Source organism: Sorangium sp. So ce124, from assembly GCF_051525235.1.
GTDB classification, from domain to species: domain Bacteria; phylum Myxococcota_A; class Polyangia; order Polyangiales; family Polyangiaceae; genus Sorangium; species Sorangium atrum.
The window spans coordinates 13,601,272-13,658,942 of the sequence record NZ_CP150312.1 but is presented as its reverse complement, the minus strand read 5'-3'; the positions used below and the strand labels follow the sequence as shown (position 1 = coordinate 13,658,942).

General features: G+C 71.7%; 45 protein-coding genes and 1 pseudogene (2 of these 46 only partly in view). 24 read left to right on the top strand and 22 right to left on the bottom strand.

Annotated elements, in window-relative coordinates:
- Positions 1-322: the 5' portion of an oxidoreductase gene (locus WMF19_RS51260; protein ID WP_437897032.1), read on the bottom strand. Its footprint begins 719 nt before the window's first position; 322 of the gene's 1,041 nt are visible here — the first part of the coding sequence; its start codon is at positions 320-322; the stop codon falls past the left edge of the window.
- On the opposite strand from WMF19_RS51260, the gene WMF19_RS51255 reads away from it, so the two are divergent.
- The 4 genes from WMF19_RS51255 to WMF19_RS51240 all read left to right on the top strand — a co-directional run bounded on the left by WMF19_RS51255 (position 263) and on the right by WMF19_RS51240 (position 8,457).
- Positions 263-778: a hypothetical protein gene (locus tag WMF19_RS51255; protein ID WP_437897031.1), complete on the top strand. Its 516-nt coding sequence runs from the start codon at positions 263-265 to the stop codon at positions 776-778. The genes WMF19_RS51260 and WMF19_RS51255 overlap by 60 nt on opposite strands.
- On the top strand, positions 778-1,791 hold the full coding sequence (locus WMF19_RS51250) for a hypothetical protein (protein WP_437897030.1): 1,014 nt from the start codon (positions 778-780) through the stop codon (positions 1,789-1,791). Before WMF19_RS51255 ends, WMF19_RS51250 begins: the two co-directional genes overlap by 1 nt.
- Positions 1,688-3,133 (top strand): HTTM domain-containing protein, encoded by a 1,446-nt coding sequence (locus WMF19_RS51245; RefSeq protein WP_437897029.1) that lies wholly within the window; start codon positions 1,688-1,690, stop codon positions 3,131-3,133. The genes WMF19_RS51250 and WMF19_RS51245 overlap by 104 nt, the downstream gene beginning before the upstream one ends.
- 206 nt (positions 3,134-3,339) lie before the next feature.
- Positions 3,340-8,457 carry an AAA family ATPase gene (locus WMF19_RS51240; protein WP_437897028.1) on the top strand — a complete coding sequence of 1,706 codons (5,118 nt, stop codon included), beginning with the start codon at positions 3,340-3,342 and terminating at the stop codon, positions 8,455-8,457.
- Positions 8,458-8,534: 77 nt separating this feature from the next.
- Here the strand turns inward: WMF19_RS51240 and WMF19_RS51235 are convergent, their stop codons facing one another.
- Together WMF19_RS51235 and WMF19_RS51230 are read right to left on the bottom strand one after the other, a co-directional pair.
- Complete coding sequence (locus tag WMF19_RS51235) at positions 8,535-12,074, bottom strand: PHP domain-containing protein (protein WP_437897027.1); 3,540 nt, start codon at positions 12,072-12,074, stop codon at positions 8,535-8,537.
- Between the two features lie 157 nt (positions 12,075-12,231).
- Positions 12,232-13,248 (bottom strand): porin, encoded by a 1,017-nt coding sequence (locus tag WMF19_RS51230; protein ID WP_437897026.1) that lies wholly within the window; start codon positions 13,246-13,248, stop codon positions 12,232-12,234.
- 13 nt (positions 13,249-13,261) lie between these two features.
- Between WMF19_RS51230 and WMF19_RS51225 the strand changes: the two genes are divergently transcribed.
- Both WMF19_RS51225 and WMF19_RS51220 read left to right on the top strand, forming a co-directional pair.
- The gene (locus WMF19_RS51225; protein WP_437897025.1) at positions 13,262-13,729 is read left to right on the top strand and encodes a hypothetical protein; all 468 of its coding nucleotides are present in this window, start codon (positions 13,262-13,264) and stop codon (positions 13,727-13,729) included.
- Between the two features lie 498 nt (positions 13,730-14,227).
- Positions 14,228-14,683: a hypothetical protein gene (locus tag WMF19_RS51220; RefSeq protein ID WP_437326694.1), complete on the top strand. Its 456-nt coding sequence runs from the start codon at positions 14,228-14,230 to the stop codon at positions 14,681-14,683.
- Positions 14,684-14,739: 56 nt separating this feature from the next.
- Here the strand turns inward: WMF19_RS51220 and WMF19_RS51215 are convergent, their stop codons facing one another.
- Entirely contained in the window at positions 14,740-14,907 is a 168-nt protein-coding gene (locus WMF19_RS51215) for a hypothetical protein (RefSeq protein WP_437897024.1), read from the bottom strand.
- A 144-nt stretch (positions 14,908-15,051) separates the two neighbouring features.
- Positions 15,052-16,449 (bottom strand): class II fumarate hydratase, encoded by a 1,398-nt coding sequence (gene fumC, locus WMF19_RS51210; protein ID WP_437897023.1) that lies wholly within the window; start codon positions 16,447-16,449, stop codon positions 15,052-15,054.
- Between the two features lie 189 nt (positions 16,450-16,638).
- Between fumC and WMF19_RS51205 the strand changes: the two genes are divergently transcribed.
- Complete coding sequence (locus tag WMF19_RS51205; protein ID WP_437897022.1) at positions 16,639-17,631, top strand: fatty acid desaturase family protein; 993 nt, start codon at positions 16,639-16,641, stop codon at positions 17,629-17,631.
- Positions 17,632-17,744: 113 nt separating this feature from the next.
- Here WMF19_RS51205 and WMF19_RS51200 read toward each other — a convergent pair whose 3' ends face one another.
- Positions 17,745-18,599: a hypothetical protein gene (locus WMF19_RS51200; RefSeq protein ID WP_437897021.1), complete on the bottom strand. Its 855-nt coding sequence runs from the start codon at positions 18,597-18,599 to the stop codon at positions 17,745-17,747.
- A 14-nt stretch (positions 18,600-18,613) separates the two neighbouring features.
- Between WMF19_RS51200 and WMF19_RS51195 the strand changes: the two are divergent.
- From WMF19_RS51195 to WMF19_RS51185, 3 genes and pseudogenes are all read left to right on the top strand, one after another.
- Positions 18,614-19,216 (top strand): annotated as a pseudogene (locus tag WMF19_RS51195) (DUF6531 domain-containing protein); the annotation flags it as partial.
- Between the two features lie 20 nt (positions 19,217-19,236).
- Positions 19,237-20,361 (top strand): RHS repeat-associated core domain-containing protein, encoded by a 1,125-nt coding sequence (locus tag WMF19_RS51190; RefSeq protein ID WP_437897020.1) that lies wholly within the window; start codon positions 19,237-19,239, stop codon positions 20,359-20,361.
- Positions 20,362-20,369: 8 nt separating this feature from the next.
- Complete coding sequence (locus WMF19_RS51185) at positions 20,370-22,805, top strand: hypothetical protein (RefSeq protein WP_437897019.1); 2,436 nt, start codon at positions 20,370-20,372, stop codon at positions 22,803-22,805.
- Positions 22,806-22,917: 112 nt separating this feature from the next.
- Here the strand turns inward: WMF19_RS51185 and WMF19_RS51180 are convergent, their stop codons facing one another.
- Positions 22,918-23,493 carry a TetR/AcrR family transcriptional regulator gene (locus WMF19_RS51180; RefSeq protein WP_437897018.1) on the bottom strand — a complete coding sequence of 192 codons (576 nt, stop codon included), beginning with the start codon at positions 23,491-23,493 and terminating at the stop codon, positions 22,918-22,920.
- A gap of 331 nt (positions 23,494-23,824) precedes the next feature.
- Here WMF19_RS51180 and WMF19_RS51175 point away from each other — a divergent pair, with 331 nt between their 5' ends.
- The 5 genes from WMF19_RS51175 (at position 23,825) to WMF19_RS51155 (ending at position 29,765) form a co-directional block, all read left to right on the top strand.
- Positions 23,825-24,922, top strand: coding sequence for an NADH:flavin oxidoreductase (locus tag WMF19_RS51175; RefSeq protein ID WP_437897017.1), 1,098 nt, complete (start codon positions 23,825-23,827; stop codon positions 24,920-24,922).
- A gap of 49 nt (positions 24,923-24,971) precedes the next feature.
- Positions 24,972-25,823: a ketopantoate reductase family protein gene (locus WMF19_RS51170; RefSeq protein ID WP_437897016.1), complete on the top strand. Its 852-nt coding sequence runs from the start codon at positions 24,972-24,974 to the stop codon at positions 25,821-25,823.
- Positions 25,824-27,521: 1,698 nt separating this feature from the next.
- Positions 27,522-28,223 (top strand): CARDB domain-containing protein, encoded by a 702-nt coding sequence (locus WMF19_RS51165; protein WP_437897015.1) that lies wholly within the window; start codon positions 27,522-27,524, stop codon positions 28,221-28,223.
- 173 nt (positions 28,224-28,396) lie between these two features.
- On the top strand, positions 28,397-28,669 hold the full coding sequence (locus WMF19_RS51160) for a hypothetical protein (protein ID WP_437897014.1): 273 nt from the start codon (positions 28,397-28,399) through the stop codon (positions 28,667-28,669).
- A 265-nt stretch (positions 28,670-28,934) separates the two neighbouring features.
- Positions 28,935-29,765: a mobilization protein gene (locus WMF19_RS51155; protein ID WP_437897013.1), complete on the top strand. Its 831-nt coding sequence runs from the start codon at positions 28,935-28,937 to the stop codon at positions 29,763-29,765.
- Between the two features lie 140 nt (positions 29,766-29,905).
- Here WMF19_RS51155 and WMF19_RS51150 read toward each other — a convergent pair whose 3' ends face one another.
- The 5 genes from WMF19_RS51150 to WMF19_RS51130 all read right to left on the bottom strand — a co-directional run bounded on the left by WMF19_RS51150 (position 29,906) and on the right by WMF19_RS51130 (position 37,328).
- Positions 29,906-30,388, bottom strand: a complete 483-nt coding sequence (locus WMF19_RS51150) for a hypothetical protein (RefSeq protein ID WP_272096835.1) — start codon at positions 30,386-30,388, stop codon at positions 29,906-29,908.
- A 200-nt stretch (positions 30,389-30,588) separates the two neighbouring features.
- Positions 30,589-31,833, bottom strand: a complete 1,245-nt coding sequence (locus WMF19_RS51145; RefSeq protein WP_437897012.1) for a formylglycine-generating enzyme family protein — start codon at positions 31,831-31,833, stop codon at positions 30,589-30,591.
- Positions 31,830-33,965 (bottom strand): M20/M25/M40 family metallo-hydrolase, encoded by a 2,136-nt coding sequence (locus tag WMF19_RS51140; RefSeq protein WP_437897011.1) that lies wholly within the window; start codon positions 33,963-33,965, stop codon positions 31,830-31,832. Before WMF19_RS51140 ends, WMF19_RS51145 begins: the two co-directional genes overlap by 4 nt.
- Positions 33,962-34,342: a hypothetical protein gene (locus WMF19_RS51135; RefSeq protein WP_272096831.1), complete on the bottom strand. Its 381-nt coding sequence runs from the start codon at positions 34,340-34,342 to the stop codon at positions 33,962-33,964. The genes WMF19_RS51140 and WMF19_RS51135 overlap by 4 nt, the downstream gene beginning before the upstream one ends.
- 295 nt (positions 34,343-34,637) lie before the next feature.
- Positions 34,638-37,328 (bottom strand): HEAT repeat domain-containing protein, encoded by a 2,691-nt coding sequence (locus WMF19_RS51130; protein ID WP_437897010.1) that lies wholly within the window; start codon positions 37,326-37,328, stop codon positions 34,638-34,640.
- A 228-nt stretch (positions 37,329-37,556) separates the two neighbouring features.
- Here WMF19_RS51130 and WMF19_RS51125 point away from each other — a divergent pair, with 228 nt between their 5' ends.
- From WMF19_RS51125 to WMF19_RS51115, 3 genes are all read left to right on the top strand, one after another.
- The gene (locus tag WMF19_RS51125; protein ID WP_437326675.1) at positions 37,557-38,102 is read left to right on the top strand and encodes a TlpA family protein disulfide reductase; all 546 of its coding nucleotides are present in this window, start codon (positions 37,557-37,559) and stop codon (positions 38,100-38,102) included.
- Positions 38,103-38,149: 47 nt separating this feature from the next.
- Entirely contained in the window at positions 38,150-39,313 is a 1,164-nt protein-coding gene (locus tag WMF19_RS51120) for an SUMF1/EgtB/PvdO family nonheme iron enzyme (RefSeq protein WP_437897009.1), read from the top strand.
- 62 nt (positions 39,314-39,375) lie between these two features.
- Positions 39,376-40,242, top strand: coding sequence for a helix-turn-helix domain-containing protein (locus WMF19_RS51115; RefSeq protein ID WP_437897008.1), 867 nt, complete (start codon positions 39,376-39,378; stop codon positions 40,240-40,242).
- A gap of 123 nt (positions 40,243-40,365) precedes the next feature.
- On the opposite strand, the gene WMF19_RS51110 is transcribed toward WMF19_RS51115, so the two are convergent.
- Positions 40,366-40,593 (bottom strand): hypothetical protein, encoded by a 228-nt coding sequence (locus WMF19_RS51110; protein WP_437897007.1) that lies wholly within the window; start codon positions 40,591-40,593, stop codon positions 40,366-40,368.
- Positions 40,594-40,899: 306 nt separating this feature from the next.
- On the opposite strand from WMF19_RS51110, the gene WMF19_RS51105 reads away from it, so the two are divergent.
- From WMF19_RS51105 to WMF19_RS51080, 6 genes are all read left to right on the top strand, one after another.
- The gene (locus WMF19_RS51105; protein ID WP_437897006.1) at positions 40,900-41,424 is read left to right on the top strand and encodes a hypothetical protein; all 525 of its coding nucleotides are present in this window, start codon (positions 40,900-40,902) and stop codon (positions 41,422-41,424) included.
- Positions 41,425-41,544: 120 nt separating this feature from the next.
- Positions 41,545-42,003, top strand: coding sequence for an MmcQ/YjbR family DNA-binding protein (locus WMF19_RS51100; protein ID WP_437897005.1), 459 nt, complete (start codon positions 41,545-41,547; stop codon positions 42,001-42,003).
- 230 nt (positions 42,004-42,233) lie between these two features.
- Positions 42,234-42,752 (top strand): hypothetical protein, encoded by a 519-nt coding sequence (locus WMF19_RS51095; protein WP_437897004.1) that lies wholly within the window; start codon positions 42,234-42,236, stop codon positions 42,750-42,752.
- A gap of 418 nt (positions 42,753-43,170) precedes the next feature.
- Positions 43,171-43,647: a hypothetical protein gene (locus tag WMF19_RS51090; protein WP_437897003.1), complete on the top strand. Its 477-nt coding sequence runs from the start codon at positions 43,171-43,173 to the stop codon at positions 43,645-43,647.
- 211 nt (positions 43,648-43,858) lie between these two features.
- Positions 43,859-44,191, top strand: coding sequence for an ArsR/SmtB family transcription factor (locus WMF19_RS51085; RefSeq protein ID WP_437897002.1), 333 nt, complete (start codon positions 43,859-43,861; stop codon positions 44,189-44,191).
- Positions 44,175-44,669: an SRPBCC family protein gene (locus WMF19_RS51080; protein ID WP_272096820.1), complete on the top strand. Its 495-nt coding sequence runs from the start codon at positions 44,175-44,177 to the stop codon at positions 44,667-44,669. The genes WMF19_RS51085 and WMF19_RS51080 overlap by 17 nt, the downstream gene beginning before the upstream one ends.
- 48 nt (positions 44,670-44,717) lie before the next feature.
- On the opposite strand, the gene WMF19_RS51075 is transcribed toward WMF19_RS51080, so the two are convergent.
- The 9 genes in view from WMF19_RS51075 to WMF19_RS51035 are tightly spaced (at most 49 nt apart) and all read right to left on the bottom strand, a layout consistent with a single transcriptional unit that may run on beyond the window.
- Complete coding sequence (locus tag WMF19_RS51075; protein WP_437897001.1) at positions 44,718-46,067, bottom strand: ABC transporter permease; 1,350 nt, start codon at positions 46,065-46,067, stop codon at positions 44,718-44,720.
- Positions 46,064-47,026, bottom strand: a complete 963-nt coding sequence (locus tag WMF19_RS51070; protein WP_437897000.1) for an ABC transporter ATP-binding protein — start codon at positions 47,024-47,026, stop codon at positions 46,064-46,066. Before WMF19_RS51070 ends, WMF19_RS51075 begins: the two co-directional genes overlap by 4 nt.
- Positions 47,023-48,429 (bottom strand): TfuA-like protein, encoded by a 1,407-nt coding sequence (locus tag WMF19_RS51065; RefSeq protein ID WP_437896999.1) that lies wholly within the window; start codon positions 48,427-48,429, stop codon positions 47,023-47,025. The genes WMF19_RS51070 and WMF19_RS51065 overlap by 4 nt, the downstream gene beginning before the upstream one ends.
- Positions 48,426-49,715, bottom strand: a complete 1,290-nt coding sequence (locus tag WMF19_RS51060; protein WP_437896998.1) for a YcaO-like family protein — start codon at positions 49,713-49,715, stop codon at positions 48,426-48,428. The genes WMF19_RS51065 and WMF19_RS51060 overlap by 4 nt, the downstream gene beginning before the upstream one ends.
- Before the next feature lie 49 nt (positions 49,716-49,764).
- On the bottom strand, positions 49,765-52,392 hold the full coding sequence (locus tag WMF19_RS51055) for a thiopeptide-type bacteriocin biosynthesis protein (protein ID WP_437896997.1): 2,628 nt from the start codon (positions 52,390-52,392) through the stop codon (positions 49,765-49,767).
- Positions 52,389-54,965 (bottom strand): lantibiotic dehydratase, encoded by a 2,577-nt coding sequence (locus WMF19_RS51050; RefSeq protein WP_437896996.1) that lies wholly within the window; start codon positions 54,963-54,965, stop codon positions 52,389-52,391. Before WMF19_RS51050 ends, WMF19_RS51055 begins: the two co-directional genes overlap by 4 nt.
- Entirely contained in the window at positions 54,962-55,741 is a 780-nt protein-coding gene (locus WMF19_RS51045; protein WP_437896995.1) for a nitroreductase family protein, read from the bottom strand. Before WMF19_RS51045 ends, WMF19_RS51050 begins: the two co-directional genes overlap by 4 nt.
- Positions 55,728-57,533: a SagB family peptide dehydrogenase gene (locus tag WMF19_RS51040; RefSeq protein ID WP_437896994.1), complete on the bottom strand. Its 1,806-nt coding sequence runs from the start codon at positions 57,531-57,533 to the stop codon at positions 55,728-55,730. Before WMF19_RS51040 ends, WMF19_RS51045 begins: the two co-directional genes overlap by 14 nt.
- Positions 57,530-57,671 carry the end of a hypothetical protein gene (locus WMF19_RS51035; RefSeq protein ID WP_437896993.1) on the bottom strand. Its footprint extends 599 nt past the window's final position, so 142 of the gene's 741 nt are visible here — the last part of the coding sequence; its start codon lies off the right edge, out of view; it ends in the stop codon at positions 57,530-57,532. Before WMF19_RS51035 ends, WMF19_RS51040 begins: the two co-directional genes overlap by 4 nt.

Below are 57,671 nucleotides of genomic sequence, written 5' to 3'. Positions count from 1 at the left end.
TGAGATCGCCCGCCTCGGCGCTCGTGATCGTGAACGGCTTGTCGACGACCACGTGCTTGCCCGCCTCGAGCGCGGCGCGCGCGAGCGGGAAGTGGGTCTCGTTGGGCGAAGCGATGACCACGAGGTCGATCCCCGGCTCGGCGATCAACACCTCGGGCGTCGGATGCACGGCGACGCCCGAGTGGTCGGCCATGACCTGGCCCTCCCGGCGGGTCGCGATGGCGGCGAGGCGCAGCCGAGGGATGGACCGTATCAGCGGGGCGTGAAAAACGGCGCCAGCAAGACCATAGCCGACGAGGCCGACAAAGATGCGTTGGGACATGGCAGGACGGGCTCGTCCGGGACGCTAGCCCGAAGAAGCGCTGGAGGGAAGCCCGGCCGCGAAAACGCCGAGGAGCCTCCAGAGGCGCGTGACGGCGGCTGGCGAGCCACCACAGGCATCCGCAACGCCACGATCGCGCCTGGCGGGCCGCCACAGGCATCCGGCACGTTCGCTATCGCGCTCGGCACGTTCGCTGTCGCGCTCGGCACGTTCGCTGTCGCGCTCGGTGATATGCCCAGAGCATCCACATCGCTCGTCATCCCACGAAGCGCTCCGCACAAGGCATCTTCGAAGCGTACGAGCTCACGACGGAGGCCCGCGCGAGCGACGAGCACGGGAGAAGTGGTCATCGTGCATCCGATGTCGTCGCCCGTGCTACCCATCGCCGTGGAACGAGTCAGTTCGCACAGACGCGGCGCGGCGGTTGCGATAAACTCCCGCGCTTGGAGACTTTGATGCAAGCCAAGAGCATCCTTTCCGTGGTGGCCCTGACCACCTTGATCGCCGGCAGCCCCTTCGCGGCAGGGTGCAAGACCACCGCCGAGGCCAGCGTGACCGAGGAGTCGGTCGAGGCTGTCCCCGTGGCCATCGAAGATCCGCTGACCGAGGAGCACGACGGCGGCTCGGTCGGGTGGGATTTCGCGCCCGATGGCACCGTGAAGGCGATCGTGAAGGCGCCTGACGGCAAACCCATCGACAAGGACGTGAGCGGCACGCTCACGTGGAAAGGGCCGAACGGCGACGCGCAGGCCCCGCTCGCGCTCGACGCGAAGACTGGGCTCCTCGTCGCGACCGGGCCCAAGCTCGAGGCCGATCTCACCGAGGTGAAGTACAACATCGTCGTCGCCGGGAAGCCGTGGAACGGCACGCTCCACCTGCCCTCAGGGGGCACGAAGGTCATCGTCGAGGGCGCGAGAAAGGCCGAAAAGAGGCCCATCCCCCCGGGCAAGACGGGCCCGAACGGCGGCGTGATCCAGGTGGTCGGCGACGACACGATCGAGGTGGTCGCGGACAAGGCCTCCGGCCAGGTCAGGGTCTACGTCCTCGACGGGGACCTGAAGCCGGTCCCGGTCGGCGACCGCAAGATCAAGCTCGGCTTCGTGGGACAGGGCTCCGAGCTCGTCGTGCTCACCCCCGGCCCGGGCGGCCTGTACTGCGTCGGCAAGGTCGCGGCAAAGGTCAACCCGGTGAAGCTCACCGTCGTCGTGGCGCACCCGACGCACGCCGACGTGGTGCTCGTCGGCTATCGCCCCGGCGTGCATGTCATCGTCGGCCCGAGCGCGCCTGCCCTCAACGTCGTGGTGGCGACGACGTGGAACGTGGATGTGAAGATCAAGACGACTCCAGGCGTGGTGGTGGTCCACGATGACGACGACGACGACGATGACGACGGCCGACCGGTCCACATCCACGTGCACGGAAAGCACAAGCACCACAAGCACGGGCACGCGCACGGGCACTGGAAGTGACCTCGCGCGGCGCTGGGCGGCCTACCTCACCGCCGAGGTCGACGCCGCCTCGCTCGCCGTCTTCCGCGCGAGCTATGGCGCCCTGATCGCGTGGGAGGTCGTCCGATACGCCCTCCACGATCGGATCCACCGCTATTACATCGAGCCAGGCTTCTTCTTCAGCTTCGTCCCCTTCGTCCGTCCGTGGGGCGGGACAGGGATGTACTGGCACTTCGGCGCCCTCTTCGTCCTCGCGCTGCTCTGCGCCGCCGGGCTCTTCTACCGGGTGAGCGCCGCGCTGCTCTGCGCCGCGCTCACGTACGTCTTCCTCCTCGACAAGGCACAATACCTCAACCACCTCTATCTCCTCTGCCTCCTCGGCCTGCTGCTCGCCGCCGCCCCGGCGCACCGCGCGCTCTCGCTGGATCGCCGCCGCGCGCGCCGCGCCTCGCCGGGCGGCGCGCCGCCCAGCGCGCTGCCCGAGACCGTGCCGCGCTTCTATCTCTTCGCCCTGAAGGCCCAGATCGCCATCGTCTACTTCTACGGGGGCGTCGCGAAGCTGAACGGCGACTGGCTCCGGGGGCAGCCGCTCACCATGTGGCTCGCCGAGCACGGCGACGCGCCCCTCGTCGGGCCGCTCCTGGCCTCACCGACAACAGGGCTCGCGCTCTCGTATGCGGGGCTCTTCATCGACCTCTCGATGGGCTTCCTGCTCTTCTCCCGGCGCACCTTCCCCTTCGGCGCGGCGCTGGCGGTGGCGTTCAACCTCTCCAACGCCCTCCTGTTCAAGATCGGTATCTTCCCCTACGCGATGATCGCCGCGCTCGCGCTGTTCGGCGATCCCTCGTGGCCGAGGCGGCGCCTGCCCTTCCTGTTCGAGGGCGGAAACGCCCCCGTCCCCTCGCCCGCCGCGCCGCGCCGGCCCGCGCTGCCGCTCGCGCTGCTCCACGGGTATCTCCTGCTCCACCTCGTGGTGCCGCTCCGCCACTGGGTCTATCCGGGCGACGTCGCCTGGAACGAGGCCGGACACCGCTTCTCGTGGCGCATGAAGCTGCGCGACAAGAGCGTGAGTGAGCTCGGTATCCACGTGCTGGATCCGAGGACCGGCGTGCGCGAGCCGCTCGACGTCGAGGCGTGGCTCACGAGCCGCCAGGTCGGGGAGATGTGCACGCGGCCCGACATGCTCGTCGACTTCGCGCACCACGTGGCCGATCGCCTGCAAGAGGACTCCGGGGTGCGGCCCATCATCACGGCCAGGGTCGTCGCGTCGCTGAACGGAGGCCCGCCCCGCGACCTCGTCGATCCGACGCTCGACCTCGCGTCGCAGCCGCGCGGCCTCCTCGCGCTCGTGCAACCACCCTAGCTCCGCGTCGTCAGGCTGTTCCTTGCTTGCGCACACACCGTAGGCCCTCGTCCACGTTGCAGCGTGACACAGCACACGCCGAGCCCCCTTCTTTGCACTCCCTGGGTGAATCCACAGAAGACCGCCTTATACTGGTCTTCCCCGGACGTAATCGCCCGCACGATGCGCGCGGACGAGGCCATCACGAGGTGGAGCGCAAGCACGTCATGACCACCACAGCACCGTTCGTTCTGCCAGGACACGTCGTCGAGCAGCTGATCCATGAGGGCGGCAAGACCCACGTTTATCGCGGCCGCCGCGCCGCGGATCAGCGGCCGGTCGTCATCAAGACGCTGAAGGGGGAGCACCCGAGCGTCCGCGATCTCGCGCTGCTGCGGCACGAGTTCGGCCTCCTGCGCGATCTGGACCTCGAGTCCGTGGTGAGGGTGTGCTCGCTCGAGAGGACGCGCGGCGGCCTCGCCCTCGTCACGGAGGCGGTCGAGGGCACGACCCTGAGGTCGATCCTCGACGATCGCCGGCTGGATCTCCGCGCGGCGCTGGCGCTCTCGGCGGCCATCGCCGACGCCATCGGCGCGGTGCACCGCTGTCACGTCACGCACAAGGACATCAACCCCAGCAACATCATCGTCAGCTCGGACCTGCGCCGCGCCACGCTCATCGACTTCGGCGCCTCATCGCGGCTCAAGCAGGAGTTTCAACAGTCGACCTCGGCGTCCACCCTGCAAGGCACGCTCGCGTACATGTCGCCCGAGCAGACAGGGCGCATGAACAGGGGCATCGATTACCGCGCCGACCTCTACTCGTTCGGTGTCACGCTGTATGAAATGCTGACCGGAGCCCTGCCGTTCCCGGACGGCGATCCGGTGGACGTCCTCTACAGCCACATCGCGCGGCAGCCCGCCCCGCCGCACGAGCGCCGCGAGGACGTCCCCCAGCCGGTCTCCGAGATCGTCATGAAGCTCCTCGCCAAGGCGCCGGAGGACCGTTACCAGAGCGCGCACGGCGTCAAGGCAGACCTCGCGGAGTGCCTGCGCTCCCTCGAGCAGACGGGGCGGGTCCACCCCTTCCCCATCGGTCAGCGCGATCGCAGCCACGAGCTGCGCATCCCGCAGAAGATCTACGGCCGGGACGAGGAGCGGGACCGGCTCCTGGGCGCCTTCGAGCGGGCCCGCGCGGGCGCCTCGGAGCTCGTGCTCGTCTCCGGCTACTCGGGCGTCGGCAAGAGCGCGCTGGTCCACGAGACCTACAAGGCCATCGCCAGGGTCGGAGGCCACTTCGCCCACGGCAAGTTCGATCAGCTGAACCGCGGCGTGCCCTGCGCCTCGGTCGTCCAGGCGTTCAGGGGCCTCGTGCAGCAGCTCCTCTCCGAGCGGACAGACGCGCTGGCCCACTGGAGAGCGGAGCTCGGCGCGGCGCTCGGCCCGAACGCCGGGCTCCTCGTCGACCTCATCCCCGAGCTCGCGCTCATCGTCGGCGAGGCGCCCCCCGTCGCGGCGCTCGGCCCCTCCGAGTCGCAGAACCGCTTCGACATGGTGTTCCGGAGCTTCCTTGGCGTGTTCGCCGCTCCGTCGCGCCCGCTCGTCCTGTTCCTCGACGACCTCCAGTGGGCGGACCCGGCGTCGCTCAGGCTGCTGCGGCTCCTGCTCACCGACGCCGATACACGCCATCTCCTGGTCGTCGGGGCGTACCGCGACAACGAGGTGAGCCCGGCGCACCCGCTCGTCATCACCCTCGACGCCATCCGCGCCGCGGGCGCGGCCGTGACCGACATCCCCCTCGCGCCGCTCTCGCACGACGACGTGACGGCGCTCGCCTCGGACGCCCTCGGCCGCGCGGCGCAGGACGTCGCCCAGCTCTCCGAGCTCCTCCACGACAAGACGCTGGGCAACCCGTTCTTCCTCGGGCAGTTCCTCCGAATGCTGGGCGACGACGGGCTCCTCCGGTGCGACCCGGAGACCGGCAGATGGACATGGGATCTCGCAGCCATCGAGTCGCGGGCCGTGACGGACAACGTCGCCGACTTCATGATCGCCAAGCTGCAGAGGCTCGCGCCGCCCACCCAGCGCGCCCTGACGCTCGCCGCGTGCATCGGGCACCGGTTCGACCTGCGCACGCTCGCGACGATCTCCGAGCAGCCGGCCTCGCAGGCGGCGCAGGATCTCTGGGAGGCCATGCAGGAAGGGGTCCTGCTCCCCATCGACGCCGACTACCGGCTCGTGCACCCGGAAGACCCGTCCCACGGCGAGCCGGCGACCGGCGCGTCGCTCGCCGTCTCCTACCAGTTCTTGCACGATCGCGTCCAGCAGGCGGCCTATGCCCTCATCGCGGACGAGCACAGGTGCGCCGCCCACCTGCGCGTCGGCCGCCTGATGCTGGCCAGCCAGCGCGGCGAGCCGCAGGAAGAGCAGCTCTTCGACACGGTAAACCATCTTAACTATGGCGCCGCCCTCATCGCCGATCCCGGCGAGCGCGATCTGCTCGCGCGCCTGAACCTGCGCGCCGGGAGGAAGGCCAAGGGCTCGACCGCGTACGGGGCGGCGGCGGAGTACTTCAGCGCCGGGCGGAGCGCGCTCGGGGACGACGGCGCCTCGGGCGATCACGCGCTGCGCTGGGCGCTCACGCTGGAGGCGGCCGAGTGCGAGTACCTGTGCGGCCGCTTCACCGAGGCCGAGGCGCTGTTCCAGAGGCTGCTCGAGGTGGCGGCGTCGAACCTCGATCGGGCGCGGGTCCAGAGCCTGCGGATGAAGCTCTATCAGGTCGCCGGCCGCTACGACGAGGGCGTCACCGTCGGGCAGGAGGCGCTGCGCCTGTTCGGCGTCGAGATCCCCGGGGCGAGCGAGGAGATCGGCGCCGCCGTCTCCGCCGAGGTCGCGCAGATCCCGGAGAGCATGGCGGGCAGGAGCATCGAGGACATCCTGCACGCGCCGCTGCTCGCCGACGAGCAGATGCGCGCCGTCATCAACCTGCTCGCCGACTGCGCCCCCTGCGCGTACATCGGGCGGCCGGGCGTCTTCCCGCTCATCGCGCTGAAGATGCTGAACCTGTCGCTGCGGCACGGCAACACCGAGGCGTCGTGCTTCGCCTACAGCGTTTACGGGTTCATGCTCGTCGCGGCGTTCGGCGATATCCCGTCGGGATTCCGCTTCTCGGAGATGTCGATCCGGCTGAACGAGAAGCTCGGGGACGTCTCGCTGCGGGGGACGCTGCTGCACCTCCACGGCGATCACATCAACTTCTGGGTCCAGCACATCCGGAACGATCTCCCCATCCTGGAGCGGGCGTTCCTCGCGTGCATCGAGGCCGGCGACCTCGTGTACGCGAGCTACCTGGCCTTCGAGACCGTCTGGCAGGTCTACGAGAAGGGCGATCCGCTGGCGGAGGTCCACCGCGTCGCCGAGCGCTTCGCGTCGTTCGCGCGCAAGACAGGCAATCACGCCGTCCTCGAGACGATCCGGCTGGAGCAGCAGTTCCTGCGCAGCCTGAAGGGGCACACGGCGGCCGACGCCTCGCTGAGCGAGGAGGGCTTTGCCGAGGAGGAGTGCCTGGCCGCGCTCACCCGGGCGAGCTTCGGGTGCGGTATCGCCTTTTACCACATCATCCGGCTCATCCTCCTCTATTCCCACGGCCGCCCCGCGGAGGCGCTCGCCGCGGCGGAGGCGGCGCGCCCGGTGCTCGGGGCCGTCATGGCGATGCCGATCGAGGCGACATACCACTTCTATCTCGCGCTCACGCTGGTCGCGCTCGGCGAGCACGACGAGCGCGAGCGCGAGCGGCACGCCGGGGCGCTCTCCGCGTCGCTCGAGAAGCTCGAGCTCTGGGCCCGCCATTGCCCCGACAACTTCCGCGTGAAGCACGCCCTCGTCCTGGCCGAGGCGGCGCGCGCCTCCGGCCGCGACGTCGAGGCGATGGGGCTCTACGACGACGCCATCGACGCGGCCCGCCAGAGCGAGTTCGTGCAGTACGAGGCGCTCGCGTCGGAGCTGGCCGGCCTTTACTACGCTCGCAAGGGCCGGCGGCGCATCGCCGCGCTCTACCTGGACGCGGCGATGCACGCCTACCGACAGTGGGGCGCAGAGCGAAAGGCCACGGAGCTGATCCGGCAGCACGGGCTCGACCCGCTCCCCATCGCTCGAGGGCCCGCGGCGGAGCACGAGAAGGCCGCCGCGAGATCGAGCAGCATGTCGGTGAGCCACCCGCTCCTCCACAAGCTCGCCGACGTCGCGGCGGTGCTGCAGACGACGCAGGCGATCTCCAGCGAGCTCGTGCTCGGGAAGGCGCTCGACCGCGTGATGCGCGCCGTCCTCGCGAGCGCCGGCGGCCAGCGCGGCTTCCTGGTGCTCGCGCGCGAGGAGCGGCTGTTCATCGAGGCGTCCGTCACCATCGATCCTGCGTCGATCGAGGTGGAGCTCCGGCGTCCGCTGGAGGAGTCCTCGGCCCTGCCGGTCAGCGTGGTCCACTACGTGGCGCGGACGCGAGAGCTGCTCATCCTGGACGACGCCGCGGCGAGCCCTCGCTTCGCGGCGGATCCCTACCTCGCCGCGCACCGGCCCAAGTCGGTCATGGGCCTCCCGCTCGTCCACCAGAACCGGCTCACGGGCGTGCTGTACGTCGAGAACACGCTCGCGAGCGGGGCCTTCACCCCGGAGCAGACGGAGCTGCTCCGCCTCCTGGGCGCGCAGGTCGCGGCGGCGCTCGAGAACGCGCTGCTCTACGGCCGGCTGCAGGAGGCCTCCGAGAGGCAGCGCGCCATGAACGATCGGCTCGAGAGCGAGGTGCAGCGGCGCACCGAGGAGCTGTTCTCGGTCAACGAGCGCCTGTCGCAGAAGGCAGATGAGCTGAACCGGGCCAATGAGCTCTTGCTCGAGGAGCTCCGCGAGCGCGAGCGCGCCGAGCAGGCCCGCGCAGCGCTCCAGGAGGAGATCATCGGGGTGCAGCGGCTGCGCCTCTCGGAGATGGCGACGCCCATCATCCCGATCACCGATCGCGTCCTGGTCATGCCGCTCATCGGGACGATGGACGCGGCGCGCGCCGCGCAGGTGCTTGAGGCGACCCTCGCCGGCGTGGAGCGCCACAACCCGTCGATCGTGATCATCGACATCACCGGCCTGAAGCACGTCGACGCCGGGGTCGCCGACTCGCTGATCCGCACCGCCTCGGCGCTGCGGCTGCTCGGCGCGCAGGCGATCTTGACCGGGATGCAGCCGGAGGTCGCCCGCGCGCTCACGCAGGGCGGGATCGACCTCCGCGGCATCGTCACCCGCTCGACGCTCCAGAGCGCCGTCGCCCACGCGATCACGCCGTCCCCTGCCGCGCGATCCCGCTGAGCGCGCGGCGCGCTCCGCAGGCGCCCTCGACAGCTGGTGAGGTCCGCGCGGCCGCGCGCGCCGCGATCGTTTGGGCGCTACGGCGACGCCTGCTTGTCCTCGCATCGGCCGAGCACGAAGATCCCGCAGACGCGCTCGTTCGCCAGGCACTGCTGCCCTTCCGGGCACTGCGACGGATCGAGCACGGCCGGGTCGCACGGCCTCGCGCAGAACGGGGGCGGGCCGCGCGGGGCGTCGTAGACGCCGTTCCCGTCGCGATCCAGGAAGATGGGGTTCGTGACCGCGTAGGGCGCCACCGGGTACCAGTCGGGGACCGGGGGCGACGCCGTGAAGAACCGGGAGAGCGCCTTGACCTGCGTGAACGCGAGGCTCGCGACCCGGGGCAGCTGGAGCTCGCCGAACGACACAGGCAGCGCGACCGGCGTGAGGAGGTCCTCGTCGCGCAGGCCCATCGCCACCACAACGACCCAGCCGTCCGACGGCGGCGCCGGCAGCATGAGCCGCTCGTCGACGTCCACGATCGCCGACGGCCCCGAACGCGGCTCGAGCACCCGGACCAGGCGGCCGCTCACGTAAACCTCGACGCGATCCACGCCGAACCAGCTCGCCGTCTCGATCCGCAGGTCGAGCGGCACCGTGTCGCCCTCGACGCGCGCCACGCCGCCGAACGTCGCGCCGCCCACGCTCGCGCGGATGAAGGGCCCGTAGGTCGCGAACGCGCTGCCCGCGCGGAGCGACGCCGTCGCCTCGGCGAGATCGAGCGCCGCCGGCTGGTCGGTCCGCGAGCGGAAATAGGTGCGCGGGAAGCCCGGCTCCAGCGAGGCGCCGTGGCTGTCGCTGCTCCCTACCTGCGTCGGCGAGAAGCCGTGGTCGAGGTAGCGGAACAGGTCGTCGACCTGGCCCGCGTGGAAGGTGCACGGCCGATCCGCGTCCTCCGGCGGGACCGCGCCGCCCTCGCCTCCCAGGCAGAGCGCCTCCCCGTCCGCCGCGGTCCTGTCGAAGTCCCAGACAGCGTCCTGCTCCTCGGGCGTCCTCGTCAGGATCCGCTTGGTCACGCTCCAGGCGAGCGCCGAGCGGGCGCGCTGCTGGCACACCGCGTACCGCTCGCCGGGCTTGCACGCCGGGAGCCCGAGCTCGGCGCACGCCGCGCGGAGCGACGCCTCGTCCGTCGCGGCGTCGATCCGGGACAGGCACCGGTTGAAATCGACGACCTCCTGCACGGTGGGGGTCCGGAGCAGATCGAACCGCTTCGCGTTGAAGACCTCCATCGCGTCGAAATCGCAGCTTCCCGCCTGGAACAGCGGGTTGCTCGCCTCGAGCGTCGGGATCGACCGGCGCAGCGTGAAGGGGTCGACGCCGAGCTGGTCGATGTACCCGATGAATCCGTCGCGCGGGTGAGCGACGATCACGAGCGCGTCCTCGCCCTCCGCCGCCGTGCCGCGCACCCCGTCGATCACGTCCCCGCCCGCGCGGCAGACCCAGTCGAAGACGCCGTGATCCGGCACGTCGAGCTCGTCGTAGCGGAGCGGGAAGCCGATGAAGTGCCCGAGCTCGAGCGTGGAGACCTCGGCGCCGATCGCCGTCTTCAGGTGCTGCTCGAGCTGGAGCTGCCTCACCGCGGCCTCGAGATCCGTGTGCACGTCGTGGTCGGTGGCCACCGCGACGTCGAGCCCCTCGACGACCGCCGAGGTCACCCGCTCCTCGAGCGGCAGGCCGCTGTCGAAGCTCGGGCGCTGGTGCAGGTGCATGTCGATCGACATCCAGCCCGTCGAGTCGACCTCGCGCGGCACGACCGCCTCGATCCGCCGCACCTCTCCGGCGCGCACCTCGAGGTCGGGGACCTCGAACCGGCCGAACTCGGGCCCGCGCGTGGCGAGGACGCGGTAGCGCCCGGGCTCGATCTCGACCGCGCCCTCGCCCGTCGCCGAGCGCTCGATCTGCCGGACGCCGCTGCCGAGGCGGCCGTGGCCGAGGTAGACCCGCCTCGTTCCGTCGCCCTCGAGCGGCTGCCCCGCGGCGTCGAGCGCGACGAACGTCAGCTTGGCGGGCGCGAGCCGGCCGCCCTCGTCGACAACCCGGTACGCGATCCGCGCGGGGCTCGGCAGCTCCGCCGCCACCGAGACCGTGGCCCCGGCGCCGAGCGCCACGCGGATCGGCGCCGACACGGCGGTGCCCTCGGGGTTCTCGGCGACGAGCAGGTAGCCGCCCGGCGGGAGCCGCGCGTGGAAGTCGCCGTCCTCCACCGGATCGAGCCCGAGGTCGGCGTCGATGGAGCTGAGCAGCCCCACGTCCCCCGAGCGCGCGAGGTTCGCCTCGACCAGCGCGTCGACGCTCGCGAAGGCGGCGCCCGGGTCCGGGTCGCGGAAGACGTGGACGCGCGCGTTCGGCACGGGCGCGCCCGTCGACCGCCACCGCACGGCGCCCTCGAGCGCGCCGGTCGGCGTGCCCCGGGCGCCGTACACCACCTCGGCGACGCTCGCGACGTCGCCCTCGCCCACGGCGAAGTAGCGCTCGTAGGTGAACGCTCGCTTCCTGTCGCACGCCTCGTCGTCGGAGTCCGCCGCGAGGCAGCTCCGGCCGGCGCTCAGGAAGGCCGTCGCCGCGCTCGTGAAGACGGGGACGTTGACCGTGGAGGGCGGGCCGCCCTCTCTGGCCTTCGTGAAATAGCCGTAGCTGATGTCGCCGCCCGCCGCGGCGACGAAATCGAAGCTGAGCGGCTGCTGGAACGTGTCCCTGCCGGAGAAGAGGGCGTCGAACACCGCCTTCTCCTCGTCGAAGCCCATGCCGGGGCCGAAGATGTCGTTCTGGTTGCCGAAGAAGACGAAATCCCCCGCGACGATGCCGCCCTTCCGCTCGGGATCTCCGTTCCGCTCGTCGCCAAGGATGCCCCTGAAGATGTCCGAGGGGCCCGTGTAGTTGTCGAGCGAGAGCGGCTCTCCGCAGGCGCACGTGGGGCAGCCGTCGGCGCCTGCCGCGAGGCCGTCCTCGCACTCGAGCGCGCACGAGGCGACGCTCGGGCACCCGAGCACTTTGTCCGGCAGGAGGAGCGTCGTGCGGATCGTGACGAACCGCTCGCCCGGGCGCAGGACGTAGTCGGTGCGGAAGCGCATCGCCGGCTTGAGGCCGTCGAACAGGAGGCCGAGCAGGTCCTCCTGGGTCTTCAGCACGCCGAGCGCGTGGAAGAGGAAGCCGCCGTCGCCCTCGACCCGGACGATCGCCTCCTGCCCGTCGGAGCCGTCGTTGACCACGAAGACCTCGGTGGCGCCCGGGTCGGGCACGAGCAGGTTGGCGACCGGGAACGACTCGGCGAAGCGGTCGCGGCCCGACGCGCTCGCGAAGCGCGGATCGGGGCGGCGCAGGTCGGCGTCGACAAGCGAGCCGCCGTAGACGCCCGGCCCCGGCGAGTGGCGCGGGCCGAGGATCGCGACCCGGATCTCGTCGTTCTCCAGGAGGAAATCGCCGACATCGGCCATCGCCACCGGGCCGCCGACCAGCTCGAACCGGTTCTCGATCGGCTTGGCGCGCAGGAGGTTCGGCTCGTCGCAACCAACCAGGCCCACCAGGCCCACCAGGCCGACCAGGCCGAACAACGCGAGGGCGGAGCGGCGTTTTCGCATGGCGGGCCGCTAGAACGACAAGCGGGTTGAAGCCGCATGCAACCAGCAAGAAGTCGAACCGCCAAGGCGCCATGAGACGCCAAGACTTTTGTGTTTTTCTTGGCGTCTCACGGCGCCTTGGCGGTTCATCTCTCTGGTTTCCAAGCTGTTCGGTGCTCTAGAGGTTGAGCTGCAGCTGGAGCGCAACGGCGTCGTTGTCGAGCGCGACGCCGTGGCGCTCCTGCCGGTGGGTGAAGTCGGCCTGCGCCTTGAGGGTGTTGTCGATGAAGTGGTAACTCGCGCCGGCGGTGAGGGCCCAGCTGTCCGTCTCGTCCGAGAGGTCGAGGTTGGGATCGAGCCACTCGAACCGCGCGTTCACGCCGAGCTTGATGCGCCTCACGAAATACCCCAGCTCACCGACGAGCCCTATCGACGTGACCGGGGCGAGCTGGCCGAGCGGCTGCGTCGGGGTGCTCTCGGGGTTGCTCTGGTTCCAGAGGAGCTCGGCGAGCGCGTGTGCGCCCTCGACGTGGACCAGGAGGTCGGCGCCGATGCCATGGATGTCGCGCGTCCCGCCGTCGCTGAAGAAGTAGCTCGCGCCCGCGCCGACGCGGAGGCGCGAGACGGCGAGGTCCTGCACCGAGCGAGGGAGGGGGCCGAGCGGCTCGATGGCGAGCCGCGCGACATAGGCGATGTGGTCGAAGCGGTTGCCGAAGCTCGCGGCGTTTTCGACATAGCCGGCGAAGAACTGATCCGAGCGCTGGAAGCCGTTGAACATGCCGGCGAAGTAGCTGAACGCCCTGCCCCGGAAGTGCCCCTCGACGTGGAGGCCGACCTGGCGTGAGGGCGCCATGGCGCGCACGGCGAGGGGCCGCTCGATGAGCGCGCCCTCGCCGGCGCCCGCCATCGCGGAGCGGCTGAACGGCACGTCGTGCGCGCCGAAATAGAGGTTCGCGAACGGGAAGTGGGCGTAGCCGATCCACGCCTCGGAGAGCTGTGCCGAGCCGTCGGCGCCCCCGGCGAGCTCGCCCGAGACCGCGAACGGCACATACCCCGCGAGCCTCCCCGCGAAGCCGACGCGGGCGCGCCGCAGGCGGAACCCCTGCCCCTCGGCGACGTCGCCCGCCTGGAGGAAGGCGTCCTCGCCCACGTAGGGGGCGGCCTGGGCCTGCACGAGCACGATGGGCGAGAGCACGAGGCGGCCGATCGTGAGCTGGAATGGCGATCCGCCCGCGCCGCCTGCGACAGGCGCGGCGTCTGACCTGGCAGACGACGGAGCGCCCGCGGCCGCGGCGGGCGGCGCGGCTCCGGCAGACGGCGCGGCCCCGGCGGACGGTGCGGTGCCCGGCGGCGCGGCGCCTGCCGGCGACGTGCTGGCTGCCGGCGACGTGCTGGCGGCGGGTGCGCCGGGTGCGGCGACAGCGGACGGCGCAGCGCCGGCGGGCGGTGCGCCCGGCGTGGCCGCGGTGCCGGGCGCCGCGGCGGCAGGTGGCGTGGCCGGCGTGGCGCCGGGCGGCGCGGCCCCGGCAGGTGGCGTGGCCGGCGCGGCGCCGGGGGGAGCCGCGGTGGGCGGCGGCGCGACAGGGAGGGTCGGCGCGGCGGGCGGGGGAACCGGAAGCGCGTCGGCGGCCGGAGGCTGGACCGGCAGCCGCTGGGCGGGTTGCGCGCTGGCCTGAGGACACCCGAGCGCCACGGCTGCCACGAGGACAGCGGCGATCGCAGCGCCGTCCGGCGCCGAGCTGCGTCCGCGGCGCCATGGCCGGGCACATCGAGGATCCGCACCGCGACGAGTCCATGCGCGAGGTGTCATTGGCGTCCGAGCTGGCCGGCGGGCGTGAGGAATCGCAACGAACTCGGCAACAGCCCCGCTAGGCGCCTCTCGTCTATCCCACGTGTCGACAGGGTGTCAACGCGCCGCCTTGCACCCGCGCGCACCAGGCATGTTGCCCTTTCCGTGCACCCGCGATGGGCGTACACTGATTGCTCCCGAACCCCGCGGCGATCGACGTCGATCGCCGCCCGTTCCCGGAGGCGGGCTCGCCCCGCCGCCGCGCGGAAGGCCGGAGTGACCGGCGCTCCGCGCGGTCGACCTCTCGCTGGATGTCCGTCAGCCGCGTCAAGGCGCGCAAAGGAGGTGGTGAATGAGGGTGTGCAGGAGAGCGCACGGAGCTGCCGTGATGCTGCTTGCGGTGCTGGTTGCGCCTGGCCTGGCGCAGGCGCAGGAGGTGGTGCCGCCGCCCCGGACGCCCGTGGAGCGGCCTGCGACGGTGCTGTCCGACGCACAGTTCAAGGCGCGGTTGGAGGCGCTCGCAGCGGAGCTTCCATCCGCGCAGATGGGACGTAACTGGAAGCGTGTGGTCGACGAGGCGCTGCAGCGGGTGAGCGACCTGCCGCAGGCGAGCGCGCCGGCGATTCCGTCCTCGGACATTCTTGTGGATCCGGGGGCGCAGGTGGGGATCGACGACCCGACTCAGGGGTTTCCGGAGGCGGGCGCGACATTCGAGTTTGGCCCCTATGAGGTCACGCTCGCCCCGGTGGTGCTGCCCGTGTCGCCGGTGGTCTGGAACCTGCCTGGCGAGCAGGGGATCCTTCCCGGCGCGCACGTCCGGCTGCCGTGGGCCGTTCCTTAGCCTCCGGGTTGAAAAAAGAATTCAGACCGGAGGGTCGTTTACGTAGTCGTGGTCGTTTACGTAGTCGTGGTCGTGGTCGTGGTCGTGGTCGTGGTCGTGGTCGTCAACGGTAGGCCGTAAACGACCACGACCACGACCACGTAAACGACCACGTAAACGACCACGTAAACGACCACGTAAACGACCACGTAAACGACCACGTAAACGACCACGTAAACGACCACGTAAACGTTCGCGTTGGTGACCGATGGTGGGGCTTCGGGCGCAGAGCGTGACCGAACGAGCTTGGTTAACGCCTAGGCCCCCTCTCCGAGCGCCGGGCAACTCGGTACGACCTCTTCTCCTTGGCATCCCCGCCCACCGCAGCCTCACCCGTTCCCGGAAGGCCCGATCATCCTCTCCGGTCGAACGATCTCGTCGAACTTCTCCCCGTCGAGGATCCCGAGCGCGACCGCCGCCTCGCGGAGGGTGCTCCCTTCCGCGTGCGCCTTCTTGGCGATCTTCGCTGCGTTGTCGTAGCCCACGTGCGGGTTCAGCGCGGTCACCAGCATCAGGCTCTCGCGCAGGTTCCGCTCGATGCGGTCGCGGTTCGGCTCGATGCCCCGCGCGCAGTGCTCCTCGAACGACGCGCAGCCGTCGGCGAGCAGCCGGATCGACTGCAGCACGTTGTGCACGATGAGCGGCTTGTACACGTTGAGCTCGAAGTTGCCGCTCGCCCCGCCGACGCCGACCGCGACGTCGTTGCCGAGCACCTGAGCGCACAGCATCGTCATCGCCTCGGCCTGGGTGGGGTTCACCTTTCCCGGCATGATCGAGCTGCCCGGCTCGTTCTCCGGGATCGAGATCTCGCCGATCCCGCAGCGCGGCCCGCTCGCGAGCCAGCGGACGTCGTTCGCTATCTTCGTCAGGCTGCAGGCGAGCACCTTCAGCGCGCCGTGCGCCGCGACGAGGGCGTCGTGCGACGCGAGCGCCTGGAACTTGTTCGGCGCCGTGACGAAGGGCGCCCCCGTGAGCTCGGCGATCCTGGCGGCGACCTTCGCCGGAAACTCCGGGTGGGCGTTGAGCCCCGTCCCGACCGCCGTGCCCCCGAGCGCGAGCTCGTGGAGCGGCGGGAGCGCGCGCTCGATCGCGGCGATGCCGGCGTCGAGCTGCGCCACGTAGCCGGAGAACTCCTGCCCGAGCGTGAGCGGCGTCGCGTCCTGCAGGTGCGTGCGGCCGATCTTGACGATGTCCGCGAACGCCGCGCTCTTCTGCGCCAGGGTGTCCCGCAGCCGGCGGACCTCCGGGAGCAGGCGGCGCTCGATCTGGAGCGCGGCGACGACGTGCATGGCCGTCGGGAACACGTCGTTCGAGCTCTGCGACCGGTTCACGTCGTCGTTCGGGTGGACCGGCGATTTCGAGCCCATCACGCCGCCGCTCATCTCGATCGCGCGGTTCCCGATGACCTCGTTCACGTTCATGTTGGTCTGGGTGCCGCTGCCCGTCTGCCAGACGACGAGCGGGAAGTGGTCGTCGAGCTTGCCCTCGATGACCTCGTCGGCCGCCGCGACGATGAGCGCGCACCTGTCCGCCGGCAGGAGCCCCAGATCGCGGTTGACGAGCGCCGCCGCCTTTTTCACGGTGGCGAGCGCGGCGATCATCTCCCGCGGGAAGCGCTCGCCCCCGATCCGGAAGTTCTCGAGGGAACGCTGCGTCTGCGCCCCCCAGTAGCGGTCGTCCTGCACCGCGATCGGCCCGAAGCTGTCCTTCTCGATGCGCGTCCCCATGGCCGCCTCTTAGCGGCGGCGGACGCGCCCCTCAAGCGGCGCGAAGCCCTGTCGCCGGCTCGTGCGTAAGCGCGTAGGCGCATTCGCGCCGCGGGGGTAAAAAGCGGGCGTGCTCTTGTTTTCCCGCCTGTTTTTTGCGAAGTTCCGGGCCGCGCACGCGCGAGAAACACGGAGATCAGCATGGCCGGCATGGACACAGTACCGCGGGAGCTGCTGCAGGCTGCCTACAGGCGCAACCCGATTCACCTGCTCAAGATCCCGCTTCATTTCGGCATCTGGGCCGCGGTCACGTGGGTGCTCTACGCGACGCAGCACCACCCGCTCGCCATCCCGATCGGGGTCGCCTGCTCGTGGTTGATCGCCAACCTCGTCCGCGGCCTCGGCGCCGTGGCGCACGACGCCGTCCACGGCAGCTGCTCGCGCTCGAAGCTCGCCTCGTACGTCATCGCCCTGCTCTGCTGGGCGCCGACCGGCATGAGCGTGACGCTGTACACGAACTACCACCTTCATCATCACAAGATCGCGAACACGTACCCTGACGTCGACAACTTCGTCGTCACGGACTACACGCGGAACCCCGTCCTCGCGAGGCTCCTGCTCCTCGCCGTCTACACGTTCGCCTATCCGCTCTACTTCCTCGGCTGCATGGCGCGGTACGTGAAGCGGCTGTCGCCGCTCCAGCGCGTCAGGATGAACCTGGAGCTGCTCGGCTTCTACGGCCTCATGGCCTTCTTCTTCTGGGTCATGCCGCGCCAGGTGTTCTTCTTCTTCTACATCCTGCCGTTCGTCTTCGGCGCCATCCTCGCCAGCGTGACCTCGATGATCGAGCACTACGAGATGCTCCCGGGGGAGGACGCCTACAGCTCTCGCACCTACGGGACGAGCGCGCGCGTCACGAACTTCCTCTGGAACAACGTCACGTACCACAACGAGCACCACAAGTTCCCGGGCATCCCGTTCTACAACCTGCGCAGCTTCCACGAGGCGGCGTATCCCCACTACGATGAGCGGGTGAAGTCGGCGTGCCACCCGACGATCGTCGGCGTCGCCCTCTCGCTGTACGGCCGTATCCTGAAGCTCGATATCGCGAAGCTCGACGAGCGGTACCGCGATCTCAACAAGGACGACGAGCGGCGGAAGATGATGGCGCTGAACGGCATCCAGCCCGGCGCGACCGCCTGAGCGTCCCGCGCCGCGCGGCCGAAACCCGCGCGGCGCCGTCGATCATCCGCAAGACCCAACGATGGACGGTCCCTGAGGGCGCAGCGAGGCCGCGTGCGCCCGACAGGCCGGCCTCAGTCCGCGGCGAAGCAGTAGAATCGGCCCGCGCCGCCCACCGCCACGAGCTGCTGCTGGCTGCACCCGGAGGGGGCGTGCACGGAGTTCCACGAGTTGTACGGGGCTGCGCCGTTCATGTTCGGACCGAGCCCGTCGGAGTGCCCCACCTGCGGCCCAGGCGTGGCGGTGGACGACGTCCAGTCGTTGCACGTGTCGGCGAGGGCCGTGCCGTCCGCTGCGGAGCCGGTGAGCATGTCGTGCTCGTTCGGCGTGGGAGAGCCCTGCCACTGGCCGTTGATGCGGTTGCCCTTGTGATCGACGAAGAGCTCCGGGTTGCCCCCGGGCAACGCATGCAGCGCCTCGACACTGGCGGCCACCGTGACGCCCTTGGCGTTGATCCAGGGCCCCGTGCCGATGCGATCGCGGGCATCCTCCGTGCTCGTGCTCAGGTACGCGCGCCACGTCCGACCGCCGGCGCCCACCTCGGCCGCCAGCGCCTGGCAGGTCGCGTCCGCGCCGGCGATCCCTCCGAGATCGCCGCCGCTGTCGCTCGGGGTGGAAACGAAGAAGCCCAGGGATGAGGTGCCCGGGTCCCCGCCGGCCCCGGTAGCGGGCCCGCCAGCGGTCCCTGCGCCGCCCTCGCCGGCGCCACCCGAGCCGCTCGTCGCGCCCGCCCCACCAGCACCGCCTTCTCCGACGCTCGAGCTCCCCGACCCGCCGCTGCCCCCGGTACCGCCGCTCGAGGCGCTGCTGGTCGAAGCGCTGCTGCTGCTGGCCTGGTCATTACTCGTACCGCCAGAATCGGATTCATCCGAGCAGGCCGTAGAGGTGACGAGGAATGCTGCGGAAAGGACGAGGTAGATCTTGTGCACGGCAGAGCTCCTGAATGGGCGAATGGCGCGCACGATACCGACAGCTCGCCCCTTGCCGCAACCTCGAGCGCGAAAATGCGCAAAACGCGCGGGGATGCGCGAACACGCCAGCGGCATTGAGACAGGCCGAACGAGGAGGCAGCGCGATGGGCCTCGCGGCTGCCCGATCGGGTCAACGTGCTCTCCTGTGCGCCCGTGGAGAGGACGATGCGCATTTCCAGTGCTGTTGCCGCCCTGTTACGCTCGCTCCCATGGCGCGCACAGCCCCCGTCCCGAATATCCCCGCGATCCCCGGCATGAACCCCGGCGTCTTCATCATGGGCGGCGGCGGCAGCGGCGGAGGCGGCAATGGCAAGGGTGGCAAGGGGAGCGGCAAGGACCAGGGCGCCGACGGCTCCAACGGGGGTAACGGCGCCAACGGAGGGGGGAAGTCGGCCTGCGGCGGCGCGGGCGGCGACGGCTCCGGCTGCCCGAACCACCACGGGTCGAAGAAGAGCGGGAAGGTGTCGAAGGGCGACCCCGTCGACGTCGCCACCGGCCGCGTGTTCACCGATCCCGTGGTCGACCTCGATCTGCTCGGCCCCCTCGGCTTGCGGTTCGTGCGCCGCTACAGCACGAGCAGCACGAGCTGTCGAGCGTGCGCTTCGTGTGGGACGGCGGCGTGCTCGTCCACGAGATCAAGCGCGTTGCGCAGGTGTCGGGCGATCCCGTCGTGGAGGAGCGCACGTACTGCTTCGAGGAGGCCCGGTACGCCCCCTGGGCCCACCGCGACACGCGCGTGGCGGGCGGGCGGCGCGAGGAGAGCCCGTGGTTCCATTACCTCAACGACGACGTGGGCGCGCCGGAGCGCCTGGTCGGCCCCGCGGGCGAGGTGGTGTGCGAGCTCGACCGGTCCGCGTTCGGCGCGAAGGTGAAGGAGGGCGGGCGGACCACGACGCCGCTCCGCTTCCCGGGCCAGTACGAGGACGAAGAGACGGGGCTCGTCTACAACCGCTACCGTTACTTCGATCCCGCGATGGGGCGATACCTGAGCGCGGACCCGGCGGGGCTCGACGGCGGGTTCAACGGCTTCGACTACGCCGGCAACGCGCCGACGCGGTTCGTCGATCCGAGCGGGCTGATGCCGTTCTCGACCGTCCGGAACGCGGCCGGGAACAACCCGGAGGGCAAGGATTTCACCGATCCGAAGAACCGTCGCGGGGTCCCGGGCGATATCGAGGGCAAGAGCCAGGGAGCGCGCGGCGGGCCGAGCGCAGAGGCTCAGCGCGAGAGGTACAGGGATTCTGCGATCACCGAGGCCGTCAAGAACGCGCAGAGAGCGCGCAATCCGAATCAGACCGCGACGGGGGACACAACGTGTGCAGAGGTGGACGCGCTGCACAAGATGGCGAGCCAGATCCGCGCCGAAGGAAACGCCCAGCGAATCGCGAAGGGGAAACCTGAAATGACGAATGAGGAGGTGCGCGCCGAGCTTCAGAAGCGCTTCAGGAACGGCGCGACGATCGAGACCACGAACGAGGATGGCGAGGGCATGGCGCCTTGCCCCATGTGCGCGCAGATCTTCCGAGAGCTCGGCCTCCATCCGGCCAACATCGGAGAGGACGCGAAGGGCGGCGTGATCGGCCCGAATCAAAAGAAAGAGACCAAGGTCAACAAGATGGGTCGGTGGGACGGTACTTTCACGCAGAGCAGCCAGGATACAAACTCTCGACGAGAAAACATCCGGACGGTGCGCTCCACGACCCCCCCGTTCACCACCTAACGCGTGCGATGACAACCCCCCCGCCCCGGATCCCCGCCCCCGCGCCCGTCGAGCGCGCCTTCCGCTGCGCCTGGCGCGAAGCGTCGCGCACCAAGCTCGACACCGAGGAGCACACCGCGCTAGCCGCGCTCGGCCGGTGGCTCGACGAGCCGGACCTACCCTATGCGATCTTGCACGGCCCGCGCCCGAGCCGACGCGCGGTCGTGGCCGCCCACCTCGTCCGTGCGCAGCAGCAAGGCACCGCCTACGCTGCGCAGTTCGTGCCGATCGGGCCTGATCTCAGGCTCGAGCGCGACCTGGTCGCGCTGCTCACCTCGCGGCTGCGCGCCGATTATGTGGGCGGCCCACCTCGGCTATTGCGCGCGCGGATCGCGGAAGAGCATCTGCGCGTGGGGCCGACAGAGGGCGAGCCGTCGCTGCTGCTCGCGATCACCGACGTCGAGGAGGCGGAACCGCTCGTCTCCTGGCCAGCGCTGTTCTCCGCCGTGGGTCCCCGCGTCAAGGTGCTCGCCACCGTCGAGGGCGACGACGCCACAGCCCGCGCGTGGATCTCGCGCCTCGGCTTCGATCCGGCGCGCACGCGGATCCATCCGCTGCCGGTGCGGCCCTGGCCTGTGCCGGGCGATCCCGCGGAGTTCCTCGAGACCGCAGGCGCCGCATCAGCCAAGCTCCTCGGCCTGCTCTCGGTCGCCTACGGCCGACTTCGCGACGACGAGATCACGACCGCCCTCGGGGCCCACATCGAGGGTGCCCTCCCCGGGATCGAGCCGCTTGTCACGGTCATCAAGGGCACGTACGCGTTCCGCTCGAACGCGGCCCGCCGCGACGTAGAGGCGCACCTCGACCACGACACGCGAGACGCGTCACGCCGCCGTCTACTATCGCTCCCGCCGGCCGGCTATCCGTGCGCCTACGCGCGCGCCCACCTGGAACAGGCCACCGCGCCGCTCCAGGCATTCGCCGCGCTGGTCACCGAGGAGCACCTCGCCCGCTGGATGGCCCGGCCCGAGGCCTACCTGGGCTTCGTCGCCGACCTCGAGCGCGTGCGCCGCCACGCCATCGAGCCACTTCCAATGAGTTACGAGGCAACGGCCCTCGCGGTGCGCGCGGCCCTTGTCGAGGCGAGCGTGAACCAGTGCGCCCGCCGCAAAGACCACGGTGCCCCGGTGGGCGTCGAGCCGTTCGCTCGGAAGGCGCCGATCGCGGACGAGCGAGATCAGGCCAGGACGCTCACCGCGCTCGGCGCGGCGATGACGGCCGGTCCGGCGCGCGCCGAAGTGCTCGCATGGGCCACGGACGCCGCACGGCACACCACGGACGTCGAGTTCCGTGGGGATGGCCTCCTGAGCCTCGCCGACGTCGTCGGGGCCGAGGCGGGATACGCGTTCGCGCGGGAAGCGCTCGCCGCGTATCGGACCACGGTGAACGCGGAGGAGCGAGCGCGCCAGATGCTCTTCGTGGCGAAGTGGTTGCCTCCAGAGGAAGGGATCGCCGTCGTGCGCGAGGCGCTCGCCGTCCTCCGTGACAGCGGCGGAGATCCTGGCGATCTCGACCTGTTCGCCGACCGCTACCCGCGTGCGGTCGCCGAGGCGCTCTGGCCCGACGCGGAGGCGCTGCCTGGGCCCGCGCGGGCGCGAGCGCTCGCCGCGCTCGCGCGCGGCCTCGGCGATCCCGAGCGCGTACGCGCCGCCTTCGCCGCGGTGGAGCAGCACGTCAACCCGTACGACCTGCTGATGCAACGGACTCTCGCGGAGCTCGTGCCGTTCCTCGACGCCCCGGAGGCCCGCCGCGCCGCAGCGCTCGCACCCCAATTCGGCGAGCGCGCCGCCGAGCTCCTCGAGAGCCTGATCCCGCGCCTCCGGGCGCTGGGCGATCCCGCCGAGGACCTGCTCGAGACGCTGCCGGAAGCGGCGCGCGTGCGGGCGCTGGCCCGCAGCCTCCCGTTCGCCGCGGAGCCGGCGCGGCTGCTGGCGCGGATCGACGAGGCCATCCAGCAGGCCGAGCCGCGCGAGCGCGGCTGGATGCTCTTCGACGTCTGCCCCTGGTTCGCGGCGACGGGCCACAGCGACGCGCTCCTCGCCGAGGTCGCGCTGCTCAGCGACGGTGGCCGCCTGACCGCCCTCGGCATCCTGGCGCGCCACGATTCCGCGCACGCCCCCGAGTTCACGCGTCAGGCCCTCCCACTAGCCCTGCGCTTCGGCGCCGACGAGCCGAGCCGCCTGCTCGACCTGGTCCCGCTGGCCCGCCATTTCCCGCCCGAGGGCGCCGCCGCGGCGCTCGGCATCCTGCTCGACGCGGTCGCCGACGAATACCGCGGTGCCGCGCTCGCAGGCGACGGCGTGACCCTCGTGAAGCTCGCGCCGCTCATCGCCGCCCTCGCGGGCGACGACGGCCTGGCCGGCGCGGCGCGCGAGGTGGTGCAGGTCGCGGCGTGGTTCCCCTGAGCGCCGCGGTGGTCGTGGCCTGCCGTCATGGACTGCCGAGCACCCGCGTGCCCTGGTGGCGCGGCGTCGGCGCCCTCGGCGGCAGCTAACGCCGAGGCTCGGCACGGACCAGCTATCGCTTCGTCTTCGCCATCGCCTTCACGACCGCGTCGACCGCCGTCACCAGCGAGCGCCTGAAGGCGTGGAGCCGCTGCTCCGCCGCCGATCCCTTCGCGGCCGGCTGGTTTGGCGCGAAGCTGAACCAGGACATCGACAGCCCGAGGAGGATGACGAACAGGTCCTCGGCGCACGGCTTCGGTGTCGCCCCGAGGTCGTAAGCCGCGGCGAGCTCCTGCACCTTGGCGGTCGCGACGTCGTGCTGCACCTCGTCGGGGAGCTCGAGCTGTCTCCACATCATCATCCGCACGCTCTTCGGATTCTCGACGAGGTGGTCGAAGACCCCGGCGACGAAGGCCGGCAGATCCGACGGGTCGAAGGGCACGGCGTCGAACGCGATCTGACACCGCTCCTCGAGCACGCTGCGGAACAGGCCCTCCTTGGAGCCGAAATAGGCGTAGATGGCCTGCTTGTTCGCCGAGGCCCGCTCCGCGATGCGGTCCACGCGCGCGCCAGCCAGCCCTCGCTCGGCGAACTCGTCGAGCGCAGCGTCGAGGAGCCTCTTCTTGGTCGCCGCCGAGTCGTAGGGCATGGGTGGATCCTTCATGGAGCACACGCCGTGGCGCGCGGCAAGGAGAGCGCACCGCCGACGTGCGAGCCGCAACCTTCGGGCCTACCTCGCACGGCTCGCCCGCAGCCGTTCGCCACGCGGAGCGGCGACGCCGCGCCGCCCAGTTGACACGGCCCAGACCGCTCCCTAGGTTTTAAACCATCCAGTTGGTTTAACGATGAGGCACGCGCCGGCGATGGCGCCGCGCGGTGTCGAGATCGCAGGCGCCGGCGTTGCCGGAGCGCCAGGGGCGCTGCCGGCCACGACGCGGCGACGAGGACGACGCGCAGAGAACCGGAGAAGGGACGGAGCGATGGCGGATCCGCAACAGAACAAGAACGACTACGTCAGCGCGCTCTTCAAGCCATTCGAGCTGAAGAGGCTGAAGCTCAAGAATCGGTTCGTCATGGCGCCCATGACGCGCCAGCGATCGCCGGGCAACGCGCCGGGCGAACCGAACGTCGAGTACTACACCCGGCGCGCCGCCGGAGGCGTCGGGCTGATCCTGTCGGAAGGAACGGTCGTGGAGCGGCCGGGCAAACTCCATCTCCGCGACGTCCCCCACTTCTACGGCGAGCGGGCGCTGGACGGCTGGAAAAAGGTCATCGACAGCGTGCACAGGGCAGGAGGGAAGATGGCGCCCCAGCTATGGCACGTCGGGCTCGCGAAGCAGGATCCGAACGGCCACGAGGAGCCCGCGGCGGCCCTGGAAGGCCCGGCGAACATGTCGCGCGACGACGTGCACGCCGCCGTGCGGGCCTTCGGCAAGGCCGCGGCCGACGCGAAGCGCCTCGGCTTCGATGCCATCGAGATCCATGGCGCCCACGGGTACCTCATCGATCAGTTCTTCTACGAGGTGACGAACCAGCGCACCGACGAGTATGGCGGAAAGACCATCGGCGAGAGGAATCGCTTCGCCGTGGAGGTCCTCGAGGCCGTTCGACAGGCCGTCGGGCCGGAGATGGTGGTGATCCTCCGCCTCTCGCAGTGGAAGATGGGCGCGTACGATAACAAGATCGCGAAGACGCCGAAGGAAATGGAGCAGTGGCTATTACCGCTCGTAGAGGCGGGCGCCGATGTGCTCCACCTCTCCCAGCGGCGCTACTGGGAGCCCGAGTTCGCCGGCTCCGATCTGAACGCCGCGGGATGGGCGAAGAAGATCACCGGCAAGCCCACCATCACCGTGGGGTCGGTCGGCCTGTCCGGCGATCTCTTCGGGAACTTCGCAGGCGAGGCCTCCGCGCCCCAGGGGCTCGGTGAGCTCGTGCGCCGCTTCGAGCGCGGCGATTTCGATCTCGTCGCCGTCGGGCGCCCCCTGCTCAGCGACCCGGCCTGGGTGGAGAAGATCAAAACCGGCCGGACCTCGGAGCTGACGGAGTTCACCAAGGAGAGCCTTGGCCGGTACTTTTGAGTCGGACCGTCAATCTATGGAGCTTCCCACAGGAGCTACGGTGTAACGCATGAAGATTGCCATTGTCGGCGCCGGTAGGATTGGAAGCACCTTTGCCTTTCAGCTCGCGCGAGCGGGGCACGAGGTGACGGTGATCGCCCGTGGAGAGCGGCTGGAGCAGCTGCGGCGGGACGAGGCGATCGTGAGCGCCGCGGGGGAGCGCGCGGCGGTGCGCGTGAGCGCTGCGCTCGATACGGCCGCAGCGTGGGATCTCGTGCTCGTGACGGTGCTCGCGCACCAGGTGGACGCGGTGCTCCCTGCGCTGGCCGAGAGCGCGGCGAAGTCCGTGATGTTCATGTTCAACACCTTCGAGCCGCTGGGCCGCCTCCGAGACGCGGTGGGCCCGGCGCGCTTCGCATTCGGCTTCCCCGCGATCCTGGCGACCCTCGATGACGGCAAGCTGACGTCGAAGGTGGTCACCCGAGGCATGGTCACCACGGTGACGGACGCGGCGTGGGCGAAGGTCTTCACGGACGCCGGCATTCCCGCCGTCGTGCACTCCGATATGGAGAGCTGGCTGCGCACGCACGCGGCGCTCGTCGCGCCGGCGATGGTGGCTATCGTCAGGGCGCATGCGCGAAAGGCAGGCGTGTCGTGGGCAGAGGCGATGAAGCTCGCGCGCGCCATGGAGGAAGGGCTCCGCGTGGTGCGTCACCTCGGAAACACCATCACGCCGGAGCCGATGGTGGCGCTGAGCCGCTTGCCAACGCCGGCGACGGCCGCGCTCCTGTGGGGGCTCAGCAGGGTCGACGCCGTCCGCAAGACGGGCGCCGTCGGGCCTGGCGAGCCGCGCGCGCTGATCGACGCGATGGCCGCCGCGGCGCCGGGTCAAACGCCGACGCTGCTCGCGATCAGACCCTGAAGAGGCCAGCGAGCCCATCCACGAGGGGACGATCTGTAAGACGTGCGTGACGCCGGTCACCGGTCCCTCTTCGCCTCGGCGCTCACGAACGCTGCCCTGCTGCTGCTCGGGCCCTCGCGCCGCCGCCTCCCTCGACCGCGCCATTGCCCCCGCCGACAGGTCGAACGAGAGCGACACCCCGGGCGCTAGCCAGCTCTCCCGGCCGCACTCCGCACTGGTCCGCACCGGCCCCCACCCGCTCCACGACACGGCCTCATACCCCGTCGGGTCCACGTACCGCAGCGGGCTGCTCCTCACGTAGCTGTACCGGTTGTAGCTTTGCCCGCGGCGGGAGGATGGGGACAGGGGCGGTCTTCGATGGGGGAGGGCTCGACCCGTTTCTTGCTCAAGGTAGCCGATAACGGCCGCGTTGTTACAGGCGAGCGGGCGCGGTGGATGACGGCACTACGTCGTCAGATCAGATCGTGGCGACTTCCGCGCGCTCGCTCGGACTCCGCGCTGCGCCAGGTCGACGTGGGCTTCCCGCCATGCCACGGCCCCTGTAGAACCACGGCATTCGCGGTCGGCTGAACTTGCATCCATCGACGACAATCCGACGACAGGTGGTTCGGGTACTGAACCAGCAACGCTCCGAGGGCGCCGTGCGAAGCCGCAACAGTCCGCGAAGGTGAACGACGAACCCGCTCCCAGACGCAAGCGGGGTGGCTACCGGCCGTGAGCCGAGCTTCTGCGCCGCACGTTTGCGATCGATGTCCGCGAGTGCCTGGCCTGCAAAGGCGGGATGAAGCTCGTCGCCATGCTCACCGAACCTTGGAACATCGCCCGCTTCCTCTCCTCCGCGCTCGGCGAGCCCACCGATGTTCCAGCGCGCTCACCCAATCGAGGGCCGCCGTACTGGAAGAGCTCCGTCCTGCGCCGCAAGGCGCTCGGGGACGCCGCTTGGCCGCAAGAACATCCCCGGCCAGACCAACGCCCGGACTGCGACGTGCGCCTGCGGCATGCCGATGCGCTCCTTTGCACGCCCTGCGCCGCGCTCGACCAGCTCTTTCGACCCATCAACCGGGCGCCGCGACGCTCGCGGCCCCGCCTCATCGGTTCGCCGCGCCACACTTCTTCGCGCAGCGATCCGGCTCTTTTTGCCTACGCGAATCGCAGCATCCCCTTTCCGTTTGCGCCCTCTGTTGCGTGCCGCCGGGTGCACATTCACCGCAGCACGAACCTGCCGGGCACCCCCTTCACCCGCTCGCGTGACGTACGATCTCGGCTGGCATTGCGCCTTTCCATCGCATCGCCCCCGCTGTCACCCCGCCTCAGGAGCAAGTGCCACGTCCACCGCCGCGGCGGCCTCCGCGCCACCGGCGTCCCGTCCGCTCCCGCGGCCCACCGTGAAGCGGTCAGTAGCCGTGACCTGCGCGACCCCTCCGCCGTCCGCTGCGGTTGGGCGTGTACTTCGGTGGATCGGATGGCGCGGACGGCGAAAAGATAGGCAAAGCGAACACCTCTTTAATTGCCGAGAAGATTTGTCCTATCCGGCCTCGGTCGACAGAGCACCTATGTGATTCTACTCGCGCAATGAAATTTCGACGATTCAACAGATCAATGGGCCAGCTCGACTTGCCACAATCCCCTTACCAGGCTTCGTCCCGGCGCTCCAGAGCGCAGCAACCACCGTGCGATAAAGGGTACAAACATAGGCAAATGAGAGAGAGAGAGAGAGAGAGAGAGAGAGAGAGAGAGAGAGAGAGAGAGAGAGAGAGAGAGAGAGAGAGAGCGAGCGCGCGCGGCCCGAGAACGCGGGAACGGTTCCTCATTATTTGGATATTGTGCAATTTAGGTATGCATGGTAACGATTCCGGCGCGGTCGCTCTCGAACCGCATCGACTGAGCAAGCCGGAGATTCTCATCATGCGATATGCGCAGATTCGGATGATCACGACTGTAGGATTTCTCGCACTTCCTGTCAGCAGTTGCGCGATCGACGCGACGTCGGAGGTAGAAGAGACCGAGCCCGTTCAAGCGACCGAGCAGGCGCTCACGGACTTGCCCGACCTCATCGTGGAGAGCTTCACGTTGGAGGATGTGACCGGAGGCGTATTGTTTACATGGGTCATCAAAAACCAGGGAACCGCGGCTTCCAGTAGCACGGCTAGTGCGTTTCGGACCTATCGACAATACGTGACCCCGTACCAACCGTCCGGTTGTAGCGGTTATTTTTCAACCCACGGGGGGAACCTCGTCCCGCTTGCCGCGGGCGCATCGCACACATATACAGGTACGACTTATGGATGGACGGTCAGTGCTTTGGAGTCTTGCACTGGAACCTGGTACACCAAAGTAGATCCGGGCAACGCGGTGGCTGAGTCGGACGAGACCAACAACGAGAAGTACGGGAGAGACTGAGCGATACCCCTGGGCAACGGGCGAGCGTCCGGTAGTTCGACCGTCGCGCGGTGAGCGCCACGACGCAGATCGTGCTGGCGCGGCCTGGCTAGTCTTAACCACCCCGTCCCAGCGCGGCGCTCGTCGTGCCGGCAATGGTGGCTGTCATCTCGGCGCACGCGCGGAAAGCAGGCGTGTCGTGGTCAGAGGCGATGACCCTCGCGCGCGCCATGGAGGAAGGGCTCCGCTTGGTGCGTCACCTCGGAAACACCATCACGCCGGAGCCGATGGTGACGCTGAGCCGCTTGCCAACGCCAGCGACGGCCGCGCTCCTGTGGGGGCTCAGCAGGGTCGATGCCGTCCGCAAGACGGGCGCCGTCGGGCCTGGCGAGCCGCGCGCGCTGATCGACGCGATGGCCGCCGCGGCACCGGGTCAAACGCCGACGCTGCTCGCCATCAGGCCCTGAAGAGACCAGAGAGAGCAATTCAACGACCCCGGTACGACCGGTGCCAGCGGCGGAAAGACCGGGATGATGCGGCTCAGGGCGCCGGGCGCCCCCTCGGCGGGTCGAGCGCGTCGATCTTGCACGTCATCCCGAGCGTGCCCGGCCACCTCATCGAGCGAGATTGGCAGCCGTTCAATCCGCGCCGGCGGAGCGCGGTCGATCCAATGGCCTGCCGCGCATATCACCGGCACCTGGCGACGCCGAACCGCCATTTGTAACGAATGGCTTGACTCCCGCGGCACGGTGGCCGAAGGGGAGGCGCATGAGCAGTTTACATTTCGTGGGCGGCGAGAAGGGCGGCGTGGGCAAGAGCGTGGTCGCTCGGCTGCTGGCGCAGCTCTTCATTGACCGAGCGCTTCCCTTCACGGCGCTCGACGCGGATCTGTCGCATCGCGCGCTCGCCCGTTATTACGCGGACTACACGCGGAGCGTGGATCTCGATCGGCTCGATAGCGCCGATCAGATCCTGGACAGCGCGCTCGGAGCCGATCGCCTGGTCCTCGTCGACCTGCCTGCGCAGAGCCATCGGGCGCTCCAGCGCTGGATCGAGTCGACGGACGTCCTCAACTACGCGCGCGAAATGGGTGTCCAGCTGGTTTCCTGGCACGTCACCGACGGTGGTTTCGATTCGGTATCCTATATCGAGCGGGTCCTCGCGGCGCCGGGCGACGCGCTCCAGCATGTCGTGGTGAAGAACCAAGGGCGCTCGAAGGACTTCAGCCAATTCGACGCGTCCCCCGCGTACCAGCGCCTGCTCGAAGGCGGCGGGCACATCGTGACATTGCCCGAGCTCGACTCGTCGGTGATGTACAAGATCGACCGCTTCGGTTCGAGCTTCTGGGCCGCCATCAACACGAGCGAGGGGCAGCAAGCGCTGTCCGCCTTGGAGCGTCGTCGCGCCAAGCTCTGGTTGGAGCGCGCGCACGCCGCGCTGGAGGCAGCGTGCAGCTGGCGGCCAGCGACGGAGCGCGTATCTGCCTCGGGCGCGCCGCAGCGTCCCGAGTCGGCGGAACAGCAGCTCGAACCGGCCGCGAGCAACGAATTGGTCGCGACCTGACCGCGGCGCCAGGGGCGCTTGCGATGAATAGGCCAGCGCGAGCTCGGGTTGGATTCCCGCCGTGAGGCGGCTTTCGCCGCGTCACAAGACAGGGGGGAGGTCACGCGTCACGAATCGATCAGCGCGAGACCAGGCGCCCGCTACTGCCCGCCGGGCACGCAGATCGCCGTCGCCGAGCCCGCGCCCATGCACGAGAAGCCCGCCGCGCAGTCGGTGTTCGCCGCGCAGGGGAACGCGCACTTGCCCACGGCCGTGTTGCACTTGTGCGTGCCGCAGACCATGTCGTTCGTACACGGGAGAGCCAGCGGGCCCGGCTGCCCCGTCGTCGCCGGAGCGGTCGTGCCCGGCTGCTGGTACTGACCAGGCTGCTGGTACTGACCGGGTTGCTGATACTGCCCCGGCTGCTGGTACTGACCGGGTTGCTGATACTGCCCCGGCTGCTGGTACTGCCCAGGCTGCTGGTACTGCCCAGGCTGCTGGTTGTAGGCGTTGTACTGCTGGTTCGACGGATCCTCGGCGTCTCGGCCCCGGCTGCACGCGGAGGTCAGGAGCCCGAGGCCTCCGAGGGCAAGGACGACCGACGCGGCCGAGCGCGCGCTGGTGAACCACATGGATCGCTTCATCAAGGTCTCCTCGAGATGCGGGCTCTCCCCGCGTGAGCGACCGGCCGGTGCCGGCCCGCCGCTGAGATCTGAGCCCCGGCCCCCGGAGGAGGAACCGCAGGCCCTTCGCCGGCGAGCGCCGCGTCGCGGGGCCCGCTGGACACGAGCGTACCCCCGGTCGGCGGCCGCGCGCCCCTCAAAAAGGACGCGCCACGGCGCGCTCACCGCGGAGCCGCATCCTTGCAGCAACGAAACCCTTGCTCGTAGCCGTAGTCCTCTTCCTTGTGGAACCCCACCGTCGGGCGGCAGCGGCCGCGCATGGGGCCCCACCAGCCGCCCTTCAGCCCGCTCCTCTCCGGCGACTTGTGGCCGGGCCGGACGACCCACTCGTTGATGTTGCCGTTGAGATCGTAGGCGCCGAACGCCGACACACACGCCGGCATCGAGCCCGCAGGCTTGCGCTGATCGAGCCGCTCGAACTCCGCCTTGCACTTGGGGTGCCGCATGCACCGCTCGTAGTGGTAGAGCGTGACCTCGCGCTGGCGAAAGGGCCGGTCGATGTTGCACTTGGTCGCGTCGCGGGCGTAGCCGTACGTGTACGGGAGCATCTCCTCGCCCTCGCAGGCGAAGTTGAACTCGTCCTCCGTGCAGAGGCGCTTGCCGACGCCCTCGCACGCCTTGACGGCCTGGCGCCACGAGACGAGCACCGCCGGGAGCTCGCCCTTCCTGTTGGGCCACTCGTAGCGGTCGACGCAGAACCGCATCGGCGCGCGCTTCTTCGAGAGGCACTCGGTCGGCCGCCTGTACTCGAGGCACCGCTCGCTGACGCTGGTCGGGCCCTCGGCCTCGTTGTAGGCCGTCGCCCGTCGCGCCTGATCCTTCTCGTACTCCTTGTGGTGCTTCAGGCAGATCTGATCGACCACGGGGCAGTAGTCGCCTTCGACGAGGACCATGTCGCCCGGGCACCCCTCGGAGCTGCCGGGCAGCCCCGCGTCCGGAGCGCCGCCGTCGAGGGCTTCCGCTGCGGCGTCCAGCGCGCCGCCGTCGGGCGCTGCCGCCGCGGCGTCCGGCGAGCTGCCGTCGGGGGCTGCCGCCGAGGCATCGAGCGCCGCCGCGGCGTACGACATCGCTGCCCCGGCGTCCGGCAGCTCCGCCGGGGTGTACGCCAGCGCCGCCGCGGCATCCGGCAGCTCTGCCGGGGTGTACGCCAGCGCCGCCGCGGCGTCCGACAGCTCTGCCGCAGCGGCGTCGGGCGGCGCGGGCTCGGCATCCGCAGCTGCGCCGGCGCGCTCGGGCCCCCCGGGTGTCGCCGCGTCGGCCGCCGCAGGCGGCGGGCTGTCGCAGGCGAGGAGCGCCGCAGTGAGTCCGCAGAGGAACGCGAGGCGGACCGCGCAGGGCCCGCTCGGGGCCCTGCGCCGTCGAGGTGGCGCGGCCGGCGGCGCGGCGCGGCGAGGGCGCCGGCTCATCGGCCGGGGGCGGGGATGACCTTGAGCGGCACCCGGGTCCCGCCGCGATCCACCTCGATCTCGACCTCGCGGCCCGGCTCGAGATCGCCGAGCGCGAACATGAAGTCGTGGATGTTGGTGACGGCGTGGGCGCCGATGCGCACGATCACGTCCCCCGCTTGCATGCCGGCGCGGGAGGCCGGCGCGTCGGGCCGCACGCCCGTGAGCTTCACGCCGGGCCCCTGGTACGCGTAGTCCGGCATCGTGCCGAGCGACGCGCGGAAGCCGCCGCGCATGCTGCGGTGCGGGTCGGCGGGCGGATCGGTGAAGGCGAGGCGCGCGTCGCGCCGCGACAGGGCGAGCGCCATCCGCGCCGCGAGCACCGAGCACCGCGAGACGCCCGCGGCGTTGATCTTGTCCGCCGTGTCGCTCGGCCGGTGGTAGTCCTCGTGGACGCCCGTGAACAGGAAGGCGATCGGGACGCGCGACGCCGTGAACGACGCGTGATCGCTCGCGCCGAAGCCCTCGACGCCGAACTGGAGCGTGAGGCCGAGCCCGCGGGCGGCGCCGTCCACGATCGGCTGCCAGTCGGGCGAGGTCCCCAGGCCGTCGACGAGGAGCTTGTCGTCCCGCATCCGGCCGACCATGTCGGCGTTGATCATGGCCACGACCGGCTTCATCCCCGCGAGCGGGGCCGGCGGGTGATCGACGAAGTGGCGCGAGCCGATGGTGCCGAGCTCCTCGGCGCCGAACGCGATGAACAGGAGGTTCCGCGCCGGCCGCTCGGGGAACGAGGCGAACCGCCGCGCCACCTCCAGGAGCATCGCGGTCCCCGAGGCGTTGTCGTCGGCGCCCGGGTGGACCGCGTGCACGCCCGGCGCGCGCGAGAACGACGTGCCCCCGTAGCCGAGGTGATCGTAGTGGGCGCCGATGACGACGTACTCACCGGCGTGCGGCGAGCCGTCCTTCGCCGAGAGCAGGCCGATCACGTTCGACGCCGGCGCCGTCCGCGCGGTGACCTTGGTCGTGATCTCGACGGTCGTGCCGTCGAGCGGCTTCGGCGCGACGGCCTTGGTCGCGGCCGGCTTCACGGCCGCGTGCTTCTCCGGGGCCGCGCCTGCGGGCTTCACCGGCGGCGCGAGCCCGGCCGCCGGGAAGAGCGCGCGGGCCGCGGAGCGCGTGATCACCACGGCCGGGATGCCCATGCTCGCCGCGTCGTCCGGCACCCGCGGGAGCTCGTCGCCCGCCGCGACAAGGATCACCCCGGCGGCCTTGTGCTCGCGGGCGGTGCGGAGTTTGTAACGGACGCTGCCGAAGTCGCGGAGCGCGTCCGCCGGCCGCGCAGGATGATGGGGATCGTCGGGCGCAGCGCCGCCGTGGGCTGCACCGGCATGAGCTGCACCGCCGTGCGGACCCGCGGGCGCAGCGCCGCCGTGCGGACTGGCAGGGGCGCCGCCGTGCGGACTGGCAGGGGCGGCGCCGTGCGGACCCGCGGGCGCAGCGCCGCCGTGCGCCGCTCCACCCGAGCCGCCGTCCAGCGTGGGCACGCCGTCGAGCACGATCGCGATCTTTCCCTCGATCTCCCGGCCGGCGTAGTCGTCCCAGGAGAGCGCCGGCGCGGTCACTCCATGGCCGACGAGCACCGCGGCCCCGGACACCGTGCCGCTCGCGCTCCCGTCGGCCGTGACCAGCTTGCCGGCCTCGACGCTCTGCTTCCGGCCCGCGCGCTGCACCGCGAGGGCCGCGGGCGCCACGTCGGCGCCGACCCGCGCGTCGAACCCCTGCCGGTACGCCTTCGCGTCGCTCCCCGGCCCGCCAAGCGGCGAGAGCTTGAGCTCGGCGAACCGGCGCGCGATGAACTCGGCCGCCAGATCGGCGCCGGGCTCGCCGGTCCCGCGCCCCGCGAGCTCGGGCGACGCGAGGTACGCGACGTCCGCCGCGATCCGCGCCTCCGCGGCGGGATCGAGATCGATCGAGGCCGGCGCGGCGGGCGCCGGCGCGGCAGGCTTCGAGGCCGGCGGCGCGGCAGGCTGGCGAGGCGGCGCTGCCGGCGGAGCGCACGCGGCGACCGCGGCAAGGAGGCCGGCGGCGAGGCCGCGGCGAAGACCCCATGCGCGGGACGACAGCGGGGCCGCGGCGCGCCAGGCGCTCACCACGGCGACGCCTTCTGCGCCGCGCGGACCAGCTCGAGCGCGCGACGGCCGATGTACTCCTCCACGTCGGCGGGCGCGATGTGGCGGTCCTTCGCGAAATCGAACTCGCGCGGCTTGCCGTCGCCGAACGTCACCCGGACGATCGCGGACTCCCGCAGGAGCTCCAGGGAGAGGCTGAAATCGCCGAGCGCGAGCCGGTGCTTGTCCTGCTCCTGGGTGAGCACGATGGACTGCCCCTTCTCCTGCAGCCTCTCGTGCGCGAACTTCAGCGACTCGGCCCCCAGCGACACGGCCGACTCCGCGGCCGCGAGCGCCTCGGCGACCCGCTTCTTGTGCCGCGCGAGCTCCTCGGCCTCGCGCTCCGCCTTCGATTTCACGGCTTCGATGAGCTCATCACGCCAGGTAGGCACAGTGCACCTCGGCGCGAACACTCTTCCGAAACGTGCGTTTTGTCCAGCCCGACACGCGCCGGTCACCCGGCCACCCTGGCCAGCCCGACGCGGGCCGGAGGCGGAAATGGCCGCGCCGCCAGCATAAAAACAGGAAGCCCGGGAGCTCCGGAGAGGACGACCTCCTCCTCGAGCGCTCCCGGGCTCCCTGCCCCTGCATCGCGCGCCGCGGCTTCGTGCGCGGGCGCGGTCCGCGAGATCGGCCGCGCCGTACCGCGCGCCGCTACTGCGTGTCGTCGCTCCCGGCCTTCGCCGGGGCGAACTTGCTCAGGTCCTCGGCCACGGTGGCCTTCGGGTTCATGAGCTCGTGGAACGCGCGCTTCGCGAGCGCGCCGGTCTCGCCCTGCTCGTGCCGCAGGGCCATGAGCACGCCCTTCTCCTTCATGAACTTGAGCGTGTCGATCGCGCCCTTCTTCTTCGCGCCGTCGCCGCTCTTGGCCTCCTGGTAGAGCCGGTAGCGCAGCACGACGCGGGTCTCCGAGTGCGGGCCGTTGTCGTACTTCAGGTTGTCGAACTGGGCCTGGAGCCGCTGCCGCGCCCACTCCTGCGGCGCGTCGGCGACCTTCACCCGCGTGATCGCCTCGGCGTTGGCGACGTACCGGTAGAGGTTGCCGCGCTTGAAGTCCTCGTCCGACCAGTAGCCGAAGGCGCGGTAGTAGTGGTCCTTCAGGTCGTCGAGCGCGGACTTGTCGAAGTCGGCGTACATCGCGATCGTCCGCGCCGCGGTGTCGCTCGTGCCGCCGAGGATGAGCGCGAGCGCCGCGGCGTTCCGGACCTCGACGTCCTTCAGCTTCTCGAACAGCTGCCCCTGCACCGCCTCGTCGAAGCCGCCGATGCCGATGGCGCGCGCGATGGCCATGCGCACCCCGGGGTCGACGTCGGCCGCGAGGAGCGGGACGAGCTCGGCGGCCGCGCCGGGCACCGGCCGGAGCGCGAGCGACGACGCGTAGCAGGCGCCGATGAGCTGCTTGCGCGGCTCCTTCTTGCTCGCGAACTCCTTCGCCTTCTTCGCCACCTCGATCATCGTCTTGTCGTCGGCGCACCAGGCGACGGCCTCACAGGCGGCCTGGCGGGCCTCCTCGTGCCACGTCTCGTCCTCGATGAGCTTCGTCAGCCTCTCCACCGCGCGCGGATCGCCCCACTCGGCGAGCCCCTGCGACGCGCCGTAGGCGACCGCGCGGAGCGCCATCCCCAGCATCGCGAGCCCGGCGCCCTGGAGCGCGTCCTGGGTGATGTCCAGCTTCGGGTCCTTCTTCCGGTTGAACTGATCGAGGAGCTTCGGGTACGAGGGCTCGTCCTTCATGCGCCCGATGTACCGGAGCGCGCTCTGCGCGGTCTCGAAGGCCGCGGGGAACGGCGGCTGCTGCCCCTCCTTGGGGAGCGGATCCGTCGGGAAGGCCCAGTCGCGCATGTCCTTCAGGATCTTCTCGGAGCGGACCGTGGCGAGGAAGCGCAGCCCGTTCGCGTGCGGCTGCGGGCGATCCTTGAGCCACAGGATGACCGGGGCCTCGGCCGCGGCCTTGAGCTCGGCGGCCTTGTCCGCGTGGATCACGGCGAGATCGGCGAGCATGCGGGCGCCGACGACGCGCGGCAGGTCGGTGCGCGACAGGTGCCCGCCCTCGTCCGCCTCCCAGAACTTCTCGAGCTTGTAGAGCTTGAGCGGGTCGGCCAGCATCCGCTCGCCGATGAACTTGGCGGCGCGGATGTCGCCGACCTCGGCGAGCCGCGTCCCCGCCTCGCCCTGCCAGTGCAGCGGCGGCTTCCTGGCCTCGATCCACTTCACGAGCGGGTCGGCCGCCCGAGGATCGGCGAGCTCGCGCAGCATCTCCATGATCTGCTTCGTCTGGAACCAGGTCGTCTCCTCGGGGTCCTGCTTCACGCTGTCGAGCGCGAGGACGAGCCCCTCGCCGCCGATGCCGTCGCGCAGCGCCTCCAGGAAGCGCTGGCGGCTCGTCTTGTCGGCGTTCGCGAGGGCCTCGAGGAGCGGGGCGCGCGCCGTCTCGTCGCCGATCCTCCCGAGGCCGTTCGCGGCCTCGCGCGCGACCTCGACGTCCTTGTCCTTCACGAGCGTGATGAGCGCGCTCGTCCACTTGGGCTCGGCGTTGCGCGACAGGACGGTCGCGACCAGCTGCCGCACCGACGAGCTCTCGTCGGTCGCGAGCTTCGAGAGCTCCTCGAGCGACACGAGGCCGGCGAGCTTCTCGGGGTCGAAGGCGATGCCGCCGCCGAGCCGCTCGACCTTCGAGAGGAACCCCTTCCTGTACTGGTCCATCGCGTCCTTGAACGCGGCGGGCTCCTTCAGCTCGACGAGGGCCCAGACGATCTGGGGCCGGTCGCTCTCGTCCGCGACCTTGAGCGCCTCGAGCAGCGCGTGCTTGGCGCCGTCGGCCTTGGGCGAGCCGTAGTACGCGAGCACCTGCGCGGCGACGCCCTTCACGCGGTGGTCCGGGAGCGCGAGCGCGTTCTGCGCGTGCGTGACGCCCTCGGGGTCGTCGGCCCACGCGAGCTGCATGAGCGCCTCCTGCTGGAGCGACAGCTCGGAGCTCGCGGCGGCCCACTTGCGCCACAGCGGCAGCTGGTCCTTCTTGGGCAGGACGAAGATGTTCTTCTTCTCCTTGGAGACGGCGTCGACCGTCATCTTCTGGCTGTCCTGCTTGACGCCGAGCCAGATGGCGCCCGCGGCGCCGAGCGCGACGACGAGGCCGACCACGATCGACACGGGGCTGAACCGGCCGCGCTTGAAGTTGCCGTCGTCCGCGAAGCCGCCGCCCGCGGGCGCCGGCGGGGCGCCGGGCAGATCGTTGTCATCGGGGGGCCACTTGGCCGCCCGCTTGGCCGGAAGGGGCCCCGGCGGCGGGCGCCGTCCGCGCGGCCCCGCGGGATTCTCTCGTGAAAGATTCGGACGATCGAGCATGGTTCCTCCAGCGCGCGGGCGACGACGTGACCCGAACGGCGGTGGCATCGCGCGGCGTGCCGCGCTGCGCCCCCGACCCCTCCCGGAAGCGGCGGCGTCGCGCGGCGTGCCGCGCTGCGCCCCCGACCCCGGGCCAGGCGGCGAAGCGCCCGGCCGGTCGAGGCGCCGGACCGTACCAGAGCCGCTCGGACGTAGGCCCAAAGATTTGCTATGAAGCCCAGGGCCCGTATGGCCGAACCCCAGCCCAATTCCGGCAAGATTCTCTATCCTGCAGTCGCGTTGCTCATCGCCCTGAGCGCGCTCTTCGGACTTGTGATCCTGCCGCGCCTCGCGCCCGGGGTCGGGGGCATGGTCGGCGCGGAGGCCCCCGACGTGACGCTGCCGGTCGCGGCCAACGGCGATCCCGGCGCGCGCATGCAGATCGCCGAGCTGAAGGGCCAGCCGGTGATCCTGGACTTCTGGGCCACGTGGTGCGGTCCCTGCGCGGTCCAGGCGCCGATCCTCGACCGGATCGCGCGCCGCTACGAGAAGAAGGGGCTCGTGGTGCTCGGCATCAACGTGGACGACCCGCCCCAGGTGGCCAGCCAGTACGCCGTCAAGAAGGGCCTCTCGTATCCGATCCTCATCGACGACGCGAAGGAGGCCTCGGCTCGTTACGGGGTGGACAAGCTGCCGAGCCTCGTGGTGATCGACCGGCAAGGGAAGGTCGCGGCCTACCTGACGGGCGTCGTCGACGAGGCGAGCCTCTCCGAGATCATCGCGGCCGCCCTCTGATCTCGCTCCACGTGCCCCTCTAGCTCGACGTGCCCCTCTAGCTCGACGTGCCCCGCTCGCTCCACGTGCCCCCTCCCTCCCGTCCCTTGCACCTCGTGCTGGCGGCGCTCGCCGCCGCCGCGCCCGCCTGCTCCCGCGGCGACGTCGATCGCGGCCGCGACGCCGGCGCGCCGCCTTCGGCCAGCGCCTCCGCGCCGCCTTCAGGCCCGGCGGCCTCCGTCCCGGAGGCGCCTGCCCCTCGGGCCTCCGGCGAGGCCGGCGCGCCCGATGCGGCCGGCGGCGACGCTGGCGCGCCCGGGGCGGTCGGGGATCCGATGGCGATCCACTACGAGGCGCGCGAGGATCTGGTGCGGCTCTTCTCGCTGAAGGAGTTCTCGGAGCGAGAGCGGAAGTTCAAGAACCCCGAGCTCTTCCTGGAGAAGAACTTCGGCGGCGGCTCGCCTGCCCGGCTCAACCAGGGCAACAAGGAGCTCGCGCGGCACACGCGCTCGAAGGAGCAGTGCCTGGAGGGCCTCCGGGGCGTCGTCCTCCAGACGGAGGAGCAGCGCGCCCGCTGCGGCGGCCAGGAGAACATGGTGCCCGTGTACCGACGCGGGAAGCCGGCGTCGGCCGAGTTCTGCATCGACATCTTCGAGTTCCCCAACAAGCCGTGCGAGCTGCCGATGGTATGGGCGAGCCCGACGCAGGCGGCGACCGTGTGCAGCCTGCAGGGCAAGCGCCTCTGCACAGAGGACGAGTGGAGCCTCGCGTGCCGCGGCGATCCAGAGGGCGGCAAGCCGAGGACATACGCTTACGGCGACGAGCTCGATCTCGCCATCTGCCACACGCAGACGCCGCACCGCGACATCGACGGCAAGCCGTGCGACGGCGATACCGCGCGCTCCGCCTACCAGACCTGCGCGACCGACACCGAGCCTGCGGGGTCCTTCCCCGCGTGCCGCTCGCGGTTCGGGGTGTTCGATCAGCACGGCAACGTGGCCGAGATCATGACCCGCCGGGACCGCGACGATGGCAAGCTGTACAGCCAGCTCAAGGGGAGCGCCTGGTTCTACGTCGAGGTCGCCCGCGAGCACGACGCCCCGAGGCCGAAGGGCCGGGAGACCTACCCCGATCACTGCGCCTACAGCCCGCGCTGGCACGTCGAGCCGATGGAGGACGCGTGGCACGCGAATTACCACCTCGGGCTGAGGTGCTGTAAGACGATCCGCTGACGCGCCCCGCCCTGCGCGCGCGGCTGGCTCGCGCCCGCATCGACAGGTACCCTTCCCCTGCGATGCAATCGCTGGCGCCTCGTGCACGGATCGCCCGCGGCAACTCCGGTGAGGGCCGCTGGGAGATCGCGACGCGGCCCCCGGCGCCGCACCTCCGCCCTTACATCCGCGACTACAGCGGCTACACGGAGGAGACGCCCGGGCCGCTGCGGCGGCGCGAGCTCCCGGCGCCGCAGATCGTCGTGATCATCGAGTTCGGACCGCCGCTGCGCGTGTTCGACGCCGGGAGCGATCGCCGTCATTCCTCGCACCCCGGGGGCTTCGTCGCAGGCCTCGACGCCACCTTCACGATCACCGAGCACGACGGGTTCCAGCGCGGGCTCCAGGTGAACCTCACCCCCATCGGGGCGCGGCTCTTCTTCGGGGTGCCCATGGAGGAGCTGACCGGGCGCGTGATCTCGGCGCGCGATCTGCTCCCGAGGAAGCACGCCCGGCTGGCGGAGCGCCTCGAGGAGCTCCCGACCTGGGACGCGCGCTTCGATCTGATCGAGCGGGCGCTCGGCGAGCGCGTAGACGAGGCGCGGATCGAGGTCGGCGTGGTCTCGTGGGCGTTCCGCCGGATCGAGGAGCGCGGGGGCGCTGTCGACATGCGCGCCCTCGCGCGCGAGCTCGGCTACAGCCAGAAGCACGTGATCGGTCTGTTCCGCGAGCACGTCGGCGTCCCGCCCAAGCTCCTCGCGCGGCTCGTGCGCTTCGACCGGCTGGTGCAGCACCTCAAGACGGGCGCCACGGGGACCTGGGCGGAGCTCGCCCAGCGGTTCGGCTACTACGACCAGGCGCACCTCGCGCGGGACGTGAAGCAGTTCAGCGGGACGACCCCGACCCGGGCGCGCGCGGCGCTGATCGACGTCGCCGGCATGAGCCCCTGATCCCTCGGCCAGCGCCGAGGTCACCCGCGTTGGAGTCGAAGGCCGACTCCTCACCCGAGCTCGGGGCGCCGATCCCGGACCTGCATCGGGTCTCGAATGCGGCGGGGGCGCCGCGGCTGCGGCTCAACCGTCTCGTCGTCGCGCCCGAGCCAGGACAGCGCCGAGCACCGACCCGAGCGCCGCGCCCGCCAGCAGGCCGAGCCGGCCCGTCGCCTCGTAGCCCCGGAGCCCCCCTGATTCGAAGCCGGTCGCGAAGTTGCCTCCGAAGAGCGCCCCCAGGAGCAGCCCCAGGGAAGCACCCGCCGCGGCTCCGAGCGCTGCGCCTATCACCACCCCACTCACCCGTCCCATGGCGCGCATCCTAGCGTCTTCGGGGGTGTGGCGAAGGGCGAAGGCAACCGCTCTTCGAGCTTCGGGCGTCGCGCGCGCCGGGGTGGGACGTGGGACTCCCGATACGCGGCGCGGGCGGCGCTTGCGTGGAAAAGCTGCGCTCGCCGATCGCGGAGGAAAGGAATCTTCTCGTCGAACGTAGACCGTTCTGAGCAGCGCAGTCGCCCGGAAGGCGCCCGCGCCCAGCGCTTCCAGGCGCTGTGGCGTCGCCTGGAGGGCCGCGCGGGTGTTCTCAAGGTGAACGTCCTCGTTCAAGGAGATCTCGACATGACACGGATGAAGCTTCTCGGGTTTCTGATGGCTGGTCTCGCGCTCGTGGCTTGCGGCGGTGATGAGGGTGATGGCGATGGCGGTAGCGGGAGCGACATCGAAGGCAAGCAGCTCGGCGCGCTGACGGCCGAGGAGGCCGACGGCCTGTGCGACGACCTCCGCGGGCAGACCGATTCGATCTCGAAGGAGGACGAGTGCGAGGCCGAGGGGGTGGTTGGCTCGTTGTTCGGAATCGAGTGCGAGACCACCAAGCAGGCGTGCATCAGCGCTGCGGAGGAGTCCGAGGTGACGGGCGAGCTCGATTCGTGCGGAGCGTCCGAGTTCACCGGCTGTACCGCCACGGTCGCGGAGGTCAGGGCCTGCGTGAACGCCATGGTAGGCACCATCAAGGCGCTCACGTGCGAATCGACGCTCGCTGACATCGGGCAGAAGCCGGCGGCGTGCGCCGCGCTCGAAGAGAAGTGCCCGGCGTTCTTCGAGGGAGAGGAAGAGGAAGACGAGGGCGAGGGCGAAGGCTCCTGAGCGGAGCGCCCGCCCCGCCGCGCGGCTCGGCCTCGCTGGCAGGAGCCCGCGGCGGGGTAAAATCTTTACAAGACCGCCGGCGTCGCGTTCTTCAGGATAAGCTTCGAAGGAGCGAACACCATGTCGAGCGGGTCTCCCACGCCTTCCACGCCTCCCCCTCCCACGCATGTTCCTTCTGCGTTCCGTTCCGAGGACTTCCAGAGGCTCGCGCTGTCGCTTCCCGAGGCCGAGGAGCAGGACCATTGGGGCAAACCGTCGTTCCGCGTGCGAGGGAAGATCTTCGCGACCCACTGGGTGGCGGAGGAGCACGCGGTCCTCAAGCTGTCGCTGGAGGAACAAGACAGCCTGGTGCAGGCGCAGCCCGACGTCTTCTCCGTGACGCCGTGGGGGCACCAGGGCTGGACGCGGGTGGAGCTCCGCCGCGTCGATCGGGCGCTCCTGGAAGAGCTGCTGGTGGGCGCATGGCGTCGCGTGGCGCCGAAGCGCGTGGTCGCGCAGTGGGACGCCGGCCGCAGCGGGAAGCCGGCGGCTCCTCCGGACGCACCCTCACGCCCGCGGAAACGTCGGCGCGCCCCCTGATCAGCGCCGCGACGCGCGGCCGAAGCACGCCTCGGCCGCGCGCGGCAGGGCTCGCGCCCGAGGCCGCCGTCTATTTCTCTCCAGCAGGAAGAAAGATTGAACCGCGGTCGTAGTAGGTCCGGCCCGCGCGCCTGCCCGGCCGACGATGCAGCCCGCTCGCTTCCTTGGCGGAGCCGTCCTCGAGCACCGCGCGGACACGCTGGTGAACATTCTCGATGAGGGAGCGCTCGATGACACGGATGAAGCTTGTTGGATTGCTGATGGCTGGCCTCGCGCTCGCGGCTTGCGGCGGCGACGACGACGGGGGCAACGGGGGGGACACCGGGAGCCAGAGCGGAGGTGACCTCGACGGCAAGCAGCTCGGCCAGCTGACGGCCGCGGACTCCCAGGCGGTGTGCCAGGATCTCGCCGCGTCGATCAATGTCACGAAGGAAGACCTGTGCGAGGTCGCCGGCGCGTTCGCCGGCGCGTTCGGGGGTGACTGCGAGGCCGCCAAGGCCGAGTGCATGAGCGCCCCGGAGCAGCCCTCGCAGGGCGACGGCGGGTGCTCCACCGAGGGCTTCGCGGGCTGTACCGCGACGGTGGCGGAGTACAAGGCCTGCATGAAGGCCCAGGCCGACGGCGTCAAGGCGATCACGTGCGCGACGCCGCCCGACACCTCCGGGGAGCCCCCGGCAGGGTGCGCGGCCCTCACCGAGAAGTGCCCGGAGATCGTAGCCACCGGGGAGACCGGCGGCGAGGGCTCCTGAGGTCGCCCAGCGCCCCGCTGACCGATCGTTCTGGGGCGGCACGACATCGAAGCGCGCGCTGAGCGCCACGAGGTCGGCCAGGAATAGCCCGAGGCTCTTGGCCTCATCGCCATCGCGGTAAAGCTCCCTGTCGGGAGCCGCGCCCGTCACGCCTCCTCCGCGCGCACGCCATGACGTGCGGTGGGCCGAGCACCGCCACAAGCTGAACGCGACCGGCACGCCTCGAGCGCCATCCCGCGCCGTCCACCGCTCCGAGCTTCACCGACGAGCTGGTCGACCGCGTGGCACGCAAGGCCGACGTGGCGATCCGGCTGGGGACGCTGCCCGAGAGCGCGGAGCGTGGGTATCGTCAGGCGAACGGGGTGCCTGCGGGTCCTGAACGGCCACGAGCGCACCTTCCTTGTCAAGGAGAGCTCGAATGAGACGGATGACGCTTCTCGGGGTCCTGGCGGCTGGGCTCGCGCTCGTGGCGTGCGGTGACGAGGGGGGCGAGACCGCGATCGCCCTCGACGAGAACCAGCTGCTCGGCGAGCTGACGAGCCAAGAGGCCAACCAGGTGTGCGACGATCTCGAACAGCCGATGAAGCTCGCGAAAGCAGACCAGTGCGATCTCGTCGGACTGCTCAACTCCTCCGGGATAGAGGAGTGCGTGGCCATCTGGCGGGCGTGCCTCATCTCTGCAAATGAACCTCTGACGTCGACCAGGTGCTTCACGTACGACTTCGAGGGGTGCACCGTCACGGTCGCGGAGGCCAAGACCTGCCTGATCGCCATGGCTGGCACCCTCAAGGCGCTCTCGTGCGGGTCCGACTTCGACCTCTTGCAGCCACCTGAGGAGTGCGCGGGCGTCCGCGCGAAGTGCCCGTCGCTCCTCGAGAACGGCGAAGGCTTCTGAGGTCGCCCCTCGCCTCGCTCACCGGCCGCTCTCGATCCAGCCGCGTCACCGCATCGCCTCGCGCCAATGCCCTCGGTCGTCGAGCGCGAGCGCCAAGCTGCCGTGGCCCCTCGCATCCTACATCCGAGCACCCGCAGCGGTCCGCCCCGGATCCGCGCTGTCCCTGCATCCCGGGCCTTGACAGGTGACCATTTAGTAACATATCAAGGGGGTGACGGACGACGATCGCGTCTTCAAGGCGCTGGCCGATCCCACCCGGCGCTCCCTCCTCGACCGGCTCTTCACGCGTGACGGCCTCACGCTCACGGAGCTCGAGTCCGAGCTCGAGATGTCGCGGTTCGGCGTGATGAAGCACCTTCGTGTGCTCGAAGCCGCGGGGCTCGTCGTCACCGTTCGATCGGGCCGGAAGAAGCTTCACTACCTGAACCCGGTCCCCATTCGCCAGATCCACGATCGTTGGATCGACAAGTACACGGAGGGGCGCATTTCGGCGCTCGTCGATCTGAAGAAGCAGCTGGAGGAGAACAATGACGACGAAGAGTGAGAAGCCGGTCCACGTCTACCGAGTCCACATCAAGGCGACGCCCGAGGCGGTCTGGGATGCGATCACGAAGCCCGAGTGGATCGAGAAATACGGTTACTGCGCCCGCGCGGAGTACGATCTGCGCCCCGGCGGCAAATACCAGGCGTTCGCGAACGCGGAGATGGCCCAGCACGGCGGCCCGAAGGTCATCATCGATGGAGAGGTCATCGAGGCCGACCCTCCGCGAAAGCTCGTTCAGACGTGGCGCATCCTCTGGGATCCCGAGATGAAGGAGGAAGGCTTCAGGCGACTGACCTGGGAGATCGAGGTGAGCCCCTACGGCATCACGTCGCTGACCGTGACCCACGAGGTCGGCGACGCGCCCAAGACGGCTGCCATCACCTCGGGCGCGATCAAGGAAGCCGGCGGAGGCTGGAGCTACATCCTGAGCGATCTGAAGACGCTGCTCGAGACAGGCAAGACGCTGTCGGCAGCTTGAAAGCGCTGCGCCGCGCGTTCGGACAGCCGATCGCGCCGTCGGCCCGCGTCACCTGGCGCGGGCCCAGCGCCAGAGCTCACGGAGGCTCGGCGTCGCTCCATGGGAGAGCACGCCTATCCGGAAGATCCTTGCGGCGACCCAGATGAAGAGCAGCACGGTCGCGCCGGTGCCGCCGATGGCGACGAGGATCTGCCAGAGGGGCGGCTCGGAGACGAGGACCCGGACGAACATCACCATCGGGGCGTAGATCGGGATCATCGAGAGCACGACGGCGAGCGTCGAGCCAGGGTGACCGGCGATGATCACGAGGAAGAACGGCGGCGCGGAGAGCGCCATCGAGATCGGGCTCATCAGCTGCTGCGCGGCCTTCTCGGAGCTCGCGGCCGCGCCCCCGACGGCATAGACAGCCACGTTCACGAGATATCCCAGGAGAAAGAACACGACGAAGTACACGGCGACCATGGGACGAAGCAGGGTCTCGGCGTCGATGAGGCGCGGCCCTCCCAGCGCGCCGATCGCGGCGCCCGCGACAGCCGCCATCCCGAGCCACACGACGATCTGCGTGAGGCCGGCGGCGGCGAGGCCGAGGATCCTCCCGGACAGGAGCTCGAACGGCGTCACCGAGGAGAGGAGGATCTCCATGATACGGTCCGACTTCTCCTGCACGATGCGGCGCAAGATCTCGCGACCATTCAGGAGGATCGCGACGAAGAGCAGGCCGCCGAAGCCGAAGGCGACGAGCATGTCGAGGTCGCCGCCGGGGCCCCCAGGGCCGCTCGAGGAGAGAGGCGCAGGATCGAACGCAGGGGGCGACAGGAGGCCCTCGATCTCGGCGGGGTCGCGGCCGCGCGCCGTCCACCGCGCCACGGCGACGCCGCGCGCCACCGCCGCCGCGGCGTGCTCGACGGCGTCGAGGTCAGCCCCCCTCGCGTAGAGCGCGCCCCGCGCGCCGGGGTCCTCGAGCATCGCGGGCGGGAGCACCACCACGCCGTCCACGCCGTGCTCTCCCGCCTCGACGCCCGCCCTCGCGCCGTCGAGCAGCGCCGCGACGGCCGCGCTCGTGGCAGCGGCGTCACCGGGAGCCACGTAGGTGAGCCGCAGCCGGGCGGCCCTCGGGAGCACAGCGCTGCCCATCGCGGCGCCGAGCGACCTCGCGGCGGACCGCGCCGACGCCTCCTCGGCGAGGCCCGCGGAGGCGGCCTCCACGACCCCGCGGAGCCGGCCTGTCCCGTCGACAACGACGACCGAGCGGTCGCCGGCGCCGACGGCGACGATGAGCGCAGGGAGCAGTCCCACCGCGGCGAAGAGGACCGGCAGGAGGAGCGTCGTGAGGGCGAAGGACGCTGTCTTCACTGCGGCGACGTACTCACGCTTCAAGACGACGAGGATGCGGCTCACGATGCCTCCAGCGCCGCGCCCCGGCCCGCGCGCGCCCTGTGGGCGAGCGGCGGCGGGGCGCCCTCGCCGACGACGCGAGAGAAGATGTCGCCGAGCGACGGCGACGAGACCTCGAACCGCCGCACCCGGAGGCGCGAGAGCGCCGCCGAGAGCGCCCGCTGCGCGTCGCCGGCGTCGCGCAGCACGAGCTCCGCCGCGCCGGGCTCGATCCGCGCGCTCACCACGCCGTCGACGCCGAGGAGGAAGGTGCCGTCGCCGTCGAACTCGATCCGCGCGGTGTTGCCGGCGAAGGACGCCTTCACCTCGCCGACGGGCCCCTCCAGGACGACGCGCCCCCGATCGACGACGACCACGTGGTCGGCCAGGCTCTCGGCGAGCGGCATGACGTGGGTCGAGAGCAACAGCGTCTTTCCGGCGGCGCGGAGCTCCCCGAAGAGCCGCTTCACGAGCACGGCGTTGACGGGATCGAGGCCCGACATGGGCTCGTCGAGGACCAGGATCTCCGGGTCGTGGACGAGCGCGCCGCAGAGCTGCACCTTCTGCTGGTTGCCCTTCGACAGCGTCTCGATCCGCGCGCGCGCGACGTGCTCCAGCTCGAGCGACCGGAGGAGCCGCGCGGCGCTCTCGCGCGCGCGGCGCGGGCGGACGCCCTTGAGCTCGCCGAGGAAGGCCAGGTGCTCGGCGACCGGCATCTGCTTGTACAGGCCTCGCTCCTCCGGGAGGTAGCCGACACGATCGCGGATCGCGACGCTGTCGCTCCTGCCTCCGAGCACCTCGACCGCGCCCTCGTCGGGGAGGAGGATGCCTGTCACGAGGCGCATCGTCGTCGTCTTTCCAGCGCCGTTCCGGCCAAGGAGCGCGGTGGCGCCGCCGCGCCGCACCTCGAACGACACGGCGTCGACGGCCCGGCGCGACGCGAAGACCTTCGTCGCCCCGCGGAGCGAGATCGCGGGCGTCATCGGCGCTCCGGGGCCGAGGCGCTCGCGGCCCGGTCGCCGGGCGCGGCGCGGCGATAACACACCTCGCGCAGCGCCACGCGCTTGAACTCGTCCGCGTCGGCGAAGCCGGCGGAGCGCAGCGCGCCCGCCGGATCGGGCGGCACGGGCGCGCCAAGGCATCGCTCGAAATACCACCGGATCAGGTCGCCTTCGGCCATCCCGGCGTCGGAGAAGGCGGGGTTCGACAGGCCGAGCTCGGCGAGGCGCTGCTGCTTGTCGCGGGCCCGAGAGAGCAGCTCCGCGTACTCGCCGGAGACCGAGAGGTGGTCGCGGACGTGGCCTTGCGCCACCTCGTCGGTCGCCTTCTCGACCCAGCCGATGAGCGCCTCGTCGCGGAGCAGCCGCGTCAGCTCGCCCCAGCCGACGCTGAACCGACGCATCCACGCCTTCACGTCGTCGGGCTCATAGAGCCGCCGCTCGCGGCGGAAGGCGTCGGACGTCCGCTCCAGCGCGGCGTTGTCCACGGTGAGGCCGCGCCGCTCGGCCTCCTGCAGCGCGAGGTACCGGAGCATGGCGCCGCGCTTCGCCCGGCCGTAGGCCGCCGCGTCGAGGCGGAGCTCGTCGAGGATGCCGTCGAGGGCGACTGTCTCATACGGCGACGGATCGCCGGCGCTCGGGCGCTCCGCGACGACCATCTCGCCGGCGGCCTGCTCGGCGCGGCACCAGAACTCGGTGACCTCGAACCTGTACGTGACGGTCTTCAGCGAGAAGCCCGCCTCGGCGCGCGCGCGGAGGTGCCGGAGCAGCGCGATCGCGTCGTCGCGCTTCTGGTTGACGCGCCCCTTCGGGAGGAAGTCGCGCAGCGACGCGAGCTCGCCTTGCGGGACGCCATGGCGGGACGCGGCGTCGAGGATCACGGGATAGGCGCGGTCGGGATAGTAAAGAGACTTCGCGATCGCCGTGAGCGCGTCGCGCGTGGCGGCGGTGATCACGCCCGCGGCCGCCGCGGCGTCGAACGTCCTGCGGAGGTTGACCATCGCCTCGGAGCCGGCGCGAAAGCCGCTGTCCGCGGGGCCGTGGACGACGGCCACCTCGTCGTCGTCCTCGATGAGGCCGTCGCGGTACCCCTCGAAGATGGCGCCCACGCCTTCCATGCCGAAGGCGGAGAGCTCGGCGGCGCGCAGCGCCCCCATGCTGGAGCTCCCGAAGACGTGGATACCCTGCGCCATCGCGAAGAGGATCTCCTTGTGCCAGACCGCGGGGACCCGCTCGAAGTAGCCGTCGATGATCGCGATCGCGCTCGGGCGCTTGGCGCATGCCCGGTAGACGTCGCCCTGCGAGACCGGCGGAAGATAGATGGCGTCGAGCTCCGCCCGCGCGGCCTCGAGCGAGAGGGTCGGACCGATGAAGACGATGATGCTCATGCGATCTCCTTCAGGCTCGCCGCGCTCCCGCTCCGGCGCTCGAGCGCGCGGCGGAACCGACGGCCAGGGATGTAGTTGGGGAACGAGTGGATCCCTTCGAGCCCGGGGATCACGATCTTGACGACGGGGATGCCGAACTCCGGCTTCGTGAGATCGAAGGCGACGACGCTGTCGATCCCGACCGCGCGCAGCCGCTCGAGCTGCCAGGCGACGTCGTCCTCGAACGTGTCGCCCGCGAACGTGGGCCCCGCGGAGAACGGGCGCTCTCCGCGCGCCGTCAGCAGCCGGCGGAGGTGCCGGACCTGATCGGGGCTCCGGTGGCGGTCGTACTCGGTCCGGAGGAGGTCGTCGCGCGCGCCCGAGATGACCGTGAGCCGGGTCTGCGCGGCCTCGGTGAGGGCGCGCAGCAGCGCGACGGCGCGCGACGGATGGCAGCCTTGCCCGCCGGAGCCGTGGAGCGCCCGGACGGCGTCCTCCGTCCGCTCGGCGATCAGGCACTCGTACGAGGGGATACCGACGTCGGAGGTGGTCTCCCACGCGCCGACGGCGACCCCGGCGGCCGAGAATTTCGCGAGCACCTCGCGGCAGCCGGGATCATCGATGCTGTCGAGATCGAGCCGCCTCGCGTCCCGCTCCTCGTCGGTGAGGGCCCCCCACACGGCCGTGGCGTCGCGCTCGACCACCTCGCAGATACCGTAGCTCACCGCCTCGAGGATCCCGTTTCCCGACGAGAGCCCGTTGGTCGAGCAGCAGAAGATACCCGGGTTGACGCGGCCCGCCGCGGTGGCGTTGACGTGCACGAGCTCGTAGGGGACCCACACAGGGGCGCCGCGCATGAGGTCGTAGCCCTCGGCCCACAGGAGCGCGGTGTCCTCGTCGAGCGGCGCGCTCGAGGTCCGCGGCAGCGCGGAGACATCGGCTATGGCGTGGGAGCGCGAGAGCTCGCGAGAGGAGCCGAGGAGCAGCGGCCGGACGATGTTCTCGCCGTGATAGGCCTCGATCGACTCCATCAGCCCCGAGACCTTCGCCGCCGCGAGCGTCAGCCCCTTTCCCTGGCTGACCGAGAGAGAGCGCGAGTTGGGGCGGCAGACGACGACGACCGGTATCCCGATCGCGTCGAGCCCCGTGACGTTGGCGATCCGCGTGATCCCCATCGCCGGCATGAAGCCCTTGATCCGATCGAGGGTCTCCTCGGGCGAGGCCGCGCGGTGGGTGCCGTTCATGAAGCGCTTCTTCTCGGGGCCCGAGAGCCCAGGCATGGGCGGAAGCTTGGTCAGAGTCTCCACGATGCTTCTCCTTCGCTCTGCGCCCGCGACGGGCGCGGCTCGAGTTCGTTCAGGGGCTTTGCAAACCGAGGACCACCGGCCTGTCGCGGCGGCCGTCGCCGCGGCAGGCGTCGCGCCGCGCGCGGGCGATGGCCGCGACGAGCCGCCGCTCCTCCGGCGGCACGCCCGCGGTGAGCTCCGCGGCGCGCGCGAGCGCGGCCGCCCTGCCGGCGTCGTCCCCCGCGGCTGCGGCGACGTCGGCCTCGAGGTGCGCCGCGGCGAGCGCGAGCAGGGGCGCGCTCCGCGGGGCGGCTCCACCGAGCGCGGCGAGGCGCGCGCGCAGGCGATCGAGGTGCGCCCTCGCCGCCGCGGCCTCCCCCCGCGCGAGGGCCGACTCGGCGCGCGCGTAGAGAACGGCGAGCTCGCCGTACGGCGAGCGCCACACGCGGGCGCGCGCGGGCCGCGCGCCGTCGAGCCACGCGCGGACCGGGGCAGCGTCGCGGCGCGCGAGGCCGAGCGAGATCGCGTTCTGCGCGGCGAGCGACGCGAGGTCGAAGAGGCCGATCCACGCCGCGTGATGGGCCGCGATGTCGAAGAGCGCTGCCGCCTCGGCGAGCTCGCCCGCGGCCGCGACGCTGCTCGCGAGGCGCACGCGCACCATGAGGGCGCGGCGGAAATCGGCGAGCTCCTCGGCGAAGGCGAGCGCCCGGCGCTGGTGAGCAAGGCCGCGCTCGTGCTCGCCGCTGGCCGCGTGCGCGGCGCCGCGCCACGCGTGCGCGGCGGCGAGGCACTGAGGCGGCGCGTCGCCGCGCGGCGCGGCGAGCAGAGCGTCGAGCCGCGCCTCGTGCTCGGCGCGGCGCTCGTCGGTGGCGCACACGAGCGCGGCGTCGAGCTCCGCCCAGCAGCGCTCCGCGGCGGACGCGCCGGGCGCAAAGCGTTGCTGAGCGACCTCGTCCCGGAGCGCGTCGAGCGCGGCGGTCTCGCCCAGGTTGTGGAGCGCGGCGATGAGGACGCGCCGCGCGAGCGCGCGGCGGCGCTCCGGGAGGCCGAGGCGGAGCGCCGCCTCCGCCGCCTTCCGCGCGAGGGCGGGGCGCGACATGCGGAGCGTCGTCCTCGCGAGCGCCACGAGCGCGTCGGCCCGCGCCGCGGGCGAGAGGCCGGGCGACGCCAGGGCGTCGCCGAGGATCGCGGCGGCCTCGTGCAGCGCGCCGGCGCGGCAGAACGCTTCGCCCCGCGCGACCGTCGCGGGCCCCGGCGTCACCGCGGGGGCGGCGGCTTCGCCTCCGGGCGCGGGCGCGGTCGCGACGCGGAGGAGCCCCGGCCCCTCGTCGATCTCGGCCACGATCGCGGCCCACCCGGGGCTCGGGCGCCCGCTCGCGGTGAGGACGAGGGCGAGCGGCTCCGTCTCCAGGGCGCGCGCGAGGAACGCGACGGCATGCTGCGTGTCGGCGTCGACGCCGTCGACGTCGCGGAGGACGAGCACCGTGGGCTCGAGCGTGTGCTCCGCGAGGAAGACGCGGAGCGCCTCGGCCACGGAAGCCGGGTCGGGCGGCAGCGGGCACTCCGGCGCGTCGTGCGCGGCCTCGATGCGGCCGAGGGCAGCGAGGAGCGCGCCGCCCGCCGGGTGGGCGTCCGCGAGGGCGCGCAGCAGCGCGAACGGCGCGGGCATCCCGCCGGCGGGCGCGGCGGGCGCGAGGAACCGGAGGCCGGCGCGGCGGGCCGCGTCGCGGAGCGCGTCGAGCGCGGCGCCTTCGCCGGGGTCGAGGAGCGCGGTGACGGGCCGGCGCTGCTCGGCCGCGCGGGCGAGGCGCTGCCACGCCTCGCCCGGCGAGACGCTCGGCGGGCGAGCCCGCGGCGGCTCGTGCGGGGCGCCTGCCTCGGCGAGCGCGTTCGCCTCGGCGAGCGCATCGGCCACCCACACCTCGAAGGCGAGCGTGAGCCCGAGGCGGTTATGGAACGTGTGGGCGAGGTTGGTCACGACGGTCGCCAGCGGCACGCCGAGCGCTCCGCGCCGCGACGCCTCGGCGAGCTCGGGCAGATCTGCGTCGAACGCGGCGAGGAGCGCGCGCTCGTCGTCGACGAGCTCGCCGAGCGCGGCGAGCCCCTCCCCTCGCACGAGCGCGCGCACCAGCGAGACCGACTCGGCGTCCGGCGCTGCGCTGACGAGCTCCATGCCCGAGATCGCGCGGGCGAACGTGCGCCAGTGCCGCGCGTACCCCGCCAGGAACGACCGCCGCGCGTCGCCCGTGACGCCCGCGCGCGCGAGCAGCGCGTCGAGCGCGCACACCGCGATGAGGGCGCGCGCCCGCGGCCGCCCCGCCGTCTTCCGGATGCAGCCGAGCGCGAACCTGCTCGACGCGAAGAACTGCCGCTCCGCGATCTCCATCCCCGCGGGCCCTCCGTGCTTCTCGAGCTCCGGCTCGTACGGGGCGGCCTCCGCGCGCGACACGGCGGTGCAGCACGCCGCCGCGGCGTCCACGCGCGCCGCCACGTCGACGGGGTCGCGCCCTGGCGCCACGCGCACGCGCAGCCGCAGGTGGTCGCCTCCCTCGGCGTACCGGAGGAAGAAGAAGCGATCGATCGCTCCGCTCTGCTCGAGCTCGGACACGAGCGGATCGATCAGCCCGAGGAGGAGCGCGTCGGTCCCCTCGCCCTCGAGGCCCCGATCGTGGAACAGCTTCCGGTAGATCCAGCTCATCGCGCGCTCCTCTCGCCGTCGATCTCGACAAGCAGCTCCGCCGCGTGCGGCCTCCCGTCGAGGCGCAGCCACGACGCCTCGGGCTCCGGCAGGAGCTCGGTGAAGACGAGGTACCCGCTCCTCCCGTCGCTGGGACCGCCGAGCAGGCGAGCCAGCCCGATCAGCGTGAACGGGCTCTCCCAGTCGACGTACATGTTCGTCTCGGTGAAGCCGAAGCCGGCCACCTCCCGCCCGACGTACCGCGCGAACCCCCGGCTCGGGATCTCGCGCTCGCGCCGCAGGCGCGCGATCGCGCGGAAATACGATGCGTACGGCTGCTTCGGCTCCTTGCGCGGGACCGCGCTCACCGGGATCGCCCACCGCGCGCGCTCCACCACGACGCGACCGACCGTGAGGCGCGGGCGCCGCGGGGCCAGCGCGACGCCCCGGGCGAGATCGAGGCGATCGAGCACGTTGTAGAGATCCGCCCGCTCCGCGACCGTGTCGTCGCGGAGCCGCGGCGAGAGCGCGCGGAGCAGGAAGTGCGGATCGGGGAGCGCGGCGTCCCGCAGGAAGCCGAGGTGGAGCGGCTCGATCTCGCGGCCGAGGCGGCGCGATCGGAGCCGGAGCTCGACCGCCGCCGCGTCGAAGCGGAGGGAGAGATCGCGGAGCGGGAGGACCTTGTCGCCGGGCGCGCTCGGCTCCCACGGGAGCTCGAGCGCCCACTCCGTGAGGCGCGGGTGCACCTGGAAGTTGAGGCCGAGCGTGGGCGAAAGCTCGACGGGGAGCGGACCGTCCTCCTGCGCCAGGCGGCGGCGGACCGCCTCGAGGGCCTGAGGGGCGCGCCCCGCGGCGTCCGCGAGGTAGCGCGACAGGTACTTCGCGCGACCGGCCTGCGCGCCGTTGAGCACGAGGCGCGGCTCTCCGCCGTCGCGCGGGCAGGGAGGCGCGATCTGGAGGAAGAGCGCCATCGACGACGGCGCGTCCGGGGCGGCGAGCCCCTCGAAGAGCCCCGGATCGAGGCGCGCGACGTCGCCCGTCGCCGAGGCGGCGACGCGGCCGAGCTCCGCGTCGATCCAGCGGATCGGCTCGGACGCGCCGCGGATGAGCGCGACGCGCCGCGGGTCCTCGAGGATCTCGGTCACGAAGCCGCCGACGTCGTCGCAGACGCCGTTACGACCAAACCGCTCGACGAACGCCGCGCAGAGCCGGCGGTGCGCGGCCCCGCAGGCGCTCGCGCGCACGAAGCGCACGACCGGCTCGAGCGCCGCGGCGAGCGCCCCGCGCGTGGCAGGGAGCTCCGCGCCGGAGGCGCCGTCCACCATGACATCCTCGAGCACGGCCGAGCGCCCGCGACCGCGGCCGAGCTCGGCGGCGAGGCGCGCGCGCGTCTCGACGTCGGCGGTCGCGTAGTCCTCGAGGCGCCGCGCGGCCGAGCGGAGCTCGTCCGACGCGCCCGCGCACCCGATCTCGCGCAGGGCGTCTGCCACGGCGCGCAGCGCTGCAGGGGTCGGCCCCATCGGGACGCTCGCCGGCTCGAGCATGCCCGCCTCGACGAGCTGCTCGAGGACGTCGCGGCACGCTCGCTCGTCGGCGTCATCCGACGCGAGCGCCCGGGCGGCGTCCTCGAGCGTGCGCCCCTCGGCGCCCTCGACGAGGCGGGCGACGGCGGGGGTCCACCCGAGCGACATCAGCTCGCCCGACCCCGCGCGCGAGAACACGACCGACGGCGCGGCGCCCGCCGCGAAGCGCCGGAGCGGGTTCATCCGGAGCGGCAGGCGCGCGCGTGCGGGGGCGTGAGCCGCCGGGTCAGCCGGAGAAGAAGACGAAGAAGACATCGCGCGCGCGACGAGCTCCCCGGCGTGCGCGAGCGCGAGCTGCGGGAGGCTGCGCCACCGCGCCTCCTCGGGCGCGTGCGGCGCGTGCGGCGCGCGCGGCGCGTCGCTGACGCCAGGGGGCGACGCGGAGAGGTCGAGCAGCGCGACGCCCGCGAACCCCGCGAACGGCGTCGTCCGCGTCGTGGCGCGGAAGACGTACCGCGCGATCGTGGCCTCGCGGATCTGCTGCGCCGAGGTGAGCGGCGCGCCGCTCGGGATCTCCGCGAGCTTCTGCGCCGTGGTCCAGTGGTCGGCGCTCGAGAGCAGGATCCCCCCGAGCAGGCGCGAGCTCCCGAGCGTCTGCCGGAAGCGCTCCGACGCGGCGATCCACTCCGCGGCGAACGTCGCCTCGTAGCGCTCCTCCAGCGCGGCGCACCGGGCCGCGCGCGCTTCGACGAGCGCGAGCGCGGCGCGCGCCCCTTCCGGCGGCGCGATCCTCGCGCCCTCGAGCGCGCCGGCCGCCACGGCCTTTCCGTTGAACAGCCGCCGCTTCACCTCGAGCGCCGCGCGGCGCAGCGCCTCGTCCTCGCACCCGCGCACGACGTCGAACATGCGCGCCGCCGCGTCCGCCCGCGCGGCCGCGAGCTCGAGCTCGGCCACGGCGAGCTCGAGCTCGACCGCGGGGCTCTCGCGAAGGCGGAGCCCGACGAGCGCGTCGGCCGCCATCCCCGCGACGCGCAGCGCGCCCCACGGCGCGACATGGAACCCGCGGCTCATCGCGGCTGCCCTCCGCGAGCCGCCTCGCGGGATGTCGGCTGGCGGTGCCCTCCGACGGCGAACGCGAAGAACGCCGTATGATCGCGGCCGTCGAGCCCGAGGACCTCGTCGACCACCGCGGGGGCGAAGCCGCCGGTCGCCGTGTAGGTGAGCCCGAGCGTCTCCGCGACGAGGTACAGGCGGTCGGTGAGCCACCCCGCCGCGAACGCCGCGCCCCGGTAGCCGCGATCGCCGAACGCCACGAGCCACCGCCCGATCGGGACCACCAGGAAGAGCACCGCCGCGCCCATGGCGTGCTCGCGCTGCAGGATCGCGGTCTCGGCCATCCGCGCGCGCGACGCCGGACCGATCGGCGCGAGGCGATGCTCGCCGCGGTCGTACCGGTGCGCGCCGGGCGGGACACCGTCGACGTCGAAGATCACCGGAAACAGCAGCGGATCGAGCGTCGCGTCCGCGAGCCCCGCCGGCCGCGCCGCGGCGGCCGCGAGCAGCGTCCCGAGCGTCGCCGCGTCGAGGGCCCCCGCCGCCAGCCTTCCGCTCCGCCGCGCGGCGATGACCGACGCGAGCGAGCGCTGGACCGGCTCGAGCGCGCGCGGCGCGGGCAGCGAGAGGGCGCGCTCCGCGTCCCCGGGCAGCGGCGACGGCGCGGGCAGCGCCGGCTCCGTCGACGGCCGCGTCTCGGGGTAGCGGCTCGCGACGACGAGCTCGGCGACCCCGCGCAGGGGCTGGGTCGCCGCGGCGAGCGTGGACGAGATCCTGTGATCAGCGAGAGACATCGCGGGCCTCCGTGGCTGCGCCCCTGAGCGCGATGAGGAGATGCGGTGCGAGATCGATGCCATCGACGCCGACGACGCCTGCGACGACCTCGTCGTCGAACGTCCAGACCGCCGTCGCCGCGAGGCCGAGCTCCTGGGCGAGGAGCTCCACGCGGTGGGCCATCAACCCGGCGTCGAGCAGCGCGTAGGTGTACCCGCGCGCGTAGTACTTGGAGCACGCGCGCGCGACCGATCCGACGACGACGATCACGGCGCCCGCGGACTCCACGGCCGCGGCGTGCTCGGCGCTCCCGCCCGCGAGTACGGCGCGCGCGAGGGCGCCCGCGGCCACGCCGGCGCGGAGCGGCGCGAGCGCTCGCGCTGCGAGCTCGAACCGGTGGACGCCCGCCGCGATCCCGGGGACCCGCGCCACGGCGACGTACGCCTCCGCCGAGCCGAGGTTCCCGGCCGACGCGGTGTTGCGACGCACGTGCGCCTCGCCCTCGGCGCGGCGCTCGACGCGCCCGCCGAAGCTCAGCTCGAGCAGCGCGCCGAGCGCTCCCGCGTCGAGCGTCCCCGTCGCGTCGCGCCGGCGCGACAGCGCGGCCCCCGCCGGCGCGCCGAACGCCGCGCCGAGCGGCGCGGTGACCTGCGTGCCGGCGCCCTCCGGAGGCCGCCGCGGCGACGGCGCGGCCGGCGTGCTCTGCAGCTTCCGCACCTCCGGGCTGATGTGCGCCTGCATCCCCGCGTGCTGGCCGATGTGCCACGGCTGGACGACCGTCGTGTTGTGGAACATCCGCGCGAGGCTCTCCGCGTGGCCGGACGGGAGCGTCGCCGTCCGCGGCGGCGCGTCGCCGCCGCAGAGCGGGCAGCTGGGCAGCCTGGTCATGAAGGGGTGGAGCGCCGTCTCGCCGGCGCCGGGCCGCCACACCTCGACGTGCTCCAGCGGGGCCACCGCGAGCAGCCCGCTCGCGTGGAAGATCACGTGCTGCGCGACCCGGCTCACGAGCGCGCGCCCCCAGAGCGCGCGAGCGGCGCCGTCGTCGAGCGCCGGATCCGCCGCGGCAGCGCCGATCTGAAGCCGGACGCACGCCGGGCACGCGGACGCCCCGGGGATCGTGAGCGGTCCGATCGTCCACGTGCCGGGGTTCGCCGCGAGCATCGGGGCGCGCGCCGCGATGCACGCGCGCGCCGCCGCCTCGAGCGCTCCCTGGTCGCCGATCACCACGGCCAGATCGACCTCGCCCTGCGCGAGCTCCCCGGCGCTCGCGGCGAGGCGGACGTCGGCGACGCCCGCCTCGCGGAGCATCGTCACGAGCATCCCCGCGAGCGGCGCGTCGCCGTCCCCCAGCGCGCGCACGCGCGCGCCTTCGAGCGCCCGCTGCGCTTCCCCCCGGCTGCGGTTGCGCCCGGTCCGGCGGAGATACCTGCTGAAGAACGCGCGCTGCGCCCGGCGCGGCTCCTCGGCCTCGCCGGCCGCGGCGCCCTCGCCCTCCTCGAGCATGCCGTGCATGTGCATCAGGTGGATCGCGTCCCGCAGGTCGGAGGCGACGACGCCCGGAAACGCGGCCTCGACGTCGCCGACGGTGCGCGTCCCGTCGAGCAGCGGCACGAGGTTCTCCATCACCCACGGGAGCGACGCTCCCTGGAGGATCTGCGCCTCGCCGCCGAGGACGTGGAGCGCTCCGCCCGGGAGCGTCACGCGGAGGAGATCCTCGACGAAGCGCGGGCGCTCCGGGCAGCGGAGCTCCCAGTAAAGCTCGGCGAAGCGGCTGAGATCGCGGGCCTCGTAGGCATCATCGGACGGGCTCATCGGTCACCTCCCACGACGGACGATCCGGCGATCGCGAGCGGGTGCTCGGCGAAGTACCCCGCGAGCGACGCCCCGCGCCCCGCAGCGTGCTCGCCGGCGGCGCACCGCCCGCACAGCCCGACCCGGGCGAAGCGCCGC

Coding starts and splice junctions, on each gene's coding strand:
- WMF19_RS51250 (WP_437897030.1), top strand. CDS start 778: ATGCAAGCCAAGAGCATCCTTTCCGTGGTGGCCCTGACCACCTTGATC.
- WMF19_RS51245 (WP_437897029.1), top strand. CDS start 1,688: ATGACGACGACGACGACGATGACGACGGCCGACCGGTCCACATCCACG.
- WMF19_RS51240 (WP_437897028.1), top strand. CDS start 3,340: ATGACCACCACAGCACCGTTCGTTCTGCCAGGACACGTCGTCGAGCAG.
- WMF19_RS51235 (WP_437897027.1), bottom strand. CDS start 12,074: ATGCGAAAACGCCGCTCCGCCCTCGCGTTGTTCGGCCTGGTCGGCCTG.
- fumC (WP_437897023.1), bottom strand. CDS start 16,449: ATGGGGACGCGCATCGAGAAGGACAGCTTCGGGCCGATCGCGGTGCAG.
- WMF19_RS51205 (WP_437897022.1), top strand. CDS start 16,639: ATGGACACAGTACCGCGGGAGCTGCTGCAGGCTGCCTACAGGCGCAAC.
- WMF19_RS51185 (WP_437897019.1), top strand. CDS start 20,370: ATGACAACCCCCCCGCCCCGGATCCCCGCCCCCGCGCCCGTCGAGCGC.
- WMF19_RS51180 (WP_437897018.1), bottom strand. CDS start 23,493: ATGCCCTACGACTCGGCGGCGACCAAGAAGAGGCTCCTCGACGCTGCG.
- WMF19_RS51175 (WP_437897017.1), top strand. CDS start 23,825: ATGGCGGATCCGCAACAGAACAAGAACGACTACGTCAGCGCGCTCTTC.
- WMF19_RS51170 (WP_437897016.1), top strand. CDS start 24,972: ATGAAGATTGCCATTGTCGGCGCCGGTAGGATTGGAAGCACCTTTGCC.
- WMF19_RS51165 (WP_437897015.1), top strand. CDS start 27,522: ATGAGAGAGAGAGAGAGAGAGAGAGAGAGAGAGAGAGAGAGAGAGAGA.
- WMF19_RS51150 (WP_272096835.1), bottom strand. CDS start 30,388: ATGAAGCGATCCATGTGGTTCACCAGCGCGCGCTCGGCCGCGTCGGTC.
- WMF19_RS51145 (WP_437897012.1), bottom strand. CDS start 31,833: ATGAGCCGGCGCCCTCGCCGCGCCGCGCCGCCGGCCGCGCCACCTCGA.
- WMF19_RS51130 (WP_437897010.1), bottom strand. CDS start 37,328: ATGCTCGATCGTCCGAATCTTTCACGAGAGAATCCCGCGGGGCCGCGC.
- WMF19_RS51125 (WP_437326675.1), top strand. CDS start 37,557: ATGGCCGAACCCCAGCCCAATTCCGGCAAGATTCTCTATCCTGCAGTC.
- WMF19_RS51115 (WP_437897008.1), top strand. CDS start 39,376: ATGCAATCGCTGGCGCCTCGTGCACGGATCGCCCGCGGCAACTCCGGT.
- WMF19_RS51110 (WP_437897007.1), bottom strand. CDS start 40,593: ATGGGACGGGTGAGTGGGGTGGTGATAGGCGCAGCGCTCGGAGCCGCG.
- WMF19_RS51105 (WP_437897006.1), top strand. CDS start 40,900: ATGACACGGATGAAGCTTCTCGGGTTTCTGATGGCTGGTCTCGCGCTC.
- WMF19_RS51100 (WP_437897005.1), top strand. CDS start 41,545: ATGTCGAGCGGGTCTCCCACGCCTTCCACGCCTCCCCCTCCCACGCAT.
- WMF19_RS51095 (WP_437897004.1), top strand. CDS start 42,234: ATGACACGGATGAAGCTTGTTGGATTGCTGATGGCTGGCCTCGCGCTC.
- WMF19_RS51090 (WP_437897003.1), top strand. CDS start 43,171: ATGAGACGGATGACGCTTCTCGGGGTCCTGGCGGCTGGGCTCGCGCTC.
- WMF19_RS51080 (WP_272096820.1), top strand. CDS start 44,175: ATGACGACGAAGAGTGAGAAGCCGGTCCACGTCTACCGAGTCCACATC.
- WMF19_RS51070 (WP_437897000.1), bottom strand. CDS start 47,026: ATGACGCCCGCGATCTCGCTCCGCGGGGCGACGAAGGTCTTCGCGTCG.
- WMF19_RS51065 (WP_437896999.1), bottom strand. CDS start 48,429: ATGAGCATCATCGTCTTCATCGGTCCGACCCTCTCGCTCGAGGCCGCG.
- WMF19_RS51055 (WP_437896997.1), bottom strand. CDS start 52,392: ATGAGCTGGATCTACCGGAAGCTGTTCCACGATCGGGGCCTCGAGGGC.
- WMF19_RS51050 (WP_437896996.1), bottom strand. CDS start 54,965: ATGAGCCGCGGGTTCCATGTCGCGCCGTGGGGCGCGCTGCGCGTCGCG.
- WMF19_RS51045 (WP_437896995.1), bottom strand. CDS start 55,741: ATGTCTCTCGCTGATCACAGGATCTCGTCCACGCTCGCCGCGGCGACC.
- WMF19_RS51040 (WP_437896994.1), bottom strand. CDS start 57,533: ATGAGCCCGTCCGATGATGCCTACGAGGCCCGCGATCTCAGCCGCTTC.